The organism is Acinetobacter sp. AOR34_HL (genome assembly GCF_027854795.1).
Lineage (GTDB): Bacteria > Pseudomonadota > Gammaproteobacteria > Pseudomonadales > Moraxellaceae > Acinetobacter > Acinetobacter junii.
On the sequence record NZ_JAKTID010000085.1, the window covers coordinates 115,343 to 173,013 of the forward strand.

The window sequence follows — 57,671 nt, forward strand, 5'->3', positions numbered from 1 at the left end:
TAATAGTTTCAATGAGCTTAGAGCATTAACTAGTCACATCTTAGAAAAAGCTTATCTATGTCAAAATAAATTTGAAGATAAATTTGAAGATATATGCGAAGCATATAAAGAAATTTTCCCGTTTATTAAAAATATTGAGATCATGCAAACTGAGCTTAATATTCCTAATTCTGATGGGAAAAAACTCTATCAATATATGTATAGAATACTTGAAGATGGGGTCGAAGATTGGATTTACCAAGAGCAAATATCGTCAGGAATGAAAAAAGTATTCCTACAACTTTGTTATCTATTACTTTCACCACCACAAAGTATTTTTCTAATTGATGAGTTTGAAAATGGTTTTGGGGTTAATTGTATTGATGCAATTTCAGAATGGCTTTTGAAACCCAATATGAAATATCAATTCATTATTACGAGCCACCATCCATATATTATTAATCATATCCCATCAAAAAGATGGAAAATTGTCTCTAGAAATAAAAATATTATTCAAGCATATGAAGCTGATCGATTCTTAGATGAATCCAATCATGAATCATTCATTAAATTAATTAACTTACCTATTTATAAGCTTGGTGCTTCAACTAATATTGATAACTAAAGATAAACATGAATATATATTTATTAATGGAAGGCAGTAAAACTGAACCTGTTGTATATAATGCGTGGATCAACCATGTTGCTCCACATATGTCTCAAGTGAAAAAACTTTCAGACATAAAAGAAAATAATTTTTATATCATTAGTTCTCAGGGATATCCAAGAATACTGACACATGCTATAGCCGATACAGTAAAGGATATTAACCAAACTCCAAATATTGATGCGCTATGGATAGTTGTCGATACTGAAAATTCAACAATAGATCAAAGGTTACACGCTATTCAATCAGAACTTGAAAAATATACTTTTTCTAGACCTATTGAAATACAAATGGTTATTCAAAAATGTTGTATCGAAACATGGGGTTTTGGAAATGATAAGGTTTTCCCAACACATGATATCGATGAAGATCTCCAAGAATATCTAGACTTTTATGACATTAGGCACAATGATCCTGAAGAAATGGGTTGCCCTGATGATTACGATGGATCTATTGCAGATTACCATTTACACTATTTAAGAGCAATTCTGAAAAAGAAAAGAATTTCTTATACAAAGAATAAACCTAATGATTTAGATAAGGGATACTACTTTGATGAAATCTGTATCAGAGAAAGTAGAGACAACCATTTATTAACATTTAGGCATCTCAAGAACCTATTACATACTATCTAGTAATAACATGGACAAATCAGAGAAGCTATTATTGAAATATCCTCTCTGATTTAACATAAAATCTCTTATGCGAATCACTCTTCCTCACACTTTTTACATTCCAACATCACCCCTAACTTTTCCTTACGCCCTTGCTCCGTCAACACCCAAGGACGATTTTGCCACGGTGGGTCATGGCGTACATGCTGACCATGACCACAGGCGAGGTCAGCAACGTAATGTCCTTCCTCATCCAGATGAAATCCAACAATGGCCTGTTGCATTTATTCACTCATGCTTTCGAGTTTAGAACTTTCCAAACCCTTTAAGAAGCGATGACATAGATTATGAATTGCCACCAAATCATTTGGATCAACACCCAAAGAGCAGGCGAGTTTAAAAGGAATTAAGGTAATTTCATCTTTTGCAGCAAGTGCTTTTTCCAGCAAGATTACCTTCTTCATACGCTCATCTTCTTTTACCGCAATGCGCTTTAAAAATTGCTTTTCTTCAAGTTTTTTAATAATTGGCGTCAGCGTGCCTGAATCAAAAAAGGTCTTTTGTCCAATTTCAGACAACGTTACATTGTCCTTTTCATACAAAGCCAACAGTACAATAAATTGAGGATAGGTTAGGTCGTATTCCTGAAGTAAGGGACGATATTGACGAATCATTGCATTGGTCGCGGAATACATTGCAAAACACACTTGATTATCCAAGTAAGAAAATTCAGTCATGCTTTACTCCTCAAGGTCACCTTTGCGAGCTCACAGTATAGATTGGTTAATAAGAAAAGTATATTGTGCATAATTAACTTGCATACAAGATAATTGTGTGCAATATTAATTCGCATAGCTGAACAAATAGACAAAGCTATTAAGCAAATAAGATGGATTGAATCAGAGCGAGATGTTGTATGACCACAATTTATGATTTTCAGGCTGAACTTTTAGAAGGCGAGCAAAAGAACCTTGCAGACTATCAAGGCAAAGTTTTATTGGTAGTGAACACTGCAAGTCAATGTGGCTTAACCGCACAATTTGAAGGACTTGAGAAGCTATATCAAGACTATCAACAACAAGGTTTGGTGATTTTAGGCTTTCCATGTAACCAGTTTGCTAACCAAGACCCATCAAGCAATGAAGAAATTGGCAGCTTCTGTCAACGCAACTATGGTGTGTCATTTCCTATGTTTGCCAAAGTCGATGTGAATGGTTCAAATGCACATCCGATTTATAAATACCTCACCTCAGAAGCCAAAGGTATTTTAGGTAGTGAAAGCATCAAATGGAATTTCACCAAGTTTTTGATTAATCAAAATGGCGAAGTGATTAAACGTTATTCTCCAACGACCAAACCTGAAAAAATTGGCAAAGATATTCAAAAACTTTTGGCTTAATTCGACGCTGAAAGCGAATGTTGCACGAATTACTGGCGATGAAATCATTTGCCAGTAATTTTATAATTTTTATCACTCAGAAAATCGTCTATTAAAATAAATAGAATCTAGTGATCTGAATAAATTAGAATTTTTTAGATTTAAGAATTACATAACTTGTTTAAACATCATCACTAAACTTCGCTATACTTTTTGCCAAGATTAAAAATACGAGCGTCAAATTATGCGTGTACTTGTAGTGATGGACCCAATCGAAACGGTAAATCTTAAGAAAGATTCCACGATGGCAATGTTATGGGCGGCAAGTCGTCGTGGGCATGAATTGGGTTATGCATTACAACACGATTTATATATTGATCAAGGTAAAGCATTTGGTCTGATTGCACCGCTTAAAGTCTTTGAAGATTATGATCATTATTATGAGTTGGGTGACAAGCGCAAAGAGTCATTGGCTGACTACGATGTGGTGTTGATGCGCAAAGACCCGCCATTTGACATGAATTTTGTCTATACCACTTATATTTTGGAACAAGCAGAACGTGAAGGCGCGTGGATTATTAACAAACCCCAATCCTTACGCGACTGCAATGAAAAATTATTTGCAACTCAATTCCCAGAACTTCAAGTGCCCACTTTAGTGACTTCACAACAAAGCCTGATTCGTGAATTTATTAAAGAACATGGCGATGTGATCGTAAAACCACTCGATGGAATGGGTGGAATGGGGATTTTCCGTTTATATCAAGATGGCGTAAATATCGGTTCAACTCTAGAAATGCTCACCGAAATGGGCACACGTCCAATCATGGCGCAACGTTATATTCCTGAAATCGTCGAAGGAGATAAGCGTATTTTGATGGTGAACGGTGAACCTGTACCTTATTGTTTGGCACGTATTCCACAAAATGGCGAAGTGCGTGGTAACTTGGCTGCGGGTGGTCTAGGTCAGGCGCGTCCACTCACTGAAAATGATAAAATGATCGCAGCAAAAGTGGGTCCTTTCCTGCGTGAAAAAGGCTTAGTTTTTGTCGGTCTTGATGTGATTGGTAATTATGTGACAGAGATTAATGTCACGAGCCCAACCTGTATCCGTGAGATTGATGCACAATTTGGGACGTCGATTGCAGACGATCTATTCAATGTCTTAGAAGCAGGCCGTTCAAATTAATTGAGCTGTTAGATTTTGACCCAAATGCCCATTTGTTTTTTGCGAAAATTAACATACGAATGGGCATTTAGATGTCGACAGAACCATGTTTTTAGCAAACAATTGAAAAAAGCTACGCTTTCTGTTGTAAACAGGTGAAATTCGCTTTTCGTGAATGAAGCTTTAGGATTAAAATAACTCCCGAAAACAATAGACGATAACCTTCTTTTTTGAGTTGAAGAATTAGACCGTGACCAATTCGCCACAGAACAAACCCAAACATGTCATGATGATGGCCGCTGGTACAGGTGGACATGTCTTTCCAGCACTTGCAGTTGCGAAACAACTTCAACAAGAAGGTTGCCAAGTCTCATGGTTAGCGACACCATCGGGTATGGAAAATCGCTTACTTAAAGATCAAAATATTCCAATCTATCAAATTGATATTCAAGGTGTACGCGGTAATGGTTTAGTCCGTAAACTCAGCGCACCTTTTAAAATCTTAAAAGCGACCTTAAGCGCTATGCGCTACATGAAACAGTTGAAAGTTGATGTAGTTGCAGGCTTTGGTGGTTATGTCGCAGGACCAGGTGGTTTAGCTGCACGTTTACTTGGTATTCCTGTATTAATTCATGAGCAAAATGCGATTGCAGGATTTACCAACACCCAATTGGCTCGTATTGCCAAAACCGTGTGTCAGGCATTTCCAAATACTTTCCCAAACAGTGATAAAGTCGTCACCACAGGCAATCCTGTACGTGCGGAAATTAGTTCGATTTTGAATCCTTCTTGGCGTTATCAAACCCGAGAGCAGGAGCATCAACCGATTAGCATCTTGATTGTGGGAGGGTCATTGGGGGCACAAGCGTTGAATGAGCGCTTACCCGCAGCATTGAAAAAAATAAATGCGCCTCTCAATGTATTCCATCAATGTGGTCAGAACCAACAGGATGTCACGCTTGAGCGTTATCAAGATGCGCCAGCGACATTAAAAGTTGATGTTCAGCCATTCATTCATGATATGGCAAAGGCGTATAGTGAAGCAGATTTGATTATCTGTCGTGCGGGTGCGTTAACCGTCACCGAGGTTGCGACAGCAGGGGTTGCTGCAGTTTTTGTTCCACTACCGATCGCTGTAGATGATCACCAAACTGCAAATGCGAAGTTTTTAGCAAATGTTGGTGCGGCTAAGATTTGTCAACAAGCAGAAATGACACCTGATGTGTTAGATAAACTGCTAAGTAGCTTGATCAATCGTCAGTTACTTTCTGAAATGGCAGTTAAAGCACGTCAACAAGCACAACCAAATGCTACACAGCATGTGGTTGATCTGATTAAAAAATTGTAATTCGAGTCCATCTATGTCACCTACAAATCCAAACCAAGCCAAAAAGCTAATCAAAGTGCCTGAAATGCGCCGTATTAAAAACATCCACTTTGTTGGTATTGGTGGTGCGGGGATGTGCGGTATCGCTGAGGTATTAGCCAACCAAGGTTATAAAATTTCGGGTTCAGACATTAAAGCCTCAAAAACCACAGCGCAACTCGAAGCGAATGGCGTTAAAGTCTTTATTGGACATAGCGCTGACAATATTAAAAATGCCAACGTCCTTGTTGTTTCAACAGCGATTGATCCTGAAAATCCAGAGATTAAAGCCGCGATTGAACAACGTACACCGATTGTACGTCGTGCTGAAATGCTTGGTGAGTTGATGCGTTATCGTCATGGTATTGCAGTTGCAGGTACACATGGTAAAACTACAACGACTAGTTTATTAACAACGATGTTGGCGGAAGAAAATCTTGACCCGACATACGTAATTGGTGGATTGCTGAATAGTACAGGGGTAAATGCGGCACTGGGTGAAAGCCGTTTTATCGTGGCAGAAGCGGATGAGTCAGATGCTTCATTCTTATATTTGCAGCCAATGGCTGCGATTGTGACCAATATCGATGCCGATCATATGGACACTTATGAAGGTAGTTTCGATAAATTAAAAGATACCTTTATTCAATTCTTACATAACTTGCCGTTCTATGGTTTGGCTGTGGTATGTGGTGATGATGCCAATATTCGCGAAATTTTACCGCGTGTTGGTCGTCCAGTACTGACCTATGGTTTTAATGAAGATAATGATGTACGTGCCGTTGACGTTGAACAAGATGGTATGCGCTCACATTTCACTGTATTGCGTAAAGATCGTGAGCCATTACGTGTCACGATTAACCAACCAGGTTTACACAATGTCCTAAATGCGCTTGCGGCGATTGGTGTTGCGACAGATGAAGGTGTTTCTGATGGTGCGATTTGTCGTGCTTTAGAAGGCTTTAGCGGTGTTGGTCGTCGTTTCCAAGTTCAAGGTGAATTTGAGGTTGGTGAAGGCACTGTTAAACTCGTTGATGATTATGGCCACCATCCAAAAGAAGTTGAAGCAACGATTAAGGCAGCGCGTGCCAGTCATCCAGATCGCCGTTTAGTCATGATGTTCCAACCACATCGTTTTAGTCGTACTCGTGATTGCTTTGATGACTTCGTGGATGTTCTTTCGCAAGTTGATCAACTTTTATTGTTAGAAGTTTATCCAGCGGGTGAAAAGCCGATTGTGGGTGCAGACAGCCGTGCTCTTGCGCGTAGTATTCGTTTGCGTGGTCAGGTTGAGCCGATTTTAGTTGATCCTGTTGAAGGAAATTTACCAAACGTTTTGCAAAAAGTGTTACAAGCGAATGACCTGTTATTAACACAAGGTGCGGGTAACGTCGGTGCAATTTCGGTAGAATTGGCTCAGCATCGCTTGTATGCCCAATAGTTTTAGAAAATTCCTCCCAACCTTCTTTTAAAAAAGGGCGGAGTTTCCCTCTTTCATAAAGAGGGGGCGGGAAGATTTAGAGAATTTAGAAAAGTTTTAAGGATATAAACGTGTCAAATGCTGCAAAATTCGGCAAAGTTGCTGTGTTATTTGGTGGGAAGTCGGCTGAGCGTGCTGTGTCATTAGACAGTGGTCAAGCTGTATTAGAGGCTTTATTGCGTTCAGGTGTACAAGCAGAAGCATTTGATCCACAGGAAAAAAGCGTAACTGAGCTTGTTGCCTATGATCGTGCATTTATTGTATTGCACGGTCGTGGTGGTGAAGACGGACAAATTCAAGGTGTGCTTGAGTGGTTAAATATTCCATATACAGGAACGGGCGTTCAAGGCTCTGCGATTGGTATGGATAAAGTAAAAACTAAGCAAATTTGGCAAGGAAGTGATTTGCCAACAGCTCCATACCGTATTATTACAAAAGATTCTGATTTGAACTCAGTTATAGCAGATCTAGGTTTGCCTGTGATTATCAAGCCTGTACATGAAGGTTCGAGTGTCGGGATGAGTAAAGTTGAAAAAGCAGAAGATTTTGCTGCGGCAATCGAGAAAGCGACTCAACATGATGCAGTGGTCATGGCTGAAAAATGGATTACGGGTCGTGAATTCACGATTTCTTTCCTGAATGGTCAACCGTTGCCAGTTATTCGTTTGCAACCCCCAGCTGATGTCGCATTTTATGACTATGAAGCGAAGTACCAACGCAATGATGTGCAATATGGTATTCCGTGTGGTTTGAGTGAAAATGAAGAAAAGTCTTTGCAAGCGCTATGCTTACGTGCATTTCAAGCAGTAGGTGCAGAAGGTTGGGGACGTATTGATGCGATGCAAGATGAGCAAGGTAATTTCTGGTTGTTAGAGGTAAATACTGTACCTGGTATGACCAGCCACTCGCTTGTACCTAAAGCTGCACAAGCGGTCGGTTATAGTTTTGATGAGCTTTGCCTAGCAATTTTAGAGCAAACTTTAACAAAGTCGGCTTAATTATTCATGGCTCAACTTCCTGCATCAATGCGTCGTAAAACACGACCTGCCATCAGCTCTATTCATGAGAAACCGCCTTCGCCTAAACAAAAAATGGTGAACGCGGGAGGTTGGCTGCTTCTTGTTGTTGCATTTGCCGTGCTTGCAGTTGGTCTTTATGGCTTATATAAAGTCATGACAGATGCAACTGTGGCACAATTGCAGGTGGTGGGTACTCAATCAGAAGTTGAGAACCAACAGTTGGTTCAACATCTCAATCCTATAATTAAAGATAATTATTTCACTTCAGATTTAGAATTAATTCGTGATCAGGCGTTACAAGTCTCATGGGTTGATCGGGTGGTAGTTTCACGAGCTTGGCCAAATGCAATTCGTGTGCGGGTGATGCCGCGACATGCGATTGCACGTTGGGGAACAGGGCGCTTGCTCAGTGATAATGGCGATGTATTTAGCGAAGCTGTACCAAAGGTACATCCAAACTTGCCGCTTTTGCATGGTCCAGTCAGCCAATCCAAAATGATGATGCGTCGCTATAATGAAATTAATCAGTTGTTTTATCCTGCAAATTTGCGGTTAAAAGAGCTTTATTTAACAGATCGTATGACATGGTTCATGCAGTTTGATTCAGGTTTACGTATTATTGTTGACCAAGATCAAACCATGAATAAGTTACAACGCTTGAGCCAATTGGCACAAACGGATTTAAAACCTGTATGGTCAAAAATCTCGGCGATTGATTTACGTTACCGAAATGGCTTGGCCATTCAGTGGAAAAATGCAATGCCGCCAAAGATTGTCAATGGTCAATTAGTTGTAACGATTGATGACACAAACCTTGCGGGTGCAATTCAGGCAAAGCCATAATACGTGGCTTGAAAATAACAGGCAGTTTTGCCCGTATAAACAACAAAAGATATGGTATTGAAGTAATGAGTGAAGCTGTTCCCTCAGTTGTTGCGATTGATATTGGGACTCATAAAGTCTCAGTTTTGATTGGTAAGATCCATGCACCAGATAAAATCCAAGTGATCGGCATGGCAACTGCTCGCAACCGAGGTATGGTTAAAGGCAAGATTGTCAGCTTAGACAAAGTGATTGCTGCCATTAAAAATGCAGTATCCGAAGCAGAAGATATGGCGGAATGTCGTATTCATAGCGCATGGGTGTCGATACCAAGTACTGAATTACAAAGTTTTTATGCTTCAGGTCGCACTCCTGTCGCAAATCATGATCATATTATTACGACAAATGAAGTAGTTAGAGCGTTAGAGTTGGCTAAAGCGAGCCATGTGACCCCTGATTATTATTTGGCAAGTGCTGTGCCTTTAGGCTTTGAGTTAGGTGACTCTGCTGAATGGGTACAAAATCCTGTGAATATGTCAGCACATAGCATGACAGGACACTATCAGCTGATGATGATGCCGATCAGCACTATGCAAAACCTTGATCGCGCGATGAAAGGTGCGAACATTGGTGTTGAGAAAATGGTGGTATCTTGCCTTGCAACAGCTGAATCGAGCTTGCTGAAAGATGAAAAAGAATATGGTGTTTGTTTAGTTGATATTGGTGCAGGTATTACCAATATTGCGGTTTATTTGGATGGACGTTTGGCATTAGCACGTACTTTACCGCGTGGCGGTGAAAATGTGACACGTGATATTGCAGCAGTTTTACAGACTACAACTGAAGAAGCCGAACGCATCAAAATTTTACATGGTTGTGTCGATATCAGTGTGGTCAAACCAGACCATATGATTCAAGTTCAAGGTATTGATGGTACACAAACCATCAGTCGTATTGAGCTTGCAGAAATTGTAATTGCACGTTATGAAGAAATCTTTACATCTATCCGTGAAGAGTTAGAACATAGTGGTGCAATTCATGGTTTATATCATGGTGTTGTACTCACAGGTGATGCTTGTCAAATTGAAGGAATGGTGAATTTGGCACGTCGTATGCTTGGTGTATCTGCACACTTGGGTAATCCGCCTTTGCAAGTTTATGCTGAAGATCAGCACTTACCTGCATTGCGCCGTTCAATGTATGCGACAGCGGCAGGGTTGTTGATGTTTAGCCAAAGTGACTTACAAGATGCTGTTGAAGAACCTGAAGAAGCGAATGATCGAAGTTTTATGGATCGTGTCGCAAACGGTTGGAATGCACTCAATAGCAAGCTTAAGGCGATTTTCTAACTTGTAGGTATTTTGGGGAAAAATTGTTAGGAAGTTGTAATAGTAAGTCACTGGACTTGACAAGCTGAGTAATATTGAACAGCATCCTAGGCATCAGTAGTTTTAAAAATCAAGGCAGTAACGGGCTGAAGTAACTGCCATTTATATATTAGGAAATCTAAAGGTCATGGCCTCATTTGAATTTATAGAAGATGAACTAGACGATGGCAACGGTCAAGCCCGTTTCACAGTATTTGGCGTGGGTGGTGGTGGCGGTAACGCTGTTCAACACATGGTGCAGTCAGACATCAAAGGCGTAAAGTTTGTTTGTGCAAACACGGATAAACAAGCCCTAGATAGCATGAATGCTCCATTCAAGATCCAGCTGGGTGAGCAAAGTACTCGTGGTTTAGGTGCAGGTGCAAATCCAGAGGTTGGTCAGATTGCTGCTGAAGAAAGCCGTGAAGTGATTCGTCAACATCTCGAAGGCACGGACATGGTTTTTGTCACTGCAGGTATGGGCGGTGGTACAGGTACAGGTGCAGCACCTGTGGTTGCCGAAGTAGCTAAAGAAATGGGTATTTTGACCGTTGGTGTTGTGACAACCCCTTTTAATTTTGAAGGTCGTCGTCGTCAAAAATCAGCTGAAAAAGGTATTGATGCACTTGAAGCACATGTAGATTCGTTGATTATTATCCCAAATCAACGCTTACTCAGCGTGTATGGTGACATCTCAATGAAAGATGCCTATAAAAAGGCAGACGATGTATTGTTAAATGCTGTTCGCAGTATTTTTGACTTAGTGGTAAATCGTGGTCACATTAACCTAGACTTTGCTGACTTAAAAACTGCGATGAGCACACGTGGTTATGCAATGATGGGGGCTGGTTTGGGACGTGGTGAAGACCGTGCTCGCCAAGCAGCTGAACAAGCAATCCGTAGCCCATTACTCGATAACGTGAATATTATCAATGCTAAAGGTGTGTTGATCAATATTACTGGTGGTGATGATATTACGTTACGTGAAACAGAAATTATTACCGATGTGGTCAATCAAATTGTTGATTTGGACGAAGGTGAAATCTTCTACGGTACGGTATTTGATCCTGATGCACGTGATGAACTTCGTGTGACTGTAATTGCAACTGGTCTGACTCGTAATGCGAGCGAAGTTGAGGCGAAGAAGCGCGTTACGACAACGCATCATGCCACAGCACATACAGCCCAACAATCAGTTGATGAAGATGATGTACCTGCAATTAGTAAGCGTACAAATGCTGAATCACCAGTAGCGAACGCACCAAGTTCAACCCCGCGTTCTTCGCCGATGAGCATTCAGGACTATCTGAAAAATCAACAGCGTAAATAACAAAATCATATGTTTAGCTAAAGGGGGACAGTAATTGTCCCCTTTTTTATTTTTTTAAAATGGCAAAATATGCTAAGTTATATCGGTTTTTGCAAATGAAGTTGGCGTGGCATGGTGAAACAACGTACTTTGAAACGTGTGGTGAAAGCGAGCGGTATTGGTCTGCACAGTGGTCAAAAGGTGCTGATTAATTTTGTTCCACACCATATTGATGGAGGTATTGTCTTTCGCCGTATTGATTTAAATCCGCCAGTTGATATTCCAGCAAATGCTTTACTTATCCAAGAAGCCTTTATGTGCTCCAATCTCGTTCGAGAAGACATTAAAGTCGGAACGATTGAGCATGTGATGAGTGCGATTGCAGGATTGGGGATTGATAACCTTATCGTTGAAGTGTCTGCATCTGAAGTGCCAATCATGGATGGTAGTGCTGGTCCATTTATCTATCTTCTTATGCAAGGTGAGCTCGCAGAGCAAAATGCACCGAAGAAATTTATCCGAATTTTAAAACCTGTAGAAGCGCTGCTTGAGGATAAGCGTGCTATTTTTACGCCTCATTCAGGTTTTCAACTTAATTTTACGATCGATTTTGACCATCCCGCCTTCGCAAAAGAATATCAATCTGTCAGTATCGACTTCTCTACAGAAACCTTTGTCTATGAAGTTAGCGAAGCCCGAACTTTTGGTTTCATGAAAGATTTGGATTATTTAAAAGCCAACAATCTTGCATTAGGTGCAAGTTTGGAAAATGCGATTGGTGTTGATGATACAGGCGTAGTCAATGAAGAAGGGCTGCGCTTCGCCGATGAGTTTGTTCGCCATAAGATTTTAGACGCAGTAGGTGATTTATATCTATTAGGGCATCAAATTATTGCGAAATTTGATGGCTATAAGTCAGGACACGCTCTGAATAATCAGCTTCTTCGCAATGTTCAAAACGATCCAAGCAGCTATGAAATTGTAACATTTATTAACGAGAATGAATGTCCGATTCCGTATGTAAGTGTGACATAAGTCATTGTCTTATATTGTGTATGTTATATTATAACAATTAAAATTGTGATGTGGTTCTCGTTATTGGATTGAGTGTTTCGATCGTCAATATCGGTACTTTACTTTTTATTGCTTGCCAAACGTAGTAAAGCTTGGCTAAGCTTAGCGTCGCTCACATATTCAGCGGCACTGCGTAATAGCTCCTTTGTCTCTGAAGAAAGTGCTTGAGGCGGGGGAGAGACTTGTTGAGAAACCACGGTCTTATTTCTTAAACGGACTTGGATTTTTCTTAAATCTCTGAGACCTTCAAGCTGAGCTAACTGCGCAACATAGTGACTTTGTAAATAACTGAGCTGACTAATCATTGCTTGATTTTCACCTGTTATGGTCAAAACGCCATGTTGATAACAAACAACCTGCCATTGTTCTGGTTGGGGCAATAATGGTTGAATAATTTTCGTAAGTTGTTTCCATTGTGTGACTTGCGTAGTCAGAAACGTTAAGTTTCCTGTTTTTATGTGTTGTCCTTTCTGTTGAAAGACGTTTGTAGGTTCAGACATTTTAACTTCCCACGAGGTTAGATGTTCATCTTAAGCGTTCACTTCAGCTGATTTCAAGGAAGAGATGATAAAGGAACTTTAGTAAGGACGGTTTCAAGAGGTTTTTTATGCATCATACGCGTCGTATTTTACTCGCATTTTCATTAGCTGCTTCTGCAGCATCGGTTGCCTTTGCAGATTATCAAAATATCACTCAAACTACGGGTGATGACCGTTTAGAAGAATTATCAAAAACACTTGCTCAAGGTTCTTATAATCATCCAGATGATATAGATCTACCAGCAGTTTCAAATGTATCTGTTCAGTTGCGTGAAAAGACGATTGAATTAAACAACGCAATGATTGAAAAGAAATATGGCCGTTCGGCAATTTCTACTCCGAAAGAAAAATCTACATCATCATTTTCATCAAATACGGGTTATTCTTGGTTAGTGAGCCATCCGTTGGAAGAAGGGCGTGTAAGTTCATCTTGGGGAACTCGTACTTTACTCGGTTCTACTCGTCACCATTCAGGTATTGATCTTTCAGCACCATCTGGAACTCCGATTTATGCAACCGGTCCTGGCGTTGTAACAAAATCTGGTTGGGGTTCAGGTTATGGTCAATACGTTGAAATTGATCATGGCAATGGATATATCACACGCTACGCTCATGCTTCGCGTTTAATCGTAAATGCTGGTGATCGAGTGAGTGCAGGTGAACACATTGCAAATGTAGGTTGTACTGGTCGTTGTACTGGTCCACATTTACATTTTGAAGTTGTGAAAGATGGTCAGCGTAAAAACCCATCAACATACTTAGCGATGTTGCCTTAATTCATTTGTATAACATTTGTATATTAATTCTGAGAAAATCGCCATTATTGGCGATTTTTTATGTCTTTTGTTTTATTTAGGTCAATGACTATTTAGTGAGAAAATATTATGGCATTTTGTATTCATTTGGGGTGATACCTTTATGAAGCCAAAACATGATAAAAATAGAACGTCAAAATAACTTTAGGGAAAAGGTGAATTGTATGGCGTTTTATGGCGACTCTGACGCGCAAGAAACCCAGGAATGGCAAGAAGCATTTGATTCAGTATTACAACACATGGGCACAGAACGTGCTGCTTTCTTACTAGAAAAACTATATCAACGTGCGATTGCAAAACATGTGCCGATCCAACGCTTAAATACACCTTATCTCAACACGATCTCAGTTGAAGAACAACCAGCAATGCCAGGCGATCAAGACATGGAGCGTCGTATTCGTGCCTTGATTCGTTGGAATGCACTTGCAATGGTTTTACGTGCAAACAAAACAGGTGATGACTTAGGTGGTCACCTTGCTAGTTTCGCATCTTCTGCGACGTTATATGATGTTGGTTTTAACCATTTCTTCCGCGCTGCCTCTGATAATTTTGGTGGCGACATGATTTACTACCAAGGTCACTGTGCACCTGGTATTTATGCGCGTTCTTTCTTGGAAGGACGTTTGAATGAAGAGCAACTTAATAATTTCCGTCGTGAAGTGGGTGGTAATGGTCTCCCAAGTTATCCTCATCCATATTTGATGCCTGACTATTGGCAATTCCCTACCGTATCGATGGGTCTTGGTCCAATCATGTCAATTTATCAAGCTCATATTCAAAAGTACTTGATGAATCGTGGTTTGATTAAAGAAGAGAATCGTAAAGTCTGGGCATATCTTGGCGATGGTGAGATGGATGAGCCAGAAAGTACTGGTGCAATTTCACTTGCGGGGCGTGAAAAGCTTGATAACCTGATTTGGGTCGTGAATTGTAATTTACAGCGCCTCGATGGTCCTGTACGTGGTAACGGTAAAATTATTCAAGAACTTGAATCTTTATTCCGTGGTGCAGGCTGGCGTGTCATTAAAGTAGTTTGGGGTCGTCATTGGGATCCACTACTTGCTCAAGATACTTCAGGCGCTTTAAAAGCGGTCATGGAAGAAACAGTTGATGGTGAGTACCAACGCTATCAAGTGAAAGGTGGTGCGTATACGCGTGAGAAATTCTTTGGCAAGTACCCAGAAGCTGCAGAACTGGTAAAAGACTTAAGCGATGAAGATATCGATAATCTGAACCGTGGTGGTCATGACCCATACAAAGTTTTTGCTGCCTACGCAGAAGCAATGAAAGCCAAAGGTCAACCAACCGTTATTCTTGCAAAAACCGTTAAAGGTTATGGTTTGTCTGAAGAAATTGAAGCGGTGAACAAAACTCACCAAATCAAAAAAATGCAGATCGACTCTTTGAAATATGTACGTGACCGTTTTAACTTGCCATTTACAGATGATAAGTTAGAAGAGCTTCCATTCTACCGCCCAAGTGAAAACTCTCCAGAAATGAAGTACATGAAAGCACGTCGTGAAGCGTTAGGTGGTTACCTACCTGCACGTCGTAAGGAAAGTACTTCTTTGCCAATACCTGAACTGTCAGTTTTTGATGCCGTATTAAAAGGTAGTGGCGGAAAAGAGCAATCAACGACGATGTTGATGGTACGTTTGATCTCAGCTTTGTTAAAAGAAAAAGCTATCAAAGATCATGTTGTGCCAATCGTTCCAGATGAAGCTCGTACATTCGGCTTGGAAGGTATGTTCCGCCAACTCGGGATTTATGCCGCACACGGACAAAAATATACCCCTGAAGACAATGAACAGCTCATGAATTATCGTGAAGCGAAAGATGGTCATATGTTGCAAGAAGGGATTAACGAAGCTGGTGCGATGAGTGCTTGGGCTGCGTTAGGGACTAGTTATTCAACCAATAACTTACCAATGATTCCGATGTACATGTATTACTCAATGTTTGGTTTCCAACGTATTGGGGATATCGCATGGGCGGCAGGTGATGCACAAGCGCAAGGCTTCTTGTTAGGTGCAACTGCTGGACGTACCACCTTAAATGGTGAGGGTCTACAACACCAAGATGGTCATTCTCATATCTTGGCAGGTACGATTCCAAACTGTGTTTCTTATGATCCTTGTTTTGGTTATGAACTTGCGGTGATTGTGCATGACGGCTTGAAACGCATGTATCAAGATCAAGAGCGTGTGTTCTATTATTTAACAGTGATGAACGAAAACTACGAACATCCTGAAATGCCTGAAGGTGCAGAAGAAGGCATTAAGCGTGGTATGTATTTGTTGCAGAAAGATGAGCAAGCAACAGTTCAATTATTAGGCTCAGGTGTCATTTTACGTGAAGTGATCAAAGCAGCAAAAATACTTCGTGATGAATATCAGATTCATTCAAATGTCTGGAGTGTGACGAGTTTCAACGAGCTAGCACGTGATGGTATGGCATGTGACGAATATAATCGTTTACATCCTTTGACTGAGACAGCAAAAGAATCTTGGGTATCTCAGCAATTACGTGATACTGACGGTATTGTAGTTTCAGCTACGGATCACATGCGCGTTTATAGTGAGCAAATCCGAGCATATTTACCAGACAATCGTCCATATGTCACTTTGGGGACAGATGGTTATGGTCGCTCAGATACTCGTGCTAATTTGCGTAGCTATTTCGGAGTTGATGCGGCACATATCGTAGTTGCGACTTTGAAAAAATTAGCCGACGAAGGTGAGGTGGAAAACCGTTTAGTAAAAGACGCAATCTCATCATTTGAGTTAGATACAGATCGTCCAGTTGCATGGGCACCACAGGCGCACCCGCAAGTGCAAGCTGTGGCTGAATATCACGAAAACCAAACAGGTGAGGGGAACTAATCATGCAAATCCAAGCACCTGATATTGGCGTTGATAAAGCTTTGGTCGCCGAAATCTTGGTAAAAATAGGTGATCGAGTCGCTGTAGAAGATAGTCTTTTAGTTCTAGAGTCTGATAAAGCGACGGTAGAAGTTCCAAGTACTGCCGCAGGTATCGTGAAAAGTATTTTGGTTAAACAAGGTGATGAAGTTACTGAAGGTGTTGCTTTAGTTGAGCTGGAAGCAGAATCTCAAGCAACGGAAAGTCGTGTTGTTGAAACAGCTCAAGTTGAAACTCCGAAGGTAGAAACTCAATCTGAACAGATTGAAACTCCATCTGCACCTGTCGTTAACCAATCTGCGACTTCGACGCAAGTTGTGGATGTAAAAGTTCCAGATATTGGTGTTGAAAAAGCTTTGGTTGCCGAAGTTCTTGTAAAAGTTGGCGATGAAATTGAAGTTGAACAAAGTATTGTCGTTGTTGAGTCAGATAAGGCAACGGTCGAAGTTCCGAGTTCAGTTGCAGGCGTAGTTGAAGCGATTCAAATCAAAGAGGGTGACAGCATTAAGGAAGGAGTGGTGTTGATTCAGGTCAAGACCGCGAGTGCTGTAGTACCATCTGAACCGCAAGTAGCTCCAGCTCAAACAGTAGCAACTACAGAAGCCTTAGCTGCAACTAATAGCTCAACAGGTAATGTTGAAATTGAAGTACCTGATCTAGGTGTAGAAAAAGCACTTGTTTCAGAAATTTTGGTCAATGTTGGTGATCGCGTTAAAGCTCAACAAAGCTTATGCGTGGTTGAGTCAGATAAGGCATCTGTTGAAGTTCCAAGCTCGGTTGCGGGGATTGTGAGAGCAATCCATGTGTCAGCCAATCAAGAAGTTCGTCAAGGCATGGGTTTGGCAACGATAGAGGTGAGTGGTCAGGCTGCTGCTCAAGTAGCACCAAAAACTCAACCAACTGCTACTGAAGCTGCACCAGTAAAACCACAGACGGTAGCGACAGCAGCACCGAGTGCGCCAGCGCAAGCTGAGAAGCTGACCAAAGAGCAAGAAGCTGACAATGCCAAAGTTTATGCGGGTCCAGCGGTACGTAAATTGGCGCGTGAACTCGGAGTAGTCCTTGGTCAAGTGAAAGCCTCTGGCGAACACGGTCGTGTGATGAAAGACGATGTTTTTGCTTATGTAAAAACGCGTTTAACTGCACCACAAGCTGCTCCTAGTACACAGGCTGCACCTGTCGCTTCAGGCTTGCCATCATTACCTGATTTCACTGCCTTCGGTGGTGGCGAAGTAAAAGCAATGACACGTTTGCAACAGGTCTCTGTTCCGCAATTGTCATTGAATAACTTCATACCACAAGTAACGCAGTTTGACTTGGCTGATATCACTGAGCTTGAAGCATGGCGTGGCGAACTGAAAGATGGGTTCAAAAAACAAGGAATTAGCTTAACTATTTTAGCGTTCATCGCGAAAGCGGTTGCTCACTTGTTAAAAGAAGAACCTTATTTCGCGGGTCATTTGGCAGATGATCAAAAGTCAGTGTTGTTGCGTAACGAAATTCATATGGGTATCGCAGTCGCTACACCTGATGGTTTAACAGTTCCTGTACTGCGTAATCCAGACCAAAAATCCATTAAGCAAATCGCGATGGAACTGGCTGAACTCAGTCAAAAAGCGCGTGATCGTAAGTTATCACCGAAAGATTTGCAAGGTGCCAACTTTACCATTACGAGCTTGGGTAGTATTGGTGGAACTGCATTTACGCCTTTAGTGAACTGGCCTCAAGTCGCAATTTTGGGTATCTCTCCAGCAACCATGCAACCTGTATGGAATGGTAAAGATTTTGATCCACGCTTAATGTTGCCATTATCGTTGTCATATGATCATCGAGTTATTAATGGGGCTGATGCGGCACGCTTTACCAATAAATTGACCAAGCTATTAAAAGATATTCGTAGCTTATTGCTCTAACGAATAATTGATTTAAGAATACCTCGCTCAGGCGGGGTTTTCTTTTTATTGAATATAGAAAAACGTTACTTTATTTGCTATCAATTTGAAAATGAGCAATGAGAGAATCAAGCACTGAATTTGAGGTGGAGAAATGTTTGCGATTTATAGAGTCATGTTGCCATTATTGCTGGTAGTTTCTGTGCTTATGGGATTATGGGTGAGCTTTCTGCATTTTCCATCAGAGTGGGTGCTTTATATTGTGATGGGGATTGAATTATTAGTCGCAACCATTGTGATGGCGATGGAATATCAGGCACAAAATTTAAATACGAGCAGTGGTTGGGGTGGTTTTAGTTTTGTTGGTATAAGTGTTTATTTAGCTCTGCTATTAGGTCTGGTTCGATTGTTAATGTGGAGTTACCAAAAATTTTGGACTTAAAGATTCAAAACAATAAAGTTCTTTGATAGAATAAAAAATACTTCATTGGGGAGTAGCCGCTCTTTACGCAAAGTAAAGAGGTGATGATCAACATAATTGTTCAACAGAACATGGTCATCATAGCAAAGAACCAAGAACAGCTATTTAGCTGTGCTTTTGTTGGCAAGACCTTTGATTTATCACTCTGCATCAATCTAATTGATTTTGGCTAGCAGGAGGGGTAGATCATCGGCATATATTGCTAGCCAGAGCATTCAATTATGTATGAATTTCTCATCTCTACTTCGATCGTTGCCCTTGCTGAAATGGGTGATAAGACGCAATTGCTCGCTTTATTGTTAGCAGCACGTTTCCGAAAACCTGTTCCAATCCTCATCGCAATTTTATTAGCAACCACGATTAACCACGGTATTTCTGCTGTTTTTGGTCAATGGATTACGACCGTTCTCAGTCCTGAAATTTTGATTTGGATACTTGCACTTGGTTTTATCGGGATGGCGATCTGGATGTTGATCCCTGATGAACTTGGTGATGAAACAGAAAGCATCAATAAATGGCAGAGATTTGGAGTATTTGGCGCGACCTTTATTTTATTTTTCTTGGCCGAAATCGGTGATAAAACCCAAATTGCAACTGTTGCCTTAGCTGCACGTTTTGACAGCGTATTTTGGGTCATGTGTGGTACTACTGTTGGGATGATGCTTGCAAATGCCCCAGCAGTATTTATTGGTAATAAGTTGGCTGATAAATTACCAATCTCTTTAATCCATAAAATCGGTGCAGCGATTTTCTTGGTGGTAGGTATTTCAACCTTAGTTCAGCATTATTATTTTGCTTAATCTTATTCAAACATGCACCTGTTGTTGAACAGGTGCATTTTTTATGTCGAGAGAAAATTAATAATTAAACTTCACTGTAAAATTAATTTGGCGTGGATTGCCTAAAGTAACCAAGTTCTCGTTGAGCGCACCAGCATAATAATCTTTATCAAACATATTGCGGATTGCCAGTTGAGCACCCCAGTGTTCGGCATCATAACCTGCCTCAGTATCAAACAAGGTATAGCTTGGAAGATCGACCGTTAAACCATTGATGCTTTTTTTGCTTTCACCGCGAACGCCTGCGCCTACATACCAACCTAAATTTGAATTGGGTTCAAAACGATAGCGTGTAGACAAGCTATAACTGTGCTCTGGAACATTATCTATCGTTAATCCGATATTTTCAGCTTGAGTATCTTTACTTATTTCTGCATCAGGCGTGTAGGTATAAGCAGCAGTAATTTTGAGTTGATCAAATAAATGAGCTGCAAGCTCTGTTTCGATTCCACGTGTCAGCTGTTCGCCACGTTGTACTTTAAAACCTGTGTTGATTGGATCAGTCACGGAAACATTTTGGCGACGTAAATCAAACCAAGCGATACTGCCTTGAATGCGTTGATCTGGACTTTGTAGTTTTAGACCTACTTCAATTTGCTTGCCTTTCTCGGGTTTAAAGGCGTTGTCATAGAAATCCGTACCACTTACAGGTAAGAATGAGGTTGCATAACTCACATAAGGTGCAGCGATTTCATTGATGCTGTAAAGCAAAGAGGCATTACCTGTAAATGCATTCTCAGATTGGGTTGTTTCGGTATTTTTAACTAAATTTTGAGTGGTTGTTTCAGTCCAGTCATGTCGCCCCGCGAGATTCAAAACCAGCTGATCATTCAATTCGATTCGATCACGAAGATATAAACCTGTATATCTGAGACGATTGATATCATGGTTGGTCGGTATATCTGGGCAAGTCACCTTGGTATTGTATTCAGGTTTATAGAGATTCAAATTACCCACTGTACAACGATTATTGATGTAATCACTTTTTTCTTGCATGGCATCAACTCCCACTGTGATTTCATGTGAGGTATTACCGAAATTTAATGTTTTTTGCAGTTGATTATCGATAGAAAAATTTAAGTTATCGACATCTTGATAACGCCCTTGTCGTTGGATCGTGGTGTAATCAATTTTACCTTCTTCGTTTTTTGCCCAAAAGTTTTTACCTGTTGCAGCAAATACTGCGGGTCCAAGCATTTCTGTTTTTTGTACTGCAAAGTTTTGTTTAAATTGCCAGTCATTTTCAAAACGATGTGCGAAATTATAACCTATACGATAGACATCGGCCTCATAAGCGCCATGTGATGGTTCACTAATCAATAGTTTGGGATTCAATGCGCCATTTGGATTATTTAATAATGTACCTAAGACTGGTAAACCTTGTTGTCGTAGATATTCACGATGTTGATAGCTGGCAATTACTGATAAATCAGTTTTTTCGCCTAAATCAAAATTATAAGAAGGTGAGATATAGTAGTTTTTAAAATAAACAAAGTCAGTCGGATCATTTTGATCAGAGATGCGACCATTTAAGCGAAAAGCACCTTTCTCACTTTGATTCGGACTGTAGTTGATATCGAATGTTGCTTGCTTGAGTTGATGAGAGCCGTAGGTGAAAGCGCTGCGGTAAAAGCTCTCGGCTTGTGGGCGTTTGGTGACCATGTTCACCATGCCTCCAGGTTGAACTAAACCAAAATTAACCGATGCAGGTCCTTTTAAAACTTGAACTTGATCCATACCTGAAATTTCAGTAGCTACAAAGGTACTTTGACCTTGACGTAACCCATCAATAAAGACCTGATCAGATGAGGTTTGCCCACGAATAATAAAATCATCCCAACCCCGTCTTCCGAGTTGCCCTGAGACGACCCCTGCAACACCATTTAGGGCTTCAGCCAAAGTTTGAGCTTGTTTTTGTTGTAATTGTTCTTGGGTAATCACCGTAACAGACTGTGCTGTTTTAAATAATGGCGCATTTGATTTCAAAGTGGATGTTGCTTGTGTCGCCACATAATCATTGTTTTTATCTTGTTGAGCTTTGATGGAAATTGTTGGAAGGATATTGCTTTGATCTTCAGTTGCATAAGCAGCGCTTGTTATATGGCTCAAAATAAAGGTTGCAAGTAAAGTGGGGCGCGTAAAGAGCATAGAAATTTCCAAGAAAGGGTAGATCAATAAAGATGCTAATGAGAATTATTATATTTTATAGCTTGGGCGTGCTAAATCCAATAAATAAATCGAAAAAGAATTTTTTAAAAATTACGATAAATATCCAACATTCGATTGAAACATGAACTTAATCCCATTATTTTATTATGGAATTAAAATAATTCATATTTAAAGATTTTTATGGGGTTGCTATGAGCTTTGAAAGGACAACATCACAGATATTATTCGATAATGGTAAGCATAAATGTATTAGTTTTACCAGTTTGGTAAAAGGTGAGGGAATTCAAGCCAACCAGTTTTTAATTATTGATCATGATCGTGCAGCTGTCTTAGATCCAGGTGGTGATTTGACTTATGTCCCGCTCACAATGGAACTTAATCGCTATACCAAATTGAAGAATCTAGATTATGTGATGGCTTCGCATCAAGATCCTGACATTATCACTTCGATGCCACGTTGGTTGGTCTATACCGATGCTAAAGTCGTTGCATCTAAGCTATGGGCACGTTTCTTACCCCATCTCAATTCTGCTTTTATGAGTGATCGAATGAAAGGCAATTGGGAAGAGCGTTTGATTGAACTCCCTGATACAGGTCAAGTTATTCCTTTGGGAGAGTCGGCGATTATTGCAGTTCCTGCGCATTTCTTACATTCCGTCGGGAATTTTCAGTTTTATGACCCAACTGCAAAGATTCTTTTCTCAGGTGATATGGGCGCATCAATTGTTGAAGATGCTAGTCTGCCGATTGTCGACTTTGAAGCGCATATTAAAAAAATGAAAGGCTTTCACCAACGCTATATGTGTTCCAACAAAGTGATACGTTTATGGGTCAATATGGTTCGTCAAATGGATATTGATATGATTGTTCCACAGCATGGTACGGCATTTGTCGGTAAAGAAATGATCAATCAATTTCTTGATTGGATTGAAACACTTGAATGCGGTGTTGATCTGATGAACGAATACGTATTTAGCTGCCCAACAATCTAATTTGGATGCAGGTGATTTAGCAAAATCGACGCATGATTGCATAAAAAATTTATAGGCAATATTGTTTTTCAGAATGACTTTTTTTAGGATTCTCGTTGCAAAGGAATTGGTTTTGATAACGAGAATTTTAAAAAAATGTTGTCTCAAATTGCAACGCCAGATGCATGCATGACTTGTGGTGCATGCTGCGCGAATTATCGAGTTTCATTTTATTGGGCTGAAGCTGAATATATCCCTGAAACTATGGTTGAACCACTCACAGCTATTTATTCTTGTATGAAGGGAACCAACCAATCACAGCCCAAATGCATTGCTCTTGAAGGTGAGGTTGGAACGCGTGTGAGTTGTTCGATATATCATGATCGAAGCACAACTTGTAAAGAAGTGAAAATTGCGGATGAACAATGCAATAAAGCACGGCTCAAATACAATCTGATCCCGTTGATAGATATTGAACAACAAGACTCAGAAAATAATGAAGATTATGATCAAGTCTGTTGATTGCGATAGCTTAAATTGAGTTTTTGAAGCAGTTGATATATCGATCAACAGCTTTTCTCAAATAATTTTCATCATAGAAAATGAAAATCACCCTGAAATTTGTTTATAATAGCTCACGGAATTTACCAGTGAGATTGTTATGCTGACCATCGTTCAAGAAGCGTTAACCTTCGATGATGTCTTATTACTTCCTGCCTACTCAACTGTTCTCCCAAAAGATGTCTCCTTAAAGACACGTTTAACTCGCGGAATTCAACTTAATATCCCTCTTGTTTCTGCTGCAATGGATACCGTGACTGAATCACGTATGGCGATTGCGATGGCGCAAAATGGCGGTATCGGTATTTTGCATAAAAACATGGATATTGCCGCACAAGCTGCGGAAGTACGCCGTGTAAAAAAATTCGAAGCTGGAATGGTGAAAGACCCAATCACAGTAACTCCTGAAACGACAGTTCGTGAACTTATTGCAATTACTCAAGCCAATAATATTAGCGGTGTACCTGTTGTAAAAGATGGCAAAGTTGTGGGTATCGTCACAGGTCGTGATACTCGTTTTGAAACCAATCTTGAACAACCAGTGAGCAACATCATGACGGGTCAAGACCGTCTAGTGACTGTTCGTGAAGGTGAGTCGAAAGAAAATATTCAAGCTTTGTTGCAAAAGCACCGTATTGAAAAAGTCTTAGTTGTTGGTGAAAACAATGAACTCAAAGGCTTAATTACGGTGACTGACTTCCGTAAAGCGGAAAGCTATCCAAACAGTTGTAAAGATGACCTTGGTCGTTTACGCGTTGGTGCAGCAGTTGGTACAGGTGCTGAAACACCTAGCCGTGTTGAAGCCTTAGTTGATGCGGGTGTTGATGCGATCGTCGTTGATACTGCACATGGTCACTCAGCTGGTGTGATTGAGCGTGTACGTTGGGTTAAAGCAAACTATCCACAAGTTCAAGTGATTGGTGGAAATATTGCAACGGGTGATGCTGCATTGGCGTTACTTGATGCGGGTGCTGATGCTGTTAAAGTTGGTATTGGTCCAGGTTCGATCTGTACAACACGTATTGTTGCTGGTATTGGTATGCCGCAGATCTCTGCAATTGACAGTGTTGCAAGTGCATTGAAAGACCAAATTCCGTTAATTGCGGATGGTGGTATTCGTTTCTCTGGCGATATGGCAAAAGCAATTGGTGCGGGTGCAAGCACAATTATGGTGGGTTCACTACTTGCAGGTACTGAAGAAGCACCTGGTGAAGTTGAATTCTTCCAAGGTCGTTACTACAAAGCTTATCGCGGTATGGGTTCATTGGGTGCAATGGCTGGAGCAACTGGCTCTGCTGACCGTTATTTCCAAGATTCTAAAGCGGGTGCTGAAAAGTTAGTACCAGAAGGTATTGAAGGTCGTGTTCCTTATAAAGGTCCTATGGGTAACATCGTACACCAAATGATGGGCGGTTTACGTTCTTCTATGGGTTATACAGGTTCATCTGTAATTGAAGATCTTCGCCAAAATGCAAAATTTGTGAAAATTACTTCAGCAGGTATGTCTGAATCACATGTGCATGACGTTACGATTACAAAAGAAGCGCCGAACTATCGTGTTGGTTGATTTTTCGTAATTTTACCGATAGAAAAACCGTCAGTTCGCTGACGGTTTTTTCGTTTTGGTGTAAAGTGAAACGGGTAAAAAAGCTATGATCAAAGGTCATATAAAAGATAAGAAAGTGAGTAGAAGATGAGCTATTTTGGAACTGATGGAATTCGTGGCAAGTTTGGACAAATGCCCATTACTCCTGAGTTTGCATTAAAATTAGGTTTTGCTGCGGGCAAGGTGTTGAAACGAAACAGTCCCAAAAATAAACCGATTGTTGTTTTGGGGAAAGATACGCGATTATCGGGCTATATTTTGGAAGCCGCTTTGCAAGCAGGTTTGAATGCAGCAGGAGTATATGTTCACTTACTAGGTCCATTGCCTACACCTGCAATTGCGCATTTAACACGTGCCCTCCATGCCCATGCAGGTATTGTGATTTCAGCTTCACATAATCCTTATTTTGATAATGGAATTAAATTCTTCTCGAGTGAAGGCAAAAAGCTACCAGATTGTTTGCAAGAAGAAATCAATCAAGAATTAGAAAAAGATTTGATCATCGAGGATACAGCTAATTTAGGTAAAAGTGTTCGTGTCAAAGATGCTAATGGTCGTTATATCGAGTTCTGCAAATCAACTTTTCCATATCACTTCGACTTAAGTGAATTAACAATTGTGGTCGATTGTGCAAATGGCGCAGCCTACAGCGTTGGACCTTCTGTATTCCGTGAGTTGGGTGCGAAGGTAATTCCATTATTTAATGAGCCAGATGGTTTAAACATCAATGAAAACTGTGGCTCAACGCATCCTGAACTATTGCAGAAAGCCGTTGTAGAGCAACAAGCAGATCTAGGTATTGCTTTTGATGGTGATGCAGATCGTGTCGTGATGGTTGATAAACACGGTCAATTGGTTGATGGTGACCATATTCTGTATATTCTGGCGACTCAAGCAAGTCATAAACCTGCGGGTATTGTGGGTACAGTGATGAGTAATATGGCACTTGAACTGGCTTTAGCAAAAGCAAATGTCAATTTTGTACGTGCTAAAGTTGGTGACCGTTATGTATTACAGGCACTTGAAGAAAATAATTGGGTGATTGGTGGTGAACCATCTGGTCATATCTTGACCCTTGATAAGAGCACGACAGGCGATGCTATTATTGCTGCATTGCAAGTGCTCACTGTCATGGTAGAGCAAAGTAAAGCTTTGCATGAATTGGTTGAAGATTTTGTTTTATTCCCTCAAGTGTTGGTAAATGTTCGTTTGCAGCAAATGCTCGACCCATATTCTATCCCAGCCTTAGTCGCTGAATTTGATAAAGCCGAAAAACAACTTGAAGGTCGTGGACGTATTTTGATTCGTAAATCAGGTACTGAGCCTGTGATCCGTGTCATGGTGGAAGGTGATCAATTGGAAGAAGTTGAAGCCTTGGCAAATCACTTAGCAGATGCGGTTCGAGCTCAAGCACAAGCTGCTTAAAAGGTGACAAGAATGAACGATGTTATTAAAGATTTGAGTGAACTACGTTTAAGCTATGAGCAAGGTGAGTTGCATGAGTCTCAAATCAGTCATGATCCTCATCTTCAATTTTTAAACTGGTTTAATCACGCCTTAGCTGCAAATTTGCATGAACCGTACGCAATGTCGTTGGCAACAGCTAATCGACTAGGTCGACCACATGTTCGTACGGTTTTACTCCGTGGAGCGACTGAAAACGGATACGATTTCTACACCAATTACGATAGTCAAAAAGGTTTGGATCTCGCGGAAAATCCATACGCTGAGTTATTGTTTTATTGGCCGAGTTTGGAACGACAAGTGCGGATTAGTGGAAAGGTGACTAAGATTTCTGAACAAGAATCAACCGACTATTACCATAAACGCCCACGTGACAGTCAGATTGCAGCACATATCAGTACACCTCAAAGTGGTGTGATTGCTGATCGTGAAGCATTACAGTCTCGTTTTGAGGACTTGCAGCAGCAAGTGGGTGATCAAGAGGAGCTTGCTAAACCTGTATTTTGGGGCGGTTATCGTTTAGAAGCAGATTATTATGAGTTTTGGCAAGGTCGACCAAATCGTTTACATGATCGTTTGAGTTATGAAAGAACAGATCAGGTTTGGGTTGTTCAACGATTGATGCCATAAATGACAAAAATTCAAATTTTAGAAAGACCATTACTCACACGCCCTGAACAGTTTCAGGGCGTGCCAACGTTTATTGCCGAGATTTTGGCACGACGTGGTGTTGCCTCAGAGCAAGAACTAGAACTGAAGCTTAAACATCTGCTTGCACCCAATCTAAAAGATTTGGATCGAGCTGTAGAAATCATTGATCAAGCAATTGATCGTCAATTACAAATCGTGATTGTGGGAGATTATGATGCTGATGGTGCAACCAGTACGGCTTTGATGGTTCTCGTACTTCGAGAGATGGGAGCAAGAGTTGAGTATCTTGTTCCTGATCGATTTAAATATGGTTATGGTTTAACACCTAAGATTGCAGAGTTAGCAGCCCAGACTTATCGCCCAGATTTATTGATTACCGTTGATAATGGAATTTCAAGCCATGCAGGTGTTGAGGTCGCTCAAGCACTGGGGATGCAGGTGATCATTACAGATCATCACCTGACCACTAAGCCAAAACCAAGTGCGGAAGCTGTGGTTAATCCTAATCAGTTGGATTGTGACTTTTCGAGTAAGTCACTGGCGGGGGTTGGCGTTGCTTTCTATGTCTTAGCAAAATTGGCAACTCACCGTAGTCAGCAAAATAAAAGTACTAGCAAAGTGTCTCAATACTTGGATTTGGTTGCTTTAGGTACTTATGCGGATGTTGCAAGTTTGGATTATAACAATCGTATTTTGATTGATGCAGGTCTAAAACGTATTCAGCAAAACCAATGTCGGGCAGGTATTCTCGCGCTACTTGAGGTCGCAGGTCGAGATGCTTCAACTTTGCGAGCACAAGATTTGGGTTTCGTCTTAGGACCGAGAATCAATGCTGCTGGTCGTATGGAAAGTATGAGAATTGGGATCGAATGCTTACTCGCGGAGGATATGGCAACAGCTTATCCACTGGCACAGCAACTCAATCAGTTAAATGTTGAGCGACGCCAAGTTGAAACTGAAATGAAGCAACAAGCATTAATTGCTTTGCAAAACGTTCAACTTGAAACAGATCAAATTCCGCCCGCTATCGTGATGTATGACGAACAGTGGCATCAAGGTGTAATTGGCATTGTCGCTGGACGTTTAAAGGAGCAGTTTCATCGTCCGAGTTTAGTTTTTGCTCCCGATGAAGATGGTATTCATATTAAGGGATCTGCACGTTCTATTGATGGGATTCATATCCGCGATATGATTGAACATGTCGCAGAGCAATATCCGCATCTTGTGACTCATTTTGGTGGGCATGCAGCGGCAGCGGGTTTGACGCTCAAAAAAGCACATTTTAATGAGTTCAAACAGCTATTTATTCAGACAATTGCTGAAATTGATGCTGAATTGTTTCATGCAACGATTTGGACAGATGGTGAATTGCCTGAGAACGCTTTAGATCTATCTACAGTGGATTGGATTGAACAAATGGGGCCATGGGGACAAAAATTTCCATTTCCACAATTTCAAGGAACATTCAAAGTCATTGATTATCGCTGGTTGAAAGATCAGCATCTCAAGTTAAAACTTTCACTTGGTACACAGTCGATTGATGCAATTGCATTTAATGCGGTTGACCGTTTTGAGTTTAATCCAATGCAGGGTTTTGTTGATTTGGTCTATACCTTGGAGCGTAATGTTTTTAATGGAAATGTCAGTCTACAATTACAGATTGTGCATTTAAAACAATAAAAAAACCGCTCAAATTTGAGCGGTTTTTAGAAAGATTAGTAGCGGAATGTGCCGTTAATTCCATACGAGTTCGCGCCGTCGATCCCTGTATAACCAACACCCACAGCAAATGTTGGAGTAAAGAATTTTTGCGCACGAATGCTGAAAATGGTATCTGCATCTTCAGCGGTTGAATCTGCGAATGCAATTCCGACACTGAGTGTTGGGTCTAGATAGAGATCAGCAGCTAAACGATATGTTGTCTCATCACCTATATAGCTCTGAGCTTCAAAATTGGTGTAATAACCTGCAATAGGTGAAACATATTTAGCACGAAGCGTAATCGCAGTGTCTTCATCGTCTTCGCCTGTGATAGCGACTGCATTTGAATAAGTTGTGATAAAGCCATATTGAGCAGCTTGAATAGGATCAAAACTTTTCGATAAATCTGCGACACCTACGGCAAGTAGCATCCCAGGTGTTGGAAGAAAGCCTACTTCAGCCGAATAACCATTGCCATCATCACTCGCAAATTTGTAAGACTCATTATAGCTCTTTGCAATCGCTTCTATGTCGGTTCTATGCAGACTTCCTGAGATATAGAATTGCGTGTTGGGAATATAAAATTCACCATTAAGACCGATAGAGTTGAACTCTTGTTTGAAATCTACGTTTATTTGCGGTATTCCGCCAAAATTCACAAAAGAATAAATACCTGATTCTTCTGCATAGGTATAACCTAAGCCAATGTTTGATGTTTTATCTAAGAATGCCGCTTCCGCTAGTGGAGCATTACGTGTTTGAACTGGGTTAAAATAATATTTACCATTTACACTTGCGGTGTTAACGCGATGGCTATCCATTTCGCTGTCTTTAATATATGTATATTCATAAGCACCCATAAGCTGAGTTTGGTATGCATTTGCATTTAAACCGATGCAAGATGTTAATAGTGCAGTAATAAGACTTAATTTTTTCATAAAAACCTGACCCCTTGTTAAAATAATACGTGCTATTAATAAGTTATTGCGCGATGTAGTGTAGTGATATTTGAAAACACGTCAATAATGCTTAAATGAACAGTAAAATTTTATTGATATTTTTTTCGACCCATTGGTTTGAGACTTAATTCTTTTTCTATGTACTTTTATCTAAGAAATAAAAAAAAGCCCTGATCTTAAAGAGCAGGGCTTTTGTCTTTTCGTATGAAGTGATGTTTAGTCACTTTCTTATTTAGAAGCGATATGCACCACGGATACCATAGGTATTGTAGTCATCACCAAAACCAACACGACCTTCTAAACTTACTTGTTGATTTAGGAATTTCTTCGCAGAAATACCCCATTCATCACGTTCTGTGAGGTCATTGTTGTAGTAATCTGCACCGACACTTAAGGTTTTGTCGAGATAGAAGTCACCTTTAACACCGTACTCATCTAAATCACCAAATGCACCATAAGCTTCTAGGTTGACATCATTCGCTCCAACCTGGGTGACGTATTTAGCACGTACAGTTGGGTCAGCGCCATCTTTACCATCTTTCTCATCGTATCCTTTAACACCAAGCGCAAGTAATAAACCTGGTGCTGGTAAATAACCTACCTCAGCACTATAAGTTGTTACTTTTTGATCGATTGGCAGGTTGTCTACTTCAAGTTCGTCACGACCTAAATTACCGCTTAAGTAAAAGTCACTGTTCGGAACGAAGTATTCAACACCAACACCGTATTGCGAGTTCTTCACACCGTCATTGTCGGCATAATTCACTTTTGCATTTACATTACTAGAGCGGTTCAAGAACGCTGCTTCAGCAAGAGGTGCATTACGTGTTTGGACTGGATTAAAGTAATAAGTCCCATCTACACCAAAACTATGTGTACTATCGAACTGATCCCAATCTGTATAAGTATATGAACCACCGACTTCAGCTTGATACGCATGTGCAGTACCTGTTACTGCCAAAGCAGATAAAAGTGCTGATGCAATTGCTAATTTTTTCATGGCTACTCCCCTTTGAGATAATGAACCAATTGAATGTTAATTACATGTTTTGTTACAACTATCAGTCTAGTTAAAAACTTTAGCTGGTCAATCAAAGGAAAGTAATCAAACTGTACGAATGTAATTTTTATGTAAAATTTACAATATAAAATATTGATTTATAACTAGTATTTAATAATGTTTTGATTTATTAAAACTTAGGAGAGATTGTGTATTTAGGTAATTTTCGTGTATTTAAGCGACAATCTTGTCGCTAGATGTTTCAAAGTACGATTACTTTGTTTCAATATTTCTGATAAGTAAATAGTAAATCTATAAGAAAAACACTTTAAAAGGTTATGGCTGTGTCGCATAAAGCACTTATGTTAAAATATTAGGTTAGGTGAAAATTTGTGAGAACAGACGCGTGGAAATCAATCCGTATTTAATCCAATTGAAAGATTTATCTGATCGTAGCCAAACACTACGGGGGTATCTTTGACTACGATCTAAAAGCAGAGCGTTTAGAAGAAGTTTTAAGAGAATTAGAAGACCCTGCGATTTGGAATGACCAAAGTCGTGCGCAAGCAATTGCGAAAGAAAAGGGCAGTTTAGAAAATACTTTAGGTGTATTTGATCGTCTTGCAGAACAGTTAGATGATGCAAAAGCAATGCTTGATCTGGCTGTTGAAGCTGATGATGAAAGCTTACTTGAAGATGTGCAAGCAGAATTGGATAGCGCTGAACAAGCTCTTGGGAACCTCGAATTCCGTCGTATGTTTAGTAATCCGATGGATCCAAACCCATGCTTCCTTGAAATCCAATCTGGTTCGGGCGGTACTGAGGCACAAGACTGGGCTTCGATGTTATTACGTATGTATATGCGTTGGATCGAGCGTCATGGTTTCAAAGCTGAACTGATGGAAGTTTCTGATGGTGACGTGGCGGGTATTAAATCAGCGACGATTCGAGTTGATGGTGAATTTGCTTATGGGTGGTTACGTACAGAAAGTGGTGTACACCGTTTAGTTCGTAAATCTCCATTCGATAGTAATAATAACCGTCACACTTCATTCTCTGCCGTATTCGTTTCACCAGAGATTGATGACAATATCGAAATTGATATCAATCCATCAGATGTCCGTACGGATACCTATCGTGCATCAGGCGCGGGTGGTCAGCATATTAACAAAACTGACTCAGCTGTTCGTCTGACTCACGCGCCAACAGGTATTGTGGTTGCATGTCAGAACCAACGTTCACAACATGCCAACCGTGACCATGCGTGGAAACAACTACGTGCCAAACTCTATGAGTTAGAAATGAGCAAGCGCAACGAAGCAGCTCAGGCGCTCGAAGATTCTAAATCGGATATTGGCTGGGGAAGTCAGATTCGCTCTTATGTACTTGATGACTCACGTATTAAAGACTTGCGTACAGGTGTCGAAAACTCCAATACAAAAGCTGTGCTTGATGGGGATTTAGACAAGTTTATTGAAGCGAGTTTAAAACAAGGTCTGTAAGTTTTATCCAATAAAAACGGCAATCTCGTTCAGCTCTCGACCCTTAATCGAAAAAATATGATATTAATATCGAAAAAAATAGATATTAATATTTATAAAATTCGATATACTGGGTTGAGATGCTGAACAAAGCTTTGCCTGTTGAGAAACGTGGTGAGTCTATGGATATTGATGTTATAAGCAAAGCCTTAGCCAATCCGTTGCGTAGACAGATTTTGCAATGGCTGAAAGAGCCTGAGCAATTTTTACCTGTACAAGAATGTGGTGGCAGTTTCGAACGCGGCGTATGTGCAGGACACATCGAACGTTTAGGAAAGGTTGCTCAATCGACCATGTCAAATCATCTGTCTGTATTACAGCAAGCAGGTTTGATTAAGGTTGAGAAATATGGGCAATGGTCATATTTTACGCGTAATGAAGCTTTGATTCAGCAATACATCGAACATTTAAAACAAACACTTTAAAGTAACAAGTGTAAGTTGAGGCGATTATGGCTGAGTTAAATTCTGCATTGCAAGTCGGTGACTTTACAATCAAGAACCGTTTGGTTTTAGCACCGTTAACAAGAGCACGTAGCGGTGAACAACGTATCCCAAATGATCTGATGGTTGAGTATTACCAACAACGTGCTAATGCAGGTCTTATTATTACTGAAGCGACTGTGATTAGCCCGAAAGCGGTAGGATATGCCAATACCCCAGGTTTATGGTCACAAGAACAAGCGCAAGCTTGGAATAAAATCGTAAAAGCCGTGCATGCGCAAGGTTCAAAAATTGTCGTTCAGTTATGGCATGTAGGACGTATTTCACATCCAGACTTATTAGATGGTGATACACCTGTCGCACCAAGTGCAATCCAGCCAGCAGGGGAAGTGAGTTTACTTCGTCCGAAACGCCCGTTTGTGACACCTAGAGCTTTATCGCACGAAGAAATTCAAGAAATTGTAGTTGAGTATAAACACGCTGCTGAACTTGCGAAGGCTGCAGGTTTTGATGGTGTTGAGCTGCATGCTGCCAATGGATATCTAATCGATCAATTCTTGCAAAGTAAAACCAATACTCGCGAAGATGAATACGGTGGTTCAATTGAAAACCGTGCACGTTTGTTGTTGCAAGTCGTTGATGCATTTATTGAAGTATGGGGTGCAGGTCGTGTCGGTGTACATTTAGCGCCACGTGCTGATTCTCATGATATGGGTGATGATAATCCATTAGCAACTTTTGGTTATGTCGTTGAGCAATTAGATCAGCGTAATGTTGCGTTTATCTTTACTCGCGAGTATGAAGCTGAAGATAGTTTACAACCAAAGTTGCGTCCTAAATTCAAAGGTGCTTGGATTGCCAACGAAAAATTAACGCCAGATTCAGCCAAGCGTATTTTAGCAACTGAACAAGCGGATGCAGTTGCATTTGGTTTAGCATATATCGCAAATCCTGATTTATTCGAGCGTTTAGAAAATGATCTACCGCTTAATCAGGTTCAATTCGACACCTTGTATGGTCCGAGTGCCGAAGGTTATACGGATTATCCTGTTTTTGAACAACTCGGAGCTTAAGTTGTTTTTAGAATTACTCATGTCATTTACCAAAATGGCATGAGTTTTTTTTTGAAATTCCGCATAATGTGCTGAAATCAAATCGAAATATATGGTCTAGGATGGCGCAGGAAATCGCAGCACAACAAACACCATTTTGGTATAACATTTTATTGGCTTGTCTCAAGCCTGTATACCGCTGGAAAATAAAACAACGTGCTGAAAGCGAAGAGCTCTTTCAACAAGAATGCCTTGAGCGTTTTGGACCATTTCAAACGCCAAAAAACCTGCATACGATCTGGTTCCATGTGGTTTCTGTCGGTGAAACCAATGCTGCACAACCTCTTATCGAGCATTATTTAAAATTAGGTCATCCTGTCTTAGTGACCAATACCACAAAAACGGGGCAAGCCCGTGCCAAATCACTTTTTCTTAAAGCACCCTACTTAGCGTTATTTCAAGCTGTATATTTGCCTGTTGATCAAAAACCATTACTCAAGCAATTTTTTGATTTGTATCAGCCGAAGCTACTCGCTTTAGTTGAAACTGAGATTTGGCCAAATTTAATTGCCCAAGCGAAACAGCAACAGATTCCATGTATTTTGCTTAATGCACGTCTTTCTGAAAAATCCGCCAAAGGCTATGCCAAGGTAAGTCGACTTACCCAAGTTATGTTGCAACAATTAACGTGGATGTTGGCGCAAGATCAAGCGACACAGCAACGCTATGTGGATTTAGGCTTAGAGAAAGCCAAAAGTCAGGTTGTTGGAAATATTAAATTTGATATTAGTGCTCCGACCTCCTTTATTGAGCAAGCTGAACAGTTAAAACAGGCATGGCAGTTAGAGAAACGCCAAATTATTACTTTAGCCAGCACACATGCACCTGAAGAAGAACAGTTACTTAAACAGTTACAGCCACATTTAAATTCAAATCCTCATTTGTTGTGTATCGTTGTACCACGTCATCCAGAGCGTTTTGATGAGGTGCATAAGATCTGCCAAACCCTGAATTTAAATACGCAGCGGCGTAGTCTTAAACAAGAGATTACAGCGGATACACAGGTATATCTTGCAGATAGTATGGGTGAGATGTGGTTATGGTATGCATTAAGTCAGGCATGTTTTGTCGGTGGTTCACTCAATGAACCAGGCGGTGGGCACAATATCTTAGAACCAATGGTTTTAGATGTACCCACTGTGATTGGTCCTCGCTATTTTAATTTTCAAACAATTGTCGATGAGTTTGTGACGGAAGAAGGGATCCTTGTTGCTGAAAATGCTGAGCTAGTTATACAAAATCTGATGAGTTGCCTAAATCATCCAGAGCAAAGCCAGCGATTGATTCATCAAGCTGAATTGGTGTTGCAACGCAATAAAGGCTCATTGCAAAAACATATTCAATTAATTGACCATTATTTAGCGCAACGAACTGCTTCATGAATATCGTTTTACTGAACGCTAACCAAGATTGCTCAAGTGATATTTGGTCAATCGAGGATCAACGTCAAATCAAGCACTTGAATCAACATCTTCAATTAAAGGCTGGAGATACTTTAAAGGTAGGCGTTCGTGATGGTCAGCGTTATCTCACTGAAGTGCAGAGTATTACAGCACAGCAGATTATGCTAAGACCCATTCAAACAGAAAGTGTGCCGAATAAACTCCCTGTGCATTTGATCTTGGCCTTACCTCGCCCCAAAGTGTTGCGACGTATGATTATGGATGCGGTGACGCTAGGTGTGGAACGCATAAGTTTGATTCATAGCTATCGGGTTGATAAAAGTTATTGGCAAAGTCCTTTTATGCAACAACTCGATGATTATGTGACACTCGGCTTAGAGCAAGCTGGCGATACGATTGTTCCTGAAATTCAACTCTACAAACGGTTCAAACCTTTTGTTGAAGATGTCTTACCGACTTTGATCTCAGAGCAAAGACCTGCTTATGTCGCACATCCTTATGCAGAACAATCGATGCCCCATGCGATAGCTCATGGCTGTAATTTAATAGTGGGACCAGAAGGTGGGTTTATACCTTACGAAATTGAGTTACTCAAAAAAAATGGTTGCCAAGCAATGAGTCTAGGCAACCGAATTTTGCGAACTGAAACAGCGGTGTCGAATATCTTAGGTCGTTTGTTTGTCTAAATTTTCGGTGTTATCTGATTGATCACCGCGATAGACTTTGACTTCTTGCACAGGGTAAGGAATCGAAATCCCTTTCTCATCAAAAGCCGTAACAACCAATTCTTGAATTTCACTGATCGATGCAGAGGTCGATGTCTCGGTGGTGTTGACCCACCAACGCACGGTTAAATTAATTGAGAAATCCGCCAAAGCAGTGACATTTACAGAAAAAGCAGGCTGACTGAGTACAGTCATATTATTATTCAGGATATCCAGAATAATTTTCTTAGCCTTTTGTATGTCATCTTCATACCCAATTCCTACAACAAACTCGCAGCGGCGACGTTGATACGCACTGTTCACAATAACAGCGCTGGTATATACCGTCGCGTTTGGAATCACGATGCGACGACCATCGGGAGAGCGTAAAAATGTTGCACGAATTTGGATATCTTCAACATTTCCTTCCAAACCATTGACTACGATATCGTCACCGATACGGAAAGGTTCACTGAGCAAGATTAAGATTCCTGACAGTAAGTTTTGGAAAATATCTTTAAAGGCAAAACCAATTGCTACCGAACCAATTCCAAGAGCACCAATCAATTGACTCGGTGTAAAACCTGGAATTGCGATCACAAGTGCGATTAGGAAACCAAAGAAAATAATAAAGGTACTTCCGACACGGTTTAATACCAACACCAAATTTTGACGCGTGTAAGTTCGATTTTCCAAGGTTTTACGAATAAACAATTTAAATAGTTTGGTCAGTAACCAGAAAATGATAAAAACGACCAAGGCAATACAAATATAAGGAACACGTTCCCAGAAACTGTCCATGATCTTATCGATGGTCGTATATGCATCTTGATATTTTTCAGTGTGTGCCAATACAGTTTGCGTTGTTTTGGCACCTGCTTGGTGAATCAATTCGCCAGTATCTTTTGCGACATCAGTCAATGTCGGTTGTTCATTTGCCACAAGAAAATCTCTATTTCGCAAAGTTGGGTGTGATGAGGAACGCAATCATAATAAATTTATCGTCAGCACGCATGAAAAATTCGTTAACAGTAGCGATTGATGTCGATTTAGAAATATTCGGTTGTGTTTTGAATCATCTGTGTCGGTGCATCCCAAAAATCAGGACTTGCGAAATAATAAGCAAAAATAAACATGCCGAAAATCATAAATAGACTGAGGAGAATCATGATCCAAGCGAGTAGTTTTTCCCAAGTTTTTGATGGGCGAACATCCCCATAATCGTTGCGGTGAGGTGTTCCTGCTGCAAGTAATACATAGAGAGTGAAAACTAATTGGATAAATGGCACCAGTAATAACAAGCTTAACCAACCTGTTTTATTCAAATCATGTAAACGTCGAATAAGAAAAACGATTTGAAAATAAAAAGCGAGAAACCATGAGATCACTAGTGCGAGTACCGCAATGCCTGAAAATGCAGGCATGATAGGATCATTTACATTGACACTGTTGATGCTCAATTGACCTGCAAAGACAATAATACACATGAAGGTAGCGAGATAAACGATGGTCAGTAACCCATACCAACCCAAATAACTCAGACGATTAAAACGTCCTTTAGGTGACAGTGGATTATCTTTTACTAAAGCATTACGACTAGTGGATGAAGAGTCAAACATTACAGATACCTATTTTTTTGATTATTTAATCTTTAAATCTATGCATAATGATCAAAATATTCACTTATTTTAAAAAGAAAAAGCATAGACAAGCTGTTAAATTTTAAATTATTTTGAGTAAATTTTTGAAATAAAATTGGTTGTAAAACAATAACAGTCCTACGACCAAAGCCGAATTGTTTGCTCTTGTTAATGGTGACCATACTGCAAGAGAAAACAAAACATACCAATGCTAGATGAGTATATCTAAGGTATGAAATAAAAAACCAAGGAAGTGAGCTATGAAAGAAATCTACCCAGTGCCAGAGAAATTTAAAGAAACGGCAAGAATCTCGGAAACAGACTATTTCAAACGTTATCAGTACTCTATCGAGCAGCCAGATGCATTCTGGGCTGAAGAAGCGAAAAAGGTCGATTGGATCAAGCCTTTTACCCAAGTGAAAAATACTAGTTTTCAACAGGACAATTTCAAGATCGAATGGTTTGCAGATGGGGAGTTGAACGTCTCCGCAAACTGTCTGGATCGCCATCTAAAAACCAACCCTTTAAAGCCTGCCATTATTTGGGAAGGTGATCATCCATCACGTCATAAAATTATTTCTTTTGCTGAATTACATGACGAAGTATGCCGCTTCGCAAATGTATTGAAAAAGCAGGGCATTGTGAAGGGTGATCGTGTCGTTTTATATATGCCAATGGTGCCTGAAGCAGCAATTGCGATGTTGGCTTGTGCACGTATTGGGGCAGTCCATTGTGTAGTGTTTGGTGGTTTCTCACCCGACTCATTGGCGAGTCGTATTGAAGATAGCCAAGCAAAATTAGTGATTACTGCAGATGCTGGCATGCGCGGTGGCAAGCTGATTCCATTGAAAGAGAATGTAGATGCAGCTTTGCAAATCAAAGGGACAGAAAGTGTTGAACATGTAATCGTGGTTCATCGTACTGGAAACCCAATTCAATTCAATGATGATCGTGACGTTTGGTACCACCTTGCCATCATGGAAGTGGATGAGCATTGCCCACCTGAACCGATGAAAGCGGAAGATCCTCTATTCATTCTCTATACCTCGGGTTCTACAGGCAAACCAAAAGGGGTATTACATACCACGGGTGGTTATTTAGTTTATGTGAATACCACATTCAGAGAAGTCTTTGATCTAAAAGAAGATGATGTGTACTGGTGTACTGCTGATGTGGGTTGGATTACAGGACATAGCTATTTGTTGTATGGTCCATTAAGCAATGCAACCACCACAGTGATGTTTGAAGGAATTCCTCAATACCCAACATGGGCACGTATCGGGCATGTAATTGATAAACATAACGTTACCATTTTATATACTGCACCAACTGCGATTCGCGCGATGATGCGTGAAGGTGATGCCTATGTCCGTGAAAGTGATCGCAGCAGTTTACGTTTGCTTGGTTCGGTGGGTGAACCAATTAACCCTGAAGCATGGAACTGGTATCACGAAGTAGTCGGTGAAGGTCGTTGCCCAATTGTCGATACATGGTGGCAAACTGAAACAGGTGGTATTTTAATTTCACCATTACCAGGTGCAACTGCACTCAAACCAGGCTCTGCTACACGTCCATTGTTTGGTGTGCAACCTGCTTTAGTTGATGGTGAAGGTAACGAGTTAGAGGGTGCAGCAGAAGGGAATCTTGTGATTAAAGATTCTTGGCCAGGTCAAATGCGTACGATTTGGGGTGACCCGCAGCGTTTTATCGAAGCTTATTTCTCAACTTTTAAAAACTGCTATTTCACAGGAGATGGTGCACGCCGTGATGCTGATGGCTATTACTGGATTACTGGACGTGTAGATGATGTGCTCAATGTTTCAGGACACCGTTTGGGAACAGCAGAAATTGAAAGTGCGCTAGTTGCGCATGAGGCAGTCGCTGAAGCGGCGGTCGTTGGTATGCCACATGATATTAAAGGACAAGGAATTTGTACTTTTGTCACTTTGCAGGCTGATGTTGCAGAATCAGAAGAACTTCGTAAAGAGCTCGTGGATTGGGTGCGTAAAGTACTTGGTCCTGTGGCGACACCAGATGCTTTGCATTGGGCACCTGCTTTACCCAAAACACGCTCAGGTAAGATCATGCGTCGTATCTTGCGTAAGATCGCGGCAAATGAGTTAGATAGCTTAGGAGATACTTCAACATTGGCTGAGCCAGCAGTGGTGGAAAACCTGATTGCAACGGTTTATCCAAATCGTTGAATTTAAAATATCTGGAAAGAGCGTTCATCTGAACGCTCTTTTTTATTTTCGTGCTTTCTGATTGTTCAGGAAATCAGAGGTATTTTGTACTTTTGCAAAAACATTTAGAGCTGATAAAAACGCTGACTGTACATCCGATGCTTTGACGATGGAGTCTTTATATTCTAGATCACGAGTTGCTGTAGCATCGGCAATTAATATTGGTTGATAGCCAAGCTCGCATGCGGCACGTGTACCTGAATCTATACACATATGCGTCATCATGCCTGTAATCACGAGTTGTTCGATCTGAAGCTTTTGAAGCACTGATTGAAGATTTGTTTCTAAGAAACTATTCGGAAAATGCTTTTGCACAACGAGTGATGAGTCGCTAAGTAGGAGTTTAGGATGTAATTCAACACCCAGCGTATTTTCAAGGAAAAAGCCCGCAGATGCAGTGTTGATATGTTGAATATAAATAATCGGTAAATTGTTTTGATTAAAGTAATGTTCTAATTGATTAATTTTTTCTAAAGCATGCTCTGGATTCACTAATTCCATTTTGCCATCTTTAAAATAATCATTTTGAACGTCGATAATGAGTAGTGCTTGTTTCATTTTAAATGTCCCAATAGGAGATAAAACAAGCTTAGGGAGATGATGAAAAATCAGCTATAGTCTGATGAAAGCTTTGAATCCTATTTTCTTTCGTAATGAAAAATGAATATTGAACTTGATCCAATTGATTTAAAAATTATTGCGTTACTCAAACACGATTCACGTCTGACTCATAAGCAGATCGGGCAACACGTGCATCGTACAGGGCAAACTGTAGGTGCTCGAATCGCACAACTGATGGATGCGGGTATTATTAAGAATTACACCATCACGATAGGTTATGAATATAAACAATTCATTCAACTGTTCTTAAATGAGCAACAGGCTTTTACAGAGATTGAGCAACTGGTCAAGCAATATCCGCAGATAGATGAATGTTTTAAAACCTTAGGAAATGGCTGCTATATGATTGTGAGTCATTTTAATCCATCCGAATTCAATCAGTTTATAGAGAAATTATCGCAGTGGAGTCGCTATTCAGTTGAAACTGTGATGCGAGAAATAGAGCTTCACTAAAATAAAAATCCCCAAGCCGAGTCTTGAGGAAAAGGTTTTTTACTCTTTCTTTTTCTTCTTATATCACAGTGTATTAAGCTGATTTGGCAGGTACTTGCAAGTGTTGTAATTGTTGCTGTTCGATTTGTCGAACCAAAGGTAGAACGTTTTCACCGAAATACTCAACCTCTTCAATGAAATGCAGAAAGCCAGACAGGATGAGATCAACGCCTACGCTTTTTAAATCCACGATTCGTTCAGCTATCTGCTGTGGTGTACCGATCAAGTTAGTTTTAAAACCATCGTTGTATTGCACGAGATCATCAAAGGTTGATTTAGCCCAATTTCCTTCTTGTTCTGGTGCTGCTGCACCTGCTTCACGCGTTGCATCACCAAATGCATTGACTGCTTCGACATTTGCCTTAGAGATGATTTCATTCAGCACGGCTTGAGCTTCTTGCTCCGTATCTCGTGCGATAATAAAAGCATTCACTCCGATTTTCACATGGCGATTTTCGAGTTTTGCTTTGGCACGGACATCATCAATCTGTTTCTTAATCTCTGCAACGCTATTCCCATTGGTAAAATACCAATCAGAAACACGAGCTGCCATGTCTCGTGCGGCGCATGAACTACCACCTTGAAAGACTTCGATATAGGGTTTCTGTGCTGGCTTTGGTTTTAGCGTATAGTTTTGAAATTGGTAATATTTACCTTCAAAACTATAATTATCTGTAGTCCAAATGCCTTTAAGGGTACGAATAAACTCTTCAGAACGAACATATCGTTCATCATGCTCAGGCCAAGGCTCTCCGATTGCATCAAATTCTCCACGGAACCATCCACTGACCACATTAATGGCAATACGACCTTGAGTTAAATAATCAATCGTTGCCAATTGCTTTGCTGCAAGTGCTGGTTTCCACGGCCCTGGCAAAATGGCCGCAATCACTTTGAGTTTCTCTGTTTTTGCCAACAAAGCATGACTAAAGCTCACCGATTCATGCTGATTTTCTGCACCATAGCCCGCGGTAAAACGGATTTGAGTGAGTGCATATTCGAAACCATTTTTTTCTGCTGTTTGCGCCAAACGAATGTTGTAGTCATAACTCCAGTCAGTACGTTGTTCAATTGTACTGACCACTAAACCACCACTCACATTTGGAACCCAATATGCAAACTTAATTTCTGATGATTGTAAGGGCATAGATTTTCCTCCCTCAGGTCGCTTATGCAACCTGAGTTAAATTTTTATTAGATTTCTGATGTAAACGTGATTCCGCAGCATCCAAATCTGGGACAGCGGCTGAAGGGAGAACTTCGGCTTGTTCAATTTGTTTATTAATGCCGAGATTCTGATTGGCCTGTTCAGTTTTTGCTTTGATAACTTCGGCACGTTTGCCTTTGGCGGGTGCCCATTCCAAAATAGGCAGAGCTCGTGCTACAGCCAAGGTGACACGATCCGCCAATTGTTCACTTTTAACAGTATATTCTGGGGTAAAGTCGCGATCTGTTGCATAAACCCCGATAGGTAAGGTTTGTGCTTGGAAAAAGCTAAATAACGGGCGTAATTGATGTTCTAGTACCAAAGCATGGCGGTCGCTTCCTCCTGATGCAGCCAACAAAACAGGTACATCAACTAAAGCGGTTTGCTCTACGAAATCAAAAAAGTGTTTAAACAACCCTGTAAATGAAGCACGGTAAACAGGTGTTCCCACGATCAATGCATCGGCAGCTTCAACTGCAGCTAAATCATCTTGGACACGTTGTGGTAACTGATTTCGATAGATGGCGCCTCCTAATAAGGGACCAATCTCACTGAGTTTAATAAAATGCACATGGATCTGAGTTGCCTCCGCAAGTTCATCCAAAATTGCTTGTACCAAGCTTTCTGTTTTTGATGGGCTATTTAAGCCACCTGAGACCGCAACAATATTTAAGGGAGTAGAAAGGTTATTTTGATGTGACATGGATAAACGCCTAAATCAGCAATAAGGAATTGCTATTTATTTATCTATAGCTCCTGTCGACTGTAAAATAAGGAAATGCTGCAAGCTTATCTTTTTTAAATATAAGTTGAAAAATCACGTTTTGAAGCAAATTAAATGAATTTAATGCTCTGTTTCTATTCGCTATTTCGGTATAGTAGTTTGGGAATGATCTAGGTTGTGTGAGTTATATCATTATCTGATTTATTTTTCATATTTGCGAAATAAATAAGTTTTGATGCTCTTACAACAGTTTATTTCAAAAATAGGCTAAGATAGATTAGATTTGAATAAACACCGTACAGTGACGTACTTGCAGATTGCGTAAAGCGCTTATGAATATTTTAATTGTAGACGACCATCCGTTATTTAGACACGCTTTGATTCAAGCGGTTCGTTATAGCATTCCGCAGGCACAAATTCAGGAAACTGCGGATGTTGATGAATTTTATGAACGCTTAGAACATGGTGCAGAGCCAGATTTAGTTTTGTTGGATTTAAATCTACCAGGTGCCTCTGGTTTTTCTGCGTTGGTATATGTGAGAGCGCAATATCCTGCAATTCCAATCATTGTTGTTTCTGCACATGAAGAAACCTCCATCATTCAGCGTGCGATTGCACATGGTGCGATGGGTTATATTCCAAAATCATCTCATCCAAGTCATATTGGTGAAGCTATTAAACATGTTTTGGAAGGTGAGATTTGGTTACCTCCAAATCTACCGACACATTCAGGTTTTGATCCTCGAGCTGCCGATGAAACGGCTTTGGCAGAACGTTTACAATCACTCACACCACAACAGTTCCGTGTGCTGATGATGGTTGCTGAAGGCTTGTTAAATAAACAAATTGCTTATGAGCTAGATGTATCAGAAGCGACAATTAAAGCGCATGTGACAGCAATTTTCCGCAAATTAGGCGTACAAAACCGTACGCAGGCAGTACTTGCGATTAGTGCATTAAATATCGAAGATAAAAAGATGTAATTAACAAGTTGAATAACTCATTCGGTTATTCAAATGTTTAAAGACAATAAAAAACCCAGTTCATATGAACTGGGTTTTTTATGCATAGATGCTTAATTAGAACATCTATGACTGCATTAGAAGCGTACTTTAGCGTTTAAGCCTACAGTTTGCATATCAGCTGCATTAACACCATTAGCATTTAAGTAGCTTGCACCAACAGCGATCGCTGGAGTGATGAAGTAATTTACGTTCACGCCCCAAGCTGAGTCTGGTGAACCAGCAAAGCTAGATTCAGCGTAAGAAACACCAGCGCTAAGTTGAGAGTTTAAGTACAAATCAGTTTTTAACTCGTATGCAGTGTCTTCACCATAAACGAGACCAGTTTCAAAACCGATTGACATTGGAGTACCATCGATCGCACCCACGTATTTAGTACGAGCAGTGATTGCATCTTGGTCATCAGCGATAGTCGCTGTTTCACCAACTGCTTTAGCAAAACCACTATTTAAGATTTTGAAAGTATCCAAAGATGTTTGTTCAACAACGTTTGTATAACCTACAGCAACAAGGAAGTTTGGAGCGATTACCGAACCAAATTCAACCGCCCAACGCTGACCACGGTCATCAGTCTCACCATATTTACCATCATTATCAGTCGCGCTATAGCTTAAGCTTGCATATGCTGGTGTATATGGAGTTGGTACATAAGCTTCAGCTTTAACACCTACGTTTTGAGATTTAGTATCATCTAAATTAGCAAAGTTATAACCAAGAGATACGTTAGAAGCTTGATTAACAAAAGCTGCTTCAGCTAAAGGACCTTTAGAAGCATCTACATTTTTTAAGTAATAAGTTGCTTGTCCGCCAACAGTGTAATTATTAAAATCTCTGTTATCTCCGTTAGAATCTAGAGCTTCAGACTGACCTTGTATTTCGAATTGGTAAGCGTGAGCACCGGTCATGGCTAATACTAAAGCAGTGGCTAAACCGAGTTTTTTCATAATAATTTCCAGCTTTAACAGTAGTGAATAAAGTTGAGTCATTGTATTGTAACAAAATATGATGTCAATGTAATAAATCTGAGAACCCGATAAACGATCATAATGCACTCAGGTTGTGATCAAAATACATACAACTGTGTGTGGTGCTGTCAACCGATATTGAAGTTTATATCTTACAAATAGATAGATTCAAAATAGTGAATCGAAACACATATTATTTGGAGTTCATAATTTACTATTTTGATTGATAAATACGATTGTATTAATCTAATTTATCAATTACTGGTTTCTTAAAACTGTCATAATTGGCTGGAAAAATTGTGTTCAAAATCTATTTTTTTTACAAATTGGAATGATAAATCATATTTTTTAACAGTAGTTCGGGTCAAGGTTTGCTATTTAATTGAACAGTGTTGTTTTTTAATTCCAAAAAACGATCAAAAAAAGAATCTTGATCTATTTAATCGACTTTACATTTGGAGACTTAGTTCACATAATTGCGCCCAAGAGATATTTGTTTAGCATTCTATCTCATAACATTTTCTTGAGTATTCGATGTTTAAAAGCATCTGATTTTACTAGCTCGGCTTTCCCCAAGGCTGAGCTTTTTTTTTATCAATTTTTTAGTGTAGGAAATTTGATTTATAAGTTGTTCAAATAAAAAATTATTTATAAATCTATGAAATAGCTGTTCGATCGACTGTTTTGATCAGCTTCAGACATCATGTTGTAAGACAAAGTATGACAATATTAAAAAAACCACATGCAGTTAGTTTTAAAAAAATAATATCAAAATAGCACGATCTCAATGACTGATATTCAAGATGTTGAAAGTGTTTCGATTGCATTTGGCATAACTTTATATTGATAATGAATCACATATATCACATGGTTAATAACTAGATTATCTGGGATATATTATTTTTCCGTGGTGTTTATATTCTGCTTTAGTTTTTGGTTTTGATGGTTTTTTAATAAATTAATAATAAAAAAAGACCCAACCCTATGAGGTGGGTTGGGTATGAGAAGAAGGATGTTTGATCATTGGGAGAAACATCCTTGAGGAATTTGTATCAAATTGCTTAATTTCTTATCTAAATTGATTGTGTCTCTTTTTACTTAATTAGGGAAATTGATAATATTTATCTTGAGAATTTGTTTTTTCGATTATTTGTTTTTTTAATTAAATCAATAGCTTAAAATTTTATGCTGTATCAAATGATAAAGAGACTATTCATTTTTTATAAATACTTGTAAATACACCAGAGTATTGTTAAAACTAAACTAGTTTAATTATTTTAAAGTGTTATTTTAATAAAATGAAATTTAAAAAGTTGCATATTATTCTTTGATTATAAAAGTCTCAAAATTAATTGGAATCATATCAGCGCAATTTAAAAATTAAGGTAAGATTAATATTCTCAAGAAATCAAATAGGATGAGTTTTTGAAAAGAGTAGGATGTCTTCATGGAACGTAGTTTGAAACGTGTTAAATTACGTTCAGAGCAGATTAGCCTTCGTCTATTTTCTTGCATGGTCGTGATTATTTTTTCGATCTTATACATTTCTATTCCATTAATAATTCATAGTTATCAAGATTATATAAAAACTCAACAAGTATTATCAGAAATCACAAGTTTGCGTGCCTTAGTAAAAACAGCCAATAAGATTTCAAGAGAGCGAGCGCCTGCCAATAAGCTCATGTCGAGTACGCCTGATGAGCTTCAGCAACATCAAAAGGAGTTGAAAGAATTTAGACTGGTTGTTGATCAGCAAATTGATGAGGCGATTACAACACTTCATCAAGCAGGTTTTAACTCTATCGCGACGGCTTTAAATTCTGATTTAAAAACTCAATTAGCACAGTCACGAAAAGTCGTTGATGACTATGCTCTGATCCCTCCAAAACAACGTAATGCAGCAGAATTAGATCATGCGATAGCTTCCATGTTCGCTGCATGGGATAAGACACGTGAATATCTGAGTGCTTTGATGCTAGAAGCAAAAAGTAAAGACAGTAAGATGTCAAATTACTTTATTTCGATTGTTGTTTTAACGGATATGCGTGATCAAGCGGGCCGCGTAGCATCTAATATCATGGCACCTGTGACGTTTAAGGAAACGATATCAGATATTAATCGTGCTCGATCATTACAAACTCAACATCAAGCCAGATATCTATGGTCATTGGTCGATACGATTCAGCCTGAACAAACCAAAACTACAGAATATTATCGTTTACATCGACGTGTAAAAACGGAGTTTCTTGATCAGGGATTACCACTGATCTCAAGATTATTAGATGAGAGTGCAAAGAAACAAACTTATTCACTTACAGGGATGCAACTCACGGAGCAAATTGTAGATAAATTTATTACGGTGATGGATCTACAAAATTATATTTTGGATAGCAGTATCCAAGTAGCGTATGAGCAGAATAGAAAAGCAAAACAACAACTGATTTTTACATTGTGTATGACCAGTGTTTCATTGCTGACAGCTCTATTTATTATGATTTATACCAAGCGAAAGGTATTTATGCCTTTAATTAGGGCTCGCCAAATGATCTTACGCTTATCTAACACGTCCTATGAAGACCTGCATACGAAAGCATCAAAACAGGAATTTGCTTCATTATTCGAAGCGATCGATCGTTTAAAAGCGATGTTAAAACAACGAGACATGATGGAGTCTCAGTTGAAGAAAATTGCGAACTCCGATGTGCTGACTGGTGTAGCGAATCGCTTAGCTTTGGATGAATACATTCGGGTTTTGGAAAGTCGCCCAAATGCCTTTTCTAAAACAGGTGTGATCGTGATTGATATTGATAACTTTAAGTTGGTCAATGATCAGTATGGTCATATTGTGGGTGATCAGGTGATTACAATGATCGCGGATCAATTGAAGCATAACGTAAGGGCATCTGATCTGATTGTGCGTTATGGTGGTGATGAATTTTTAGTGGTCATTGAAAATATTCAGTTAGATGCAGCTAAGCATATTGCGGAAAGTATTCGTACTGAAATCGCCAGTCAGTCTATAGAGGTTTCGAGTTTAGGTGAATCCATCCAAGTATCGGTAAGTATTGGAGTTGCTGTCGGAGCAGAAAGCTGGCTTGAACTGCTAGAAAATGCGGATCAATCGATGTTAAGAGCGAAGGCTAAAGGGAAGAATATAGTTGAGACTTGATTCGCTCAATTATTGAATTATTATAAAATTTTATATTTAAAGCATTACGATCTGATGGACATATTAGAGAAAGAAAAAAGATTAACAGAATTATTAGAACAAAATTTTCAAAATAATAAAGTCGGAACAGCAATTGCGATTACTGGACCTTGGGGTGTGGGAAAAACTTTCTTCTGGAAAAGATGTATAGATGAATATAATTTTAAAAAGAAGTATGTCTATATCTCTTTATTTGGTCTTGAGTCACTGAGTGATTTAAAAACGCATATTTATAGCAATATTGAGAATAACCACTCAACGTTAGAGATTCCTCGATGGATTCGGGGTTTGCCATCGATTCTAAAAGATACTAGAGTTTCACAATTCGGTTTAAGCGCTTCTACTAAAATTTTTGATAGCCTCATGTTTAATCAGGTCAAAGATGCAATTATTTGTTTTGATGACTTTGAGCGTATGTCTAATAAACTTGATATTAAAGATGTCATGGGGCTAGCCAACTATTTAAAATTAGAAAAGAATTGTCAGGTCATATTGATTTTAGATGAAGATAAAGCTGAAGGTGACAATAAGAAAAAGTATGCGGACTATAAAGAAAAGTTAATCGATGAAACGATTGTTATCAATTCTGTTGAGCCTTTGATAAGGGAAAATGCGGAAGATATTGATGAAGCATTAGTTAACCTGATGATTGATTTTGCTGATAAGTTAGATATACATAATTTTCGATTTTTTCAAAAAGTAATTAAGTTGTATCGTGATTTTAGAAAGTCTTTACCAGAAGTAGTTGCTGACTCAACGAAAGAAATTATTTTGGTTCGTATCCTTCAAGGTTATTTAATTCATGATTTCAGTCAGTTAGAGTATAGATGGGAGGACTGCCAATATTTTACAGATCAGAAAAGAGAAAATTGGTCATATAGAAAAAAGCAAACTTATGAAGGTTTGCAAAAAGTATCTTATTCATTCAATCGTGAGGATGAATGGTTAATTCAATTTAAAAAGTGGTTTGAGCAACGAGATAATATTAATTTTAATGAATTAAGTAGGTTAGCTAATGCTGCATTGATTTCAGAGGAAAATCAAAATATTAAGAATAGGATGTGGGAGATTTTTGAAAAACGGCATGATTTGAAGTTGGAAGAACAGGACTTAGAGTACATTGCTTCATTCAATGAAAAATGTGCAGCTGTTGAAAGCTTTAGGGTAATCCTCCCATAAATAACTGAATTTAAAAGTAGAGGTTAAGCAGCCATCAAAGGTGGTTTGCCTCCGTTAGCTTGATGTGGTCGTTCATGATTGTAGTGCCACAACCACTGTGTTGCATAATCTTGTACTTGCTCCAATGTATCGAACAAATGTTTGCTCACCCAACTATAACGCATTGTACGATTGTATCGTTCGATATAAGCATTTTGTTGTGGCTTGCCTGGTTGAATATATTCAATACGGATACCATGCTCAGCTGCCCAACGTACGAATTCGTGGCTGATAAATTCAGGTCCTGAGTAGCATTGCTACGCAAGGCAGCGAATCACAAGCGGTTTGTCTCTCCATTCGAGCAATTGGTTAAGTGTACGAATGACGCGCAGTGCAGGCAGTGAAAAACCTGCTTCAATCACTAAACCCTCACGTCGATAGTCGTCAATTACGTTAAGCAAACGGTAACTTCGTCCATCACTTAACTGATCATGCATAAAATCCAATGACCATACTTGATTTGGATGAGTTGGTTCCTTCAATGGTTCAGGTACATGTCGTTTTAATCGTCTTCTTGGTTTGATCCGCAGATTCAATGCCAGCTCACAGTAAATACGGTAAACACGCTTATGATTCCAACCACACTTCTCAACATGGCGTAGATAAGAGAAGCATAGCCCGAAGCCCCAATCTGTATTTTCTTCGGTGAGTTCAATCAATTGTTCTGCAATCAGTGCATTGTCATCGTTCAATTTGGACTGATAACGGTAGCAGGTTTCACTGATACTAAATGCACGGCAGGCCAAACGAATACTGACGGCATGATCACCAACGGCTTGTTGTGCCATCTGACGACGACAAGATGGCTTTACCACTTTTTTGACATGGCTTCCTGAATGATTTCAGCTTTAAGCCGCTCTTCAGCATACATCTTTTTTAGCTTGGCATTTTCGGCTTCTAGTTCTTTCAATCGAGTAATTAATGAGGCATCCATGCCGCCATATTTAGCCCGCCATTTGTAAAAAGTCGCATTACTCATACCATGTTCACGGCAAAGGGTGGCAACAGGCGTGCCAGACTCCGCTTGTTTCAAAATAGACATAATCTGACTGTCAGTAAATTTAGATGTTTTCATGCAGAATCTCCTGCTTTGATCTTAAGAGAAAATTCTACTTTTACATCCTTTTATTTTTAGGGGGGATTACCTATTGACTCCGACCTAAAATCTGCAATCTCACGTGCGAAAAAAGAGCGGCAATTACGGGGGAATGAAAATAATATTTTTTATACCTATATTGATGATTTAGCTATAGGTCATGTTGAAGAAAAATATTTAAAAAATATTTTATCTCACTTTTTACGCTATGGTAATTTTGAGAGTGACAATGATAAAGATCAATTACGAACATTTCCATTAGATGAATGGTTTAAGTATTTGACAGAAGAAATTTATCAGGAATCTTTCTTTGTAGAGGAAAATGATAGCTTGATACAGTATTTAAAAAGGTTATATTTAATTCCAGTAGAAGATGATTTTATACGCTCAATAGTTGTAAGTGTTTTAGAAAAAATTGGTGAGGAATCCGAATTTAAAAAAAGGTATATGCAGGATATTATTGAGAATCATTTGCTGGAAAAGCTTAATAATTTTAGATGATTGATTATCCATTACTTCTAACCTCAATTTAGAGAATGAGGTTAGAAGAATGAGAGCTAGAACATTACTTCAACATCGGTTTTAAGAAACGTCCTGTATGTGAAATATCAACTTCAGCAACTTGCTCAGGCGTGCCTTCAGCGATAATTTGACCACCACCAGAACCACCTTCAGGGCCAAGATCAATCACCCAATCGGCAGTTTTGATCACATCTAAATTATGCTCAATCACCACAATGGTATTACCCTTATTACGTAGCTCATGCAAGATATCGAGTAACTTGGCAATATCATGGAAATGTAAACCTGTGGTTGGCTCATCTAGGATATATAAGGTTTTACCCGTATCACGTTTTGCTAACTCACGCGCTAATTTCACGCGTTGGGCCTCACCACCTGAAAGGGTTGTTGCTGCCTGTCCCAAACGAATATAACCCAGTCCTACTTGAGTCAGTGTTTCTAGACGACGATGAATCACAGGAATTGCACTAAAGAATTCGGCTGCATCTTCTACCGTCATTTCTAACACATCAGAAATATTCTTACCTTTATAGCCTACTTCCAGTGTTTCACGATTATAACGCTTGCCATGACAGGCATCACAAGGCACATACATATCAGGCAGGAAATGCATCGCGACCTTGATCATGCCATCGCCTTCACATGCCTCACAGCGCCCGCCTTTTACGTTAAACGAGAAACGACCTGCGCTATAACCACGTGCTTTTGCTTCAGGGGTTTGTGCAAATAACTCACGAATTGGGGTAAATAACCCTGTATAAGTTGCAGGATTCGAACGTGGCGTACGACCAATTGGACTTTGGTCAATATCGACCACTTTATCCAAGTGTTGTAAACCATCAATTGAATCAAACTTTTCTGCGGTAAGAGTGGTTGCACCATTGAGTTGAGTGGCTGCTAAAGGTAATAAAGTGCGGTTAATTAAGGTTGATTTTCCTGAACCTGAAACGCCGGTGACACAGGTCATAATGCCTAAAGGAATGGTTAAATCGACATTTCTAAGATTATGTCCGCTTGCGCCTGAAAGCTTAATCACTTCATCAGGACGTGGTGATTGGGTACGTTGTTTTGGCACTGCAATTTTTAATTTGCCTGAAAGATATTGACCTGTAAGCGAATCGGCATGGTTCGCCAATTCGTCATAAGTTCCTTCAGCAATGATCGCACCACCGTGAATCCCTGCACCTGGTCCGATATCAATGATATGGTCCGCAGCACGAATCGCATCTTCATCATGCTCAACGACGAGCACGGTGTTGCCCAAATCACGTAAACGAATGAGCGTTTGTAATAAGCGATCATTATCACGTTGGTGTAGACCAATCGATGGTTCATCAAGCACATACATCACACCCATCAAGCCTGCACCGATTTGCGAAGCGAGACGAATACGCTGTGCCTCACCCCCTGAAAGGGTTTCAGCCGAACGTGCTAGGCTTAAATAATTGAGTCCAACACTCACCAAAAAGTGTAAACGTTCACGAATTTCTTTAAAAATTTTATCGGCGATTTCGCCTTTAGCACCCTCGAGATTGAGGTCTTGATAATAACTTTCTGCATCACCAATCGACATCTTGGTGATTTCAGCAATGGTTTTGTCTTTAACACGAACATGACGCGAGATTTCATTGAGACGAGAACCACCACACGCATCACAAGCAGCATTAGATAAGTATTGGGCTAAGTCATCTCGGACATAATTCGATTCCGTTTCACGATAGCGACGTTCCAAATGTGGCAAGATTCCTTCAAAAGGTTGCACACGATTATGTTTACGACCACGTTCATCAATATAACTGAGGTCGATTTTTTCTTTGCCTGTACCTTGTAAGAATTTCTTTTGTGTCTCTTTATCCAGTTGATTCCACGGGGTATCGAGTGGAATATCAAAATGATCTGCGACTTTTTGAAGCATCGTATAGTAATACGGACGCTGTCTGTCCCAACCACGAATTGCACCTTGGCTGATCGATACTTCTGGGTTTGGAATAAGTTTGTCGGCGCTGAAATGACTACGCGTCCCTAAACCATCGCAGACAGGGCAAGCACCAAAAGGATTGTTAAATGAGAACAAACGAGGCTCGAGTTCAGCAACCGCACGGTCACATTCAGGACAAGAGTGTTTCGCTGAAAAGACACGTTCAGGGTGTTCACCATTCAGCCACGATAAAATTGCAATATCGCCACCTAAACGTAAGGCAGTTTCAAAGGATTCAGCAATTCGATTGCCAAGATCATCGCGGACTTTGAAACGGTCGACGACGACTTCGATGGTATGTTTTTTCTTTTTGTCTAATTCAGGTGGGGTATCAATATCAATAATTTCGCCATCGACACGCGCACGCACAAAGCCTTGGCTTTGTAATTGTTCAAATAAGTTACTGTATTCGCCTTTGCGCTCACGGACCACAGGTGCCAGCAACATCAGTGCCGTACCTTCTTCAAGCGATTTTACTGCATCGACCATTTCCGAAACGGTTTGTGCGACCATCGGTAAGTCATGTTCTGGACAATAGGGTGTACCCACACGCGCATAGAGCAGTCGTAAATAGTCATAAATTTCGGTAATTGTTCCAACTGTTGAACGCGGGTTATGGCTCGTTGATTTTTGCTCGATCGCGATCGCAGGGGATAAACCTTCGATTGAATCAACTTCAGGTTTTTCCATTTGCGAAAGGAATTGTCGTGCATAAGCCGAAAGTGATTCAACATAACGGCGCTGACCCTCAGCATATAAGGTATCAAATGCCAACGATGATTTCCCTGAACCTGAAAGCCCTGTGATCACCACAAATTTGTCACGTGGAATATCGAGTGACACATTCTTTAAATTATGGGTACGTGCGCCTCGAATACGGATATGACTTTGGCTCATGAAAACATCTCAATAATATGCAATAGAAGATCAAAAGACGTTGAACATTGATGGGGTGCATCATCAATTATTTAATTTGAATGTCTTGAGAGAAAGTTCAGTACCAATCAATTTAAAATAATTGCAGAGCAGCATCGTGCTGTTTAACAGGTCTTATATGATAGCGCCTTAAAATTGTTCAAGTGGTATAAAAATATTTAAAACGACAAATTGTGACGGTCAGACCACTTTTTCAAACATAATCAGTCTCAAACCGAGTTGTATTTTTATCATTCCTTTTCTCATTTTACTACTGTAAAGCTGTTGCTAAATAAAAAATACATAACTTTACTAGACGACTGGTCTAATATTTATTTATAGTGTGAACATGAAACGATCAATGAAAAGTGAAGCAACCCGAAAACACATCTTGGATACCAGTTTTGAATTGGTATTGCATAAAGGTTTTGTTGGGGTTGGCTTACAAGAAATTTTGAAAGCCTGTGACGTACCCAAAGGTTCGTTCTATCACTATTTTGCGTCTAAAGAGGCCTTTGGTTGTGCTTTATTAGAGCAGTACATGGCTGACTATAAAGTACGTGTCGAACAGCTGTGGCAGCACACTGAACAAAGTGCTTATGCACGTTTGATGGCGTTGTGGCAGGCGTGGATTGACGATCCAATTTACGGTAGTTGGGCAGAAAACTGCTTAATTGTGAAACTCGCGGCTGAAGTCTCTGATTTATCAGAAGACATGCGACAAATTTTGAATTTAGGTGTGCATCGACTCACGCAACGCATAGCGCTGCTATTACAAGAAGGGCAGCAGCAAGGTTCGATTCCAACACATCTTGACCCATTTAAAACAGCTCAAGTGTTGTATCAGCTTTGGTTGGGTGCGGCTTTGATGACCAAATTGGCACAAGACAAAGCTCCATTGCATCTCGCTTTTGATACTACGAAACAGCTGTTACAACCGATACAGGAATAAATCATGCAAAGTGTTATCCACTACCAATTTGGCGAACCCGTAGATGTTTTAGAAGTAGCGGATATGCCTCAACCAGAGCCTAAAGCAGGTGAAGTGCGTATCAAGACCATTATGTCTCCAATCCATAATCATGATGTATGGACGGTGAGGGGGAGTTATGGCTATAAGCCAACTTTACCTGCAATTGGTGGTAGTGAAGCGGTAGGTATCGTCGATGCTGTAGGTGAAGGTGTCGATGAAAGTAAATTAGGGCAACGGGTTGCAGTCGCTGGGGTACATGGCAGTTGGGCAGAATATTTTATTGCTCCTGCGCAAAGCATCATTCCTTTAAATGATGCGATTGATGATGAAACAGCAGCTCAATTGATTGGTATGCCGATTAGTGCATTGATGTTATTGGACTTTGTAAATGTTCAAGCAGGTCAATGGCTGATTCAGAACACAGCGAATGGTGCGGTGGGGAAAACCGTTGCCATGATTGCTCAAGCGCGTGGTTTGCAAGTGATTAATCTCGTGCGTCGTACTGATGCGATTGCTGAAATGCAGGCTTTAGGTATTCAACACGTAGTTGCGACTGATCAGGCGGATTGGAAGCAACAAGTGAAAGCCATTCATGCTGATCAGCCATTAATTGCAGGTGTGGATTCAATTGGTGGAGCGGCGAGTGGTGAAATGCTGAATCTACTAAGTGAAAATAGCTTATTAGTTTCATTTGGCAGCATGACGGGTGAAACCATGCAGATTTCATCGGGTGATTTGATTTTTAAACAGGCCACAGTGAAAGGCTTTTGGGCAAGTATAGTCAATAAAGAAATGCCAGCAGAGCGTAAAAAAGCGTTATTTGTCGAGCTACTTACACTTGCGACCCAGAAAAAACTGGTTCTACCTGTAGAAGGCATTTTCAGTTTTGATGACATTAAAACTGCTGTACTGAAAGCGACTCAGGGAGCACGTCAGGGTAAAGTGTTGTTAAAAGCTTAATTTTGAAAATTGCATGACCAGTCGTGAGGCTGGTCTACTGATATTGAGTCATACAATAAAAAGGAAAATGAGATGATCGGACAACTGCTCGTAGGATTAATTGCTGTCTTGCATGTTTATATCTTGGTATTGGAAATGTTTTTATGGGATAAACCAGCAGGTTTAAAAGCATTTGCGAATACACCTGAAAAAGCCCAGCTCACCAAAGTTTTAGCGCAAAACCAAGGTCTTTATAATGGTTTTCTTGCAGCAGGCTTATTCTGGTCGTTAATTGCACCTGAAACCTATGCTGTGGCTTTGGCGAATTTCTTTTTAGGTTGTGTATTGATTGCAGGTATTTATGGTGGTTTGACGGCGAGCAAAAAAATTATTTATATCCAATCTGTACCCGCATTGATAGCCTTAATTGCCGTTAACTTTTTTTAAGTAATAAAGGTATTCACTCGATCTGATTTATGTTTTAATGCAGCCAGTTTGAGATGAGCCTCATACAGTATATCGGACGATACGATATACGACTAAGCCCCTTTATGGGGCTTTTTTATGTCTAAAAGAATGTCATGTTTAATTATTTATGGGATTAAGCGTGATCTAACCCTAACCATTGGCGTTGCTGATAAGCGCTATCCCAAAATAACCACTCCAGCTTTGCACCCATCGTATATGCTGCGTGCATTTTTGCTAAAGTATCTTCATCGCAACGCGCTGCTACTTTATCAATCGTTGCAATCACATTGTTTACCGCTGTATTAAATTCTTCACCTGCATAGGTATCAATCCATGCTTGGTAACGGTTATTGTCAGCAGATTGGTGAATAATTGATTTCCCGACTTCTGCATAAATCCAAAAACATGGAAGCAATGCCGCTAAAATCACAGGATAACTCTCTGACCAAGCTGTAGCCGTTAGAAAAGATGTGTAGTGATGACAGGCAAGGGTGAGCGGGGTATTTTCAAACTCAGTTTTGCTGATGGAAAACTCTTGCATGAAATCACTGTGCAGACTACGTTCAACGATGATTGCAATTTTTGCAGCTTCAGAAAATTGAATCACATCATCCGCTTCATAAGCTTTAGCAGCAGCAACTGCAAGCGCACGACCATAAGCCAATAGATAGTGCGCATCTTGAATCACATAATGACAAAAGACTTGAGGGTCCAATGTTCCTGCTGCAAGTTCTTGGTTGAATGGAAGTGCGAGGATTTTTTGATAAAGGTCGATGTTGCGCTGCCAGACATCCTGAGAAAAAGTCATAAATTGAACCTGTAAAAACAATAAGTCTAAGATTTTATTCAAACTATATCAGAACTTAGCTTTGATCGTATTTGATCTCAAAATAAGTCCAACAATCTTTTCTGTCTTTCGGTCAAAACTCGCCTACAATAGTCACATTTTTCTACCCAAACGATTTCGAATAAAAGGTTGCTCATGAAGCATTTTCGTTTCTCAATTTTCTTTACAGTAGTGTGTTTAGCACTATCTGCTTACTGGGGCTATACGCATGGTCCAGAAGCAGGTATTGCAACAATGCTGAAAGCATTAACTATTACTGCTATTTTGGCAGTGATGGAAGTCTCTCTCTCTTTTGATAACGCCGTGGTCAACGCATCAGTACTCCGTAATTGGGATCATTTCTGGAAAATGATCTTTTTAACGGTGGGTATTTTAATTGCCGTATTTGGTATGCGCTTGGTTTTCCCTGTCGTGATTGTTGCTGTCACAGCAGATATGGGCATGATGGAAGTCGTAAAATTGGCACTTAACGATCCGAAGTCTTATTCAGCTCGTTTGATGGAACATCATGCAGAAATTGCAGCCTTTGGTGGTACTTTCTTATTGATGGTGTTCTTGAATTTCTTCTTCGATGATGA

50 protein-coding genes, 2 pseudogenes and 1 riboswitch (2 of these 53 running past the window's edge) are annotated in these 57,671 nt (G+C 39.9%); of the genes and pseudogenes, 37 read left to right on the forward strand and 15 right to left on the reverse strand.

The features are described from left to right. Positions 1-604: the 3' portion of an AAA family ATPase gene (locus MKL32_RS15235; protein ID WP_004909957.1), read on the forward strand. Its footprint begins 554 nt before the window's first position; 604 of the gene's 1,158 nt are visible here — the last part of the coding sequence; the start codon falls outside the window, past its left edge; it ends in the stop codon at positions 602-604. A gap of 8 nt (positions 605-612) precedes the next feature. Then, a complete protein-coding gene (locus MKL32_RS15240; protein WP_004909952.1) occupies positions 613-1,281 on the forward strand; it encodes a hypothetical protein in 669 nt (222 codons plus the stop codon). A gap of 74 nt (positions 1,282-1,355) precedes the next feature. Here the strand turns inward: MKL32_RS15240 and MKL32_RS15245 are convergent, their stop codons facing one another. Together MKL32_RS15245 and MKL32_RS15250 are read right to left on the reverse strand one after the other, a co-directional pair. Next, positions 1,356-1,544: a DUF3565 domain-containing protein gene (locus MKL32_RS15245; RefSeq protein ID WP_035336228.1), complete on the reverse strand. Its 189-nt coding sequence runs from the start codon at positions 1,542-1,544 to the stop codon at positions 1,356-1,358. Then, a complete protein-coding gene (locus MKL32_RS15250) occupies positions 1,545-1,997 on the reverse strand; it encodes a MarR family winged helix-turn-helix transcriptional regulator (RefSeq protein ID WP_004909944.1) in 453 nt (150 codons plus the stop codon). It abuts the gene before it with no gap. Between the two features lie 179 nt (positions 1,998-2,176). Here MKL32_RS15250 and MKL32_RS15255 point away from each other — a divergent pair, with 179 nt between their 5' ends. The 9 genes from MKL32_RS15255 to lpxC all read left to right on the forward strand — a co-directional run bounded on the left by MKL32_RS15255 (position 2,177) and on the right by lpxC (position 12,204). Continuing rightward, positions 2,177-2,659 (forward strand): glutathione peroxidase, encoded by a 483-nt coding sequence (locus tag MKL32_RS15255; RefSeq protein WP_151707899.1) that lies wholly within the window; start codon positions 2,177-2,179, stop codon positions 2,657-2,659. A gap of 223 nt (positions 2,660-2,882) precedes the next feature. Further along, a complete protein-coding gene (gene gshB / locus MKL32_RS15260; RefSeq protein WP_099947880.1) occupies positions 2,883-3,827 on the forward strand; it encodes a glutathione synthase in 945 nt (314 codons plus the stop codon). Between the two features lie 229 nt (positions 3,828-4,056). After that, entirely contained in the window at positions 4,057-5,154 is a 1,098-nt protein-coding gene (murG, locus tag MKL32_RS15265; protein ID WP_017397599.1) for an undecaprenyldiphospho-muramoylpentapeptide beta-N-acetylglucosaminyltransferase, read from the forward strand. 13 nt (positions 5,155-5,167) lie between these two features. Next, positions 5,168-6,613, forward strand: coding sequence for a UDP-N-acetylmuramate--L-alanine ligase (murC, locus tag MKL32_RS15270; RefSeq protein ID WP_004951289.1), 1,446 nt, complete (start codon positions 5,168-5,170; stop codon positions 6,611-6,613). 110 nt (positions 6,614-6,723) lie between these two features. Next, the gene (locus MKL32_RS15275; RefSeq protein WP_151690642.1) at positions 6,724-7,650 is read left to right on the forward strand and encodes a D-alanine--D-alanine ligase; all 927 of its coding nucleotides are present in this window, start codon (positions 6,724-6,726) and stop codon (positions 7,648-7,650) included. A 6-nt stretch (positions 7,651-7,656) separates the two neighbouring features. Further along, complete coding sequence (locus MKL32_RS15280) at positions 7,657-8,514, forward strand: cell division protein FtsQ/DivIB (RefSeq protein WP_004909927.1); 858 nt, start codon at positions 7,657-7,659, stop codon at positions 8,512-8,514. 65 nt (positions 8,515-8,579) lie between these two features. Further along, positions 8,580-9,842, forward strand: coding sequence for a cell division protein FtsA (gene ftsA, locus MKL32_RS15285; protein ID WP_004909921.1), 1,263 nt, complete (start codon positions 8,580-8,582; stop codon positions 9,840-9,842). A gap of 166 nt (positions 9,843-10,008) precedes the next feature. Continuing rightward, positions 10,009-11,190 (forward strand): cell division protein FtsZ, encoded by a 1,182-nt coding sequence (ftsZ, locus tag MKL32_RS15290; RefSeq protein ID WP_004909919.1) that lies wholly within the window; start codon positions 10,009-10,011, stop codon positions 11,188-11,190. A gap of 111 nt (positions 11,191-11,301) precedes the next feature. Further along, on the forward strand, positions 11,302-12,204 hold the full coding sequence (gene lpxC, locus MKL32_RS15295) for a UDP-3-O-acyl-N-acetylglucosamine deacetylase (RefSeq protein WP_004909915.1): 903 nt from the start codon (positions 11,302-11,304) through the stop codon (positions 12,202-12,204). A 98-nt stretch (positions 12,205-12,302) separates the two neighbouring features. Here the strand turns inward: lpxC and MKL32_RS15300 are convergent, their stop codons facing one another. Then, complete coding sequence (locus MKL32_RS15300; RefSeq protein ID WP_004964937.1) at positions 12,303-12,743, reverse strand: hypothetical protein; 441 nt, start codon at positions 12,741-12,743, stop codon at positions 12,303-12,305. Between the two features lie 107 nt (positions 12,744-12,850). Here MKL32_RS15300 and MKL32_RS15305 point away from each other — a divergent pair, with 107 nt between their 5' ends. From MKL32_RS15305 to MKL32_RS15325, 5 genes are all read left to right on the forward strand, one after another. Beyond that, positions 12,851-13,558, forward strand: coding sequence for a M23 family metallopeptidase (locus MKL32_RS15305; protein ID WP_004909910.1), 708 nt, complete (start codon positions 12,851-12,853; stop codon positions 13,556-13,558). 203 nt (positions 13,559-13,761) lie between these two features. Further along, entirely contained in the window at positions 13,762-16,479 is a 2,718-nt protein-coding gene (gene aceE, locus MKL32_RS15310; protein WP_004964934.1) for a pyruvate dehydrogenase (acetyl-transferring), homodimeric type, read from the forward strand. Between the two features lie 2 nt (positions 16,480-16,481). Then, positions 16,482-18,431, forward strand: coding sequence for a 2-oxo acid dehydrogenase subunit E2 (locus MKL32_RS15315; RefSeq protein ID WP_125297868.1), 1,950 nt, complete (start codon positions 16,482-16,484; stop codon positions 18,429-18,431). 133 nt (positions 18,432-18,564) lie between these two features. Then, positions 18,565-18,852, forward strand: coding sequence for a hypothetical protein (locus MKL32_RS15320; RefSeq protein ID WP_004951312.1), 288 nt, complete (start codon positions 18,565-18,567; stop codon positions 18,850-18,852). A 35-nt stretch (positions 18,853-18,887) separates the two neighbouring features. Next, a riboswitch (yybP-ykoY riboswitch) is annotated at positions 18,888-19,029 on the forward strand. An 83-nt stretch (positions 19,030-19,112) separates the two neighbouring features. Beyond that, on the forward strand, positions 19,113-19,691 hold the full coding sequence (locus MKL32_RS15325; protein WP_004951316.1) for a TMEM165/GDT1 family protein: 579 nt from the start codon (positions 19,113-19,115) through the stop codon (positions 19,689-19,691). A 57-nt stretch (positions 19,692-19,748) separates the two neighbouring features. Here the strand turns inward: MKL32_RS15325 and MKL32_RS15330 are convergent, their stop codons facing one another. Next, positions 19,749-21,878, reverse strand: a complete 2,130-nt coding sequence (locus tag MKL32_RS15330) for a TonB-dependent siderophore receptor (protein ID WP_125272724.1) — start codon at positions 21,876-21,878, stop codon at positions 19,749-19,751. Between the two features lie 212 nt (positions 21,879-22,090). On the opposite strand from MKL32_RS15330, the gene MKL32_RS15335 reads away from it, so the two are divergent. From MKL32_RS15335 to recJ, 6 genes are all read left to right on the forward strand, one after another. Further along, complete coding sequence (locus tag MKL32_RS15335; RefSeq protein WP_005403402.1) at positions 22,091-22,891, forward strand: MBL fold metallo-hydrolase; 801 nt, start codon at positions 22,091-22,093, stop codon at positions 22,889-22,891. A 135-nt stretch (positions 22,892-23,026) separates the two neighbouring features. After that, positions 23,027-23,392: a YkgJ family cysteine cluster protein gene (locus MKL32_RS15340; RefSeq protein WP_005403401.1), complete on the forward strand. Its 366-nt coding sequence runs from the start codon at positions 23,027-23,029 to the stop codon at positions 23,390-23,392. A 139-nt stretch (positions 23,393-23,531) separates the two neighbouring features. Continuing rightward, positions 23,532-24,998: an IMP dehydrogenase gene (gene guaB, locus MKL32_RS15345; protein WP_004909894.1), complete on the forward strand. Its 1,467-nt coding sequence runs from the start codon at positions 23,532-23,534 to the stop codon at positions 24,996-24,998. Positions 24,999-25,124: 126 nt separating this feature from the next. Continuing rightward, entirely contained in the window at positions 25,125-26,462 is a 1,338-nt protein-coding gene (gene glmM, locus MKL32_RS15350) for a phosphoglucosamine mutase (protein ID WP_151707894.1), read from the forward strand. A 12-nt stretch (positions 26,463-26,474) separates the two neighbouring features. After that, positions 26,475-27,131: a pyridoxamine 5'-phosphate oxidase gene (pdxH, locus tag MKL32_RS15355; protein WP_004909891.1), complete on the forward strand. Its 657-nt coding sequence runs from the start codon at positions 26,475-26,477 to the stop codon at positions 27,129-27,131. Beyond that, the gene (recJ, locus tag MKL32_RS15360; RefSeq protein ID WP_270900727.1) at positions 27,132-28,832 is read left to right on the forward strand and encodes a single-stranded-DNA-specific exonuclease RecJ; all 1,701 of its coding nucleotides are present in this window, start codon (positions 27,132-27,134) and stop codon (positions 28,830-28,832) included. It begins immediately after the preceding gene. 35 nt (positions 28,833-28,867) lie between these two features. Here the strand turns inward: recJ and MKL32_RS15365 are convergent, their stop codons facing one another. After that, complete coding sequence (locus tag MKL32_RS15365; RefSeq protein ID WP_270900728.1) at positions 28,868-29,791, reverse strand: putative porin; 924 nt, start codon at positions 29,789-29,791, stop codon at positions 28,868-28,870. 253 nt (positions 29,792-30,044) lie between these two features. Beyond that, entirely contained in the window at positions 30,045-30,812 is a 768-nt protein-coding gene (locus MKL32_RS15370) for a putative porin (RefSeq protein WP_270900729.1), read from the reverse strand. 406 nt (positions 30,813-31,218) lie between these two features. Here MKL32_RS15370 and prfB point away from each other — a divergent pair. The 5 genes from prfB (at position 31,219) to MKL32_RS15395 (ending at position 35,997) form a co-directional block, all read left to right on the forward strand. Beyond that, positions 31,219-32,314 (forward strand): peptide chain release factor 2 gene (gene prfB / locus MKL32_RS15375; protein ID WP_099947891.1). Its coding sequence is split into 2 segments (ribosomal slippage): positions 31,219-31,290 and positions 31,292-32,314, totalling 1,095 coding nucleotides; the frame shifts between segments, so codons are not numbered across the junction. Between the two features lie 161 nt (positions 32,315-32,475). Further along, positions 32,476-32,778: an ArsR/SmtB family transcription factor gene (locus MKL32_RS15380; protein WP_005403396.1), complete on the forward strand. Its 303-nt coding sequence runs from the start codon at positions 32,476-32,478 to the stop codon at positions 32,776-32,778. A 26-nt stretch (positions 32,779-32,804) separates the two neighbouring features. Further along, complete coding sequence (locus tag MKL32_RS15385) at positions 32,805-33,869, forward strand: alkene reductase (RefSeq protein ID WP_204379245.1); 1,065 nt, start codon at positions 32,805-32,807, stop codon at positions 33,867-33,869. A gap of 101 nt (positions 33,870-33,970) precedes the next feature. Next, positions 33,971-35,290, forward strand: coding sequence for a 3-deoxy-D-manno-octulosonic acid transferase (locus tag MKL32_RS15390; RefSeq protein WP_270900730.1), 1,320 nt, complete (start codon positions 33,971-33,973; stop codon positions 35,288-35,290). Next, the gene (locus MKL32_RS15395; protein WP_270900731.1) at positions 35,287-35,997 is read left to right on the forward strand and encodes a 16S rRNA (uracil(1498)-N(3))-methyltransferase; all 711 of its coding nucleotides are present in this window, start codon (positions 35,287-35,289) and stop codon (positions 35,995-35,997) included. Before MKL32_RS15390 ends, MKL32_RS15395 begins: the two co-directional genes overlap by 4 nt. Here the strand turns inward: MKL32_RS15395 and MKL32_RS15400 are convergent. Together MKL32_RS15400 and MKL32_RS15405 are read right to left on the reverse strand one after the other, a co-directional pair. Further along, positions 35,977-36,957: a mechanosensitive ion channel family protein gene (locus MKL32_RS15400; protein WP_005403392.1), complete on the reverse strand. Its 981-nt coding sequence runs from the start codon at positions 36,955-36,957 to the stop codon at positions 35,977-35,979. The genes MKL32_RS15395 and MKL32_RS15400 overlap by 21 nt on opposite strands. Before the next feature lie 107 nt (positions 36,958-37,064). Beyond that, positions 37,065-37,634: a DUF805 domain-containing protein gene (locus MKL32_RS15405; RefSeq protein ID WP_087539950.1), complete on the reverse strand. Its 570-nt coding sequence runs from the start codon at positions 37,632-37,634 to the stop codon at positions 37,065-37,067. 281 nt (positions 37,635-37,915) lie between these two features. Here MKL32_RS15405 and acs point away from each other — a divergent pair, with 281 nt between their 5' ends. After that, on the forward strand, positions 37,916-39,859 hold the full coding sequence (gene acs, locus MKL32_RS15410; RefSeq protein WP_004964902.1) for an acetate--CoA ligase: 1,944 nt from the start codon (positions 37,916-37,918) through the stop codon (positions 39,857-39,859). Positions 39,860-39,901: 42 nt separating this feature from the next. Here acs and MKL32_RS15415 read toward each other — a convergent pair whose 3' ends face one another. Continuing rightward, positions 39,902-40,456 (reverse strand): cysteine hydrolase family protein, encoded by a 555-nt coding sequence (locus MKL32_RS15415; protein ID WP_262579448.1) that lies wholly within the window; start codon positions 40,454-40,456, stop codon positions 39,902-39,904. A 102-nt stretch (positions 40,457-40,558) separates the two neighbouring features. On the opposite strand from MKL32_RS15415, the gene MKL32_RS15420 reads away from it, so the two are divergent. Beyond that, positions 40,559-40,972 carry an Lrp/AsnC family transcriptional regulator gene (locus MKL32_RS15420; RefSeq protein ID WP_262579449.1) on the forward strand — a complete coding sequence of 138 codons (414 nt, stop codon included), beginning with the start codon at positions 40,559-40,561 and terminating at the stop codon, positions 40,970-40,972. 73 nt (positions 40,973-41,045) lie between these two features. Here MKL32_RS15420 and sfnG read toward each other — a convergent pair whose 3' ends face one another. Both sfnG and msuE read right to left on the reverse strand, forming a co-directional pair. Next, positions 41,046-42,158, reverse strand: coding sequence for a dimethylsulfone monooxygenase SfnG (gene sfnG, locus MKL32_RS15425; RefSeq protein WP_204379242.1), 1,113 nt, complete (start codon positions 42,156-42,158; stop codon positions 41,046-41,048). Between the two features lie 22 nt (positions 42,159-42,180). Then, positions 42,181-42,921, reverse strand: a complete 741-nt coding sequence (gene msuE, locus MKL32_RS15430) for an FMN reductase (RefSeq protein ID WP_039047803.1) — start codon at positions 42,919-42,921, stop codon at positions 42,181-42,183. Positions 42,922-43,274: 353 nt separating this feature from the next. Between msuE and MKL32_RS15435 the strand changes: the two genes are divergently transcribed. Then, complete coding sequence (locus MKL32_RS15435; RefSeq protein ID WP_004909861.1) at positions 43,275-43,925, forward strand: response regulator; 651 nt, start codon at positions 43,275-43,277, stop codon at positions 43,923-43,925. A 116-nt stretch (positions 43,926-44,041) separates the two neighbouring features. Here MKL32_RS15435 and omp33-36 read toward each other — a convergent pair whose 3' ends face one another. Continuing rightward, positions 44,042-44,908, reverse strand: a complete 867-nt coding sequence (omp33-36, locus tag MKL32_RS15440) for a porin Omp33-36 (protein ID WP_039908642.1) — start codon at positions 44,906-44,908, stop codon at positions 44,042-44,044. Positions 44,909-46,376: 1,468 nt separating this feature from the next. On the opposite strand from omp33-36, the gene MKL32_RS15445 reads away from it, so the two are divergent. After that, positions 46,377-48,098, forward strand: a complete 1,722-nt coding sequence (locus tag MKL32_RS15445) for a GGDEF domain-containing protein (protein ID WP_151834652.1) — start codon at positions 46,377-46,379, stop codon at positions 48,096-48,098. Between the two features lie 54 nt (positions 48,099-48,152). Continuing rightward, positions 48,153-49,295: pseudogene (locus MKL32_RS15450) on the forward strand (P-loop NTPase fold protein); the annotation flags it as partial. 44 nt (positions 49,296-49,339) lie between these two features. Here the strand turns inward: MKL32_RS15450 and MKL32_RS15455 are convergent. Then, a pseudogene (locus tag MKL32_RS15455) lies at positions 49,340-50,430 on the reverse strand (IS3 family transposase). Between the two features lie 300 nt (positions 50,431-50,730). Between MKL32_RS15455 and MKL32_RS15460 the strand changes: the two are divergent. Then, positions 50,731-50,952 carry a hypothetical protein gene (locus MKL32_RS15460; protein ID WP_227557994.1) on the forward strand — a complete coding sequence of 74 codons (222 nt, stop codon included), beginning with the start codon at positions 50,731-50,733 and terminating at the stop codon, positions 50,950-50,952. A 64-nt stretch (positions 50,953-51,016) separates the two neighbouring features. On the opposite strand, the gene uvrA is transcribed toward MKL32_RS15460, so the two are convergent. Beyond that, a complete protein-coding gene (gene uvrA, locus MKL32_RS15465; RefSeq protein ID WP_270900732.1) occupies positions 51,017-53,848 on the reverse strand; it encodes an excinuclease ABC subunit UvrA in 2,832 nt (943 codons plus the stop codon). A gap of 367 nt (positions 53,849-54,215) precedes the next feature. On the opposite strand from uvrA, the gene MKL32_RS15470 reads away from it, so the two are divergent. From MKL32_RS15470 to MKL32_RS15480, 3 genes are all read left to right on the forward strand, one after another. After that, positions 54,216-54,818, forward strand: a complete 603-nt coding sequence (locus tag MKL32_RS15470; protein WP_151834613.1) for a TetR/AcrR family transcriptional regulator — start codon at positions 54,216-54,218, stop codon at positions 54,816-54,818. 3 nt (positions 54,819-54,821) lie between these two features. Continuing rightward, positions 54,822-55,799 (forward strand): zinc-binding dehydrogenase, encoded by a 978-nt coding sequence (locus MKL32_RS15475; RefSeq protein WP_151790391.1) that lies wholly within the window; start codon positions 54,822-54,824, stop codon positions 55,797-55,799. Positions 55,800-55,871: 72 nt separating this feature from the next. Then, on the forward strand, positions 55,872-56,225 hold the full coding sequence (locus tag MKL32_RS15480; protein WP_004951378.1) for a DUF1304 domain-containing protein: 354 nt from the start codon (positions 55,872-55,874) through the stop codon (positions 56,223-56,225). A 154-nt stretch (positions 56,226-56,379) separates the two neighbouring features. On the opposite strand, the gene tenA is transcribed toward MKL32_RS15480, so the two are convergent. Continuing rightward, positions 56,380-57,054, reverse strand: a complete 675-nt coding sequence (gene tenA, locus MKL32_RS15485; protein ID WP_151790393.1) for a thiaminase II — start codon at positions 57,052-57,054, stop codon at positions 56,380-56,382. A gap of 174 nt (positions 57,055-57,228) precedes the next feature. Between tenA and MKL32_RS15490 the strand changes: the two genes are divergently transcribed. Then, positions 57,229-57,671, forward strand: the start of a protein-coding gene (locus tag MKL32_RS15490) for a DUF475 domain-containing protein (RefSeq protein ID WP_004909842.1). It continues 640 nt past the right edge of the window; the window shows 443 of its 1,083 coding nt (coding positions 1-443); it begins with the start codon at positions 57,229-57,231; the stop codon falls past the right edge of the window.

Excerpts from the sequence above, each read along its gene's own strand:
- MKL32_RS15305 (WP_004909910.1), top strand. The coding sequence starts at position 12,851 with ATGCATCATACGCGTCGTATTTTACTCGCATTTTCATTAGCTGCTTCT.
- recJ (WP_270900727.1), top strand. The coding sequence starts at position 27,132 with ATGACAAAAATTCAAATTTTAGAAAGACCATTACTCACACGCCCTGAA.
- acs (WP_004964902.1), top strand. The coding sequence starts at position 37,916 with ATGAAAGAAATCTACCCAGTGCCAGAGAAATTTAAAGAAACGGCAAGA.
- MKL32_RS15300 (WP_004964937.1), bottom strand. The coding sequence starts at position 12,743 with ATGTCTGAACCTACAAACGTCTTTCAACAGAAAGGACAACACATAAAA.
- sfnG (WP_204379242.1), bottom strand. The coding sequence starts at position 42,158 with ATGCCCTTACAATCATCAGAAATTAAGTTTGCATATTGGGTTCCAAAT.
- gshB (WP_099947880.1), top strand. The coding sequence starts at position 2,883 with ATGCGTGTACTTGTAGTGATGGACCCAATCGAAACGGTAAATCTTAAG.
- tenA (WP_151790393.1), bottom strand. The coding sequence starts at position 57,054 with ATGACTTTTTCTCAGGATGTCTGGCAGCGCAACATCGACCTTTATCAA.
- MKL32_RS15340 (WP_005403401.1), top strand. The coding sequence starts at position 23,027 with ATGTTGTCTCAAATTGCAACGCCAGATGCATGCATGACTTGTGGTGCA.
- MKL32_RS15330 (WP_125272724.1), bottom strand. The coding sequence starts at position 21,878 with ATGCTCTTTACGCGCCCCACTTTACTTGCAACCTTTATTTTGAGCCAT.
- pdxH (WP_004909891.1), top strand. The coding sequence starts at position 26,475 with ATGAACGATGTTATTAAAGATTTGAGTGAACTACGTTTAAGCTATGAG.
- MKL32_RS15245 (WP_035336228.1), bottom strand. The coding sequence starts at position 1,544 with ATGCAACAGGCCATTGTTGGATTTCATCTGGATGAGGAAGGACATTAC.
- MKL32_RS15445 (WP_151834652.1), top strand. The coding sequence starts at position 46,377 with ATGGAACGTAGTTTGAAACGTGTTAAATTACGTTCAGAGCAGATTAGC.
- ftsA (WP_004909921.1), top strand. The coding sequence starts at position 8,580 with ATGAGTGAAGCTGTTCCCTCAGTTGTTGCGATTGATATTGGGACTCAT.
- MKL32_RS15415 (WP_262579448.1), bottom strand. The coding sequence starts at position 40,456 with ATGAAACAAGCACTACTCATTATCGACGTTCAAAATGATTATTTTAAA.
- lpxC (WP_004909915.1), top strand. The coding sequence starts at position 11,302 with ATGGTGAAACAACGTACTTTGAAACGTGTGGTGAAAGCGAGCGGTATT.
- MKL32_RS15335 (WP_005403402.1), top strand. The coding sequence starts at position 22,091 with ATGAGCTTTGAAAGGACAACATCACAGATATTATTCGATAATGGTAAG.
- MKL32_RS15470 (WP_151834613.1), top strand. The coding sequence starts at position 54,216 with ATGAAACGATCAATGAAAAGTGAAGCAACCCGAAAACACATCTTGGAT.
- glmM (WP_151707894.1), top strand. The coding sequence starts at position 25,125 with ATGAGCTATTTTGGAACTGATGGAATTCGTGGCAAGTTTGGACAAATG.
- MKL32_RS15255 (WP_151707899.1), top strand. The coding sequence starts at position 2,177 with ATGACCACAATTTATGATTTTCAGGCTGAACTTTTAGAAGGCGAGCAA.
- MKL32_RS15280 (WP_004909927.1), top strand. The coding sequence starts at position 7,657 with ATGGCTCAACTTCCTGCATCAATGCGTCGTAAAACACGACCTGCCATC.
- MKL32_RS15435 (WP_004909861.1), top strand. The coding sequence starts at position 43,275 with ATGAATATTTTAATTGTAGACGACCATCCGTTATTTAGACACGCTTTG.
- MKL32_RS15365 (WP_270900728.1), bottom strand. The coding sequence starts at position 29,791 with ATGAAAAAATTAAGTCTTATTACTGCACTATTAACATCTTGCATCGGT.
- MKL32_RS15480 (WP_004951378.1), top strand. The coding sequence starts at position 55,872 with ATGATCGGACAACTGCTCGTAGGATTAATTGCTGTCTTGCATGTTTAT.
- MKL32_RS15370 (WP_270900729.1), bottom strand. The coding sequence starts at position 30,812 with ATGAAAAAATTAGCAATTGCATCAGCACTTTTATCTGCTTTGGCAGTA.
- MKL32_RS15405 (WP_087539950.1), bottom strand. The coding sequence starts at position 37,634 with ATGTTTGACTCTTCATCCACTAGTCGTAATGCTTTAGTAAAAGATAAT.
- aceE (WP_004964934.1), top strand. The coding sequence starts at position 13,762 with ATGGCGTTTTATGGCGACTCTGACGCGCAAGAAACCCAGGAATGGCAA.
- MKL32_RS15420 (WP_262579449.1), top strand. The coding sequence starts at position 40,559 with ATGAATATTGAACTTGATCCAATTGATTTAAAAATTATTGCGTTACTC.
- MKL32_RS15325 (WP_004951316.1), top strand. The coding sequence starts at position 19,113 with ATGTATGAATTTCTCATCTCTACTTCGATCGTTGCCCTTGCTGAAATG.
- MKL32_RS15395 (WP_270900731.1), top strand. The coding sequence starts at position 35,287 with ATGAATATCGTTTTACTGAACGCTAACCAAGATTGCTCAAGTGATATT.
- MKL32_RS15315 (WP_125297868.1), top strand. The coding sequence starts at position 16,482 with ATGCAAATCCAAGCACCTGATATTGGCGTTGATAAAGCTTTGGTCGCC.
- MKL32_RS15320 (WP_004951312.1), top strand. The coding sequence starts at position 18,565 with ATGTTTGCGATTTATAGAGTCATGTTGCCATTATTGCTGGTAGTTTCT.
- murC (WP_004951289.1), top strand. The coding sequence starts at position 5,168 with ATGTCACCTACAAATCCAAACCAAGCCAAAAAGCTAATCAAAGTGCCT.
- ftsZ (WP_004909919.1), top strand. The coding sequence starts at position 10,009 with ATGGCCTCATTTGAATTTATAGAAGATGAACTAGACGATGGCAACGGT.
- MKL32_RS15380 (WP_005403396.1), top strand. The coding sequence starts at position 32,476 with ATGGATATTGATGTTATAAGCAAAGCCTTAGCCAATCCGTTGCGTAGA.
- MKL32_RS15250 (WP_004909944.1), bottom strand. The coding sequence starts at position 1,997 with ATGACTGAATTTTCTTACTTGGATAATCAAGTGTGTTTTGCAATGTAT.
- msuE (WP_039047803.1), bottom strand. The coding sequence starts at position 42,921 with ATGTCACATCAAAATAACCTTTCTACTCCCTTAAATATTGTTGCGGTC.
- uvrA (WP_270900732.1), bottom strand. The coding sequence starts at position 53,848 with ATGAGCCAAAGTCATATCCGTATTCGAGGCGCACGTACCCATAATTTA.
- omp33-36 (WP_039908642.1), bottom strand. The coding sequence starts at position 44,908 with ATGAAAAAACTCGGTTTAGCCACTGCTTTAGTATTAGCCATGACCGGT.
- MKL32_RS15385 (WP_204379245.1), top strand. The coding sequence starts at position 32,805 with ATGGCTGAGTTAAATTCTGCATTGCAAGTCGGTGACTTTACAATCAAG.
- MKL32_RS15390 (WP_270900730.1), top strand. The coding sequence starts at position 33,971 with ATGGCGCAGGAAATCGCAGCACAACAAACACCATTTTGGTATAACATT.
- MKL32_RS15240 (WP_004909952.1), top strand. The coding sequence starts at position 613 with ATGAATATATATTTATTAATGGAAGGCAGTAAAACTGAACCTGTTGTA.
- MKL32_RS15475 (WP_151790391.1), top strand. The coding sequence starts at position 54,822 with ATGCAAAGTGTTATCCACTACCAATTTGGCGAACCCGTAGATGTTTTA.
- guaB (WP_004909894.1), top strand. The coding sequence starts at position 23,532 with ATGCTGACCATCGTTCAAGAAGCGTTAACCTTCGATGATGTCTTATTA.